We start from the raw sequence: 48169 nt of genomic DNA, 5'->3' as shown, positions 1-48169 counted from the left end.
CCCTGCTCCCCCTGCCCCTCTGCTCCCCCTGCCCCTCCTGCCTTCTTGCACTAGTGACTATCATACCAAGGTATAAAAATGCATATTCACGCCGTTCAGAGCGGACTTGTATCCATCAAAACCTGTCAGTGCCATAGCAAAGGTCATGGTGCTATGCGTCTGGTAAACACTATTCTTGACCGCAACTGGGCTGAGCCTTTACCCATTTATAGCTGGGCAATTGAGCATCCAGAAGGAATTATCTTAATCGATACGGGTGAAACTGCACGCACATTGGAACCGGGTTACTTCCCTTGGTGGAACCCCTATTTTCAGTTGAGTATCAAACCATGTTTGCAACCTGAAGACGAGGTGAATTTTCGGTTACGAGCTTTGGGCATAGAACCAGATGATGTACGCTGGGTAATTCTCACTCATCTGCACACTGACCATATAGGCGGTTTGCACCATTTTCCTAACGCAGAAATTGTTGTCTCGCGCAGAGAGTATGAGCTGACTGGTGGTTGGCGCGGACAGCTAAGAGGTTATTTAACTCAGCGTTGGCCGGAGTGGTTAGCCCCTCACTTAATAGAGTATGAGCCTCAGCCAATCGGGCCTTTTTTAGAGAGTTACCCGCTGACAAAAGCTGGAGATGTCAGCTTAATTCCTACAGAAGGTCATACTGGGGGGCATTTGTCAGTTTTGGTACAAAACGAGGGACTCTCCCTCTTTTTTGCTGGTGATGCCTCCTATACTCAGCAACTTATGTTAGATCAGATCGTTGACGGTGTTGCTCAAGATGAAGAGAAATCTCGCCAAACACTAAAGCTGATTTTGCAGTACATACAAGAATTTCCTACAGTTTATCTTCCAAGTCATGACCCTGATGCTGCTCACAGGTTAGCAGAGCGAACCATTGTTTCAGTCTAATTACTTTGATTATCTCTAAAGGAGTTATTTCTATGTCAAACGCAGAGACAAAGCCATCTACCGACAAAGCTCACTTCTCGCCTTTACCAGAATCATTCATGTTTGGTGTTGCCACAGCTGACCACCAATGCGAAGCTTACGACTCACGCTATGAAGACATTCGAGATGTGTGGGAGCGTCGTCGCGCCCTGACAATTAGGGGTCAAGCAACTGACTTTTGGCATCGCTACGCCGAAGATATAGCGCTGGCGAAGTCTCTTGGTTGCAAGATGTTCCGCTTTTCGATCGCCTGGTCGCGAGTGGAACCGAAACCTGGTGAGTTTAATGAGGAAGCTTTTGAACACTATCGCCAAGTGATTGAAACTATCCGATCGCATGGTATGGAACCCATGGCCACTCTGCACCACTTCACCCATCCGATCCATGTTGAAGAACGAGGCGGTTTAATTTCCCCAGATTTCCCATCTATTTTCGCTACCTATGCCAAAGAAGTTGCTCAGCGTTTGGGCCCCTTAGTCCGCTACTGGATTAGTTTTAATGAACCCAGTCAACTGATTTACGGCTATGTCAAACCTTGGTGGGAGAGAGCTTACTTTATGCCACCCGGTTTAGATCGAGGCGCAACGATCGCAGATCAAATGACCGCAGTCCGCAAGCTGATGCGAAATTTGTTCATTGCACATACTAACGCTAGAACTATTCTCAAGCAATTCAACCCAGATGCTCAAGTAGGAGCCAACCCAATGTTGTTGGGTCTACCCTTATGGTTGCAAAAACTGGTGGATCGCAACGTCACAAATCTCCGCCGTCCCGAAGACTTCGTTGCTCAAGGAAAACGTTTCAGTGAGCGTGCTCTGTTAGAAAAAGGGCAAGTAGATGTAGTGATTGCTACCTTGACTGTTACCCAAGAGCGACAACAGCAAGTAGCTTTCTCCGAGGCATACTATCAAGCAGGTCAATTTTTATTGGTGAAGTCAGCAAGTCCAATTCAGCAACTCGAAGATGTCGATGGCAAACCTGTGGCAGTGGTTAAAAGCACTACTGCCGAATCTACCGTATATCAACTATTCCCCGCAGCGAATGTCCAAGTGGTAGAAAATCATGCTGATGCTCTCAGAGCGTTGGACTATGAGCAAATCAGTGCTATCCTTGCTGATGACACCATCTTGTTAGGAATCGCACAGCAGTTTCCGGGGCAATATCGGCTGATTGGTAAAAATGGTGGAGGACTAACTGAAGAAAATTATGCTGCTGCTGTAGTTAAAGGCGATCGCGAATTACTTAATGTTGTAGACAGAGTAGTGCGGAACTTCAAAGAATCTGGTGCTTGGGCTGCCAGTTACGCCCGCTACTTCCCCGGTCAACCAGTGCCAGAACCGCCCCGCCTAGGCAGACGTTCAACTTTAGCTGACATCACACATCAAGGAGAGGCACAACCTCCAGTACCTAACAAACCTCTGCCCAAACCTTTGCTGCGTGGCATTCAAGACCGAGGTTACTTGATTGTTGCTGTTAAAGATAACGTTCCTGGATTTGGTTATCGTGATCCAGAAACGGGTGAATTCAGCGGCTTAGAAATCGATTTAGCTCGTGCCTTAGCAAAGCAAATTTTTGGTGATCCTAGCAAAGTAAAGTTTAAAATCGTTGCTACTCAAGAACGGCTGCCTGTGCTGCGCTCTGTTGTGCGAATCTTTGACCCATTAATGAAGATTTTTAGCGCCCTTTCAACATCGTTGACAAGTAACTGGTGGCATCTTGGCATGGCTGGAAAACTGCCAACATTCCTTTGTCCCCAAGAATGCGTCGGACAGCAAGATTTTGTCGGGTTTGACTACTATTGGGGGATCAGCAATTTACGACTTAACCGCATCCAGCAGTTGATGGATGCAGCTTTTGGGCGTTTCGGTAATGCGCCAGTTTGGTCTGGGGTACTGTACGATATGCTCAAGTTACACGCCCAACTGTTCCCTGATAAGGAGATTTTAATTGTTGAGAACGGCTGTGTTGATGTAGCTGATAAAGTCGTCAAACGCGAGGATTACATTCGCCAACACATCCAGCAGGTACAGCGTGCTCGTCAGGACGGTGTAAATGTTGTGGGTTATGTCTCTTGGTGCATCACCTCTAACCGCGAGTGGGGTCTGAAGTTTGGCCCAGATAGCGATTTTGGCCTTTACCACGTTGGTCTAGATAATGACCCAGAATTAAAGCGCCAGCCAACCACTGCGGCGGCTGAATATCGAGAGATTATTAAAAAAGGTGGGGTTTGATAAAAAAAAGTAAAGGGGAAGGGGAAAAGCGAGTAAAATTTTGAGCGACCATTAAGCTAATGCGCGTCTAAATTGCATAACTACTCTTTGTAGTTGTTGACTGTTGACTGTTGACTGTTGACTGTTAACAGTTAACCTTAATGTCGAGGTAATGTGCAATTTAAATGCATAACAGCTTATTATTCCTTTGCCCTTTATCCGCTTATGTGAGGTGTAAAAGCCTTGTATTTATCCACCTAATGTGTTATTTGAAATGAAAGGAGCAGATATTTTAACTGTTGACCGGGGGCTGTGTGGCAATAATTACACCAAAACTTCTGTTTGCCGATGACTGCTTAGAAGACCGGGAAACTTACCGACGCTATCTGTTGGGAGATAAGCAACGCACTTACAATATTTTAGAGGCAGAAACCGGAGAAGAGGCGCTATTATTTTGTAGCCAAGAAATTCCTGACGTGATTTTGCTTGATTATCTGCTACCAGATATGGATGGGCTAGAAATTTTAAGTGAGCTGAAGACTCAGTTTGGTCAAACAAATCTTCCAGTCATAATGCTAACAGGTCAGGGAAATGAACAGATAGCAGTACAAGCGATGAAAAGTGGTGCTGCCGACTATTTAGTTAAAAGAGATACTACGTCACAAAGCCTTCGTCTGGCTATTCAAAATATACTGGAAAGTGTGAGCAAGCGGCTAAAAAATGAGGTAGGCCCACATCCACGGGAATTCTTTGGCGTGGTGGAGAACACCCCTAAATCTATTTTCACTATTAATAGTGACCTGACTAAAAAACAACTCTCAGCCCAGCTTTATCGAGCACAACGGCTAGAGAGCCTTGGTACTATAGCAAGTGGTATTGCACATGATTTGAATAATATACTGACGCCTATTTTGATAATTGCTCAACTGCTGCCACTTAAACTGCCCAATCATGATGAGCAGAATCAACAACTACTGAAAATACTAGAGGATAACTCTAAACGTGGTGTCGAACTGGTCAAACAAATTCTGTCTTATGCACGAGGAGCCGAAGGGAAGCGAGTTCCTTTACAAATAAGACATCTGCTCAAAGAAATTGAGCAGATTACTAAAAATACATTCCCAAAATCAATTGAAATTTGCACTAATATACCAACACAAGATCTTTGGATGGTTTCAGCAGACTCCACCCAATTACATCAGGTATTGATGAATCTGTGTGTAAATGCTCGTGATGCCATGCCACAGGGGGGCACACTAACTATTTCTGGTGAAAATCTATTTTGTGATCAAAGCTGTGCTGGGCTGAATGTAGAGGCAGAAGTAGGTGATTACGTGGTCATAACCATTTCAGATACAGGATGCGGTATCTCACAAGAGTTATTAGAGCAAATTTTTCAACCGTTTTTTACAACTAAAGACACGAGCCAAGGCACTGGATTGGGGCTTTCCATTGTTTTTAGTATCATCAAAAGCCACGGTGGTTTTGTCAAGGTGTATAGCAAAGTAGGCAAAGGTAGCCAGTTTCAGGTGTACTTGCCAGCTAATAACGTAGAGGTAATGCTGTAAACTTCTGACTCTTTTATCAACGAAGGGTTGAAGTTTAATAACATTTAAATTCTCTCACAAACGCTTTTGAGCATGTGCCGTAACCAACGATTTGCCTGATCTTGATCTGCAAGTTTGCTCCACAGCATGGAAATCATCCACGGTTCGGTTTGCACAGGAAGTTCAAAAATTTTTAATGAGCCTTGACATGCAAACGGCTTTGCCAGTCGTGATGGAATGGCAGTAACTAGATCACTGGATGAAATTATCGCTGGCAATATTAATAGATGGGGGGTTGTCAGAACGATTCGACGCTGTAAGTTGTCTTGAGCGAGTACCTTGTCGAGTTCACCAACGTCATCTCGTCGCAGAGTGAAGAGAACATGAGGCAAAGCAGCGAAAGTTTCAGATGTGAAAGCTTCCTGGGTAATTAGAGGATGTTCATGACGACTAATGCCTATAAAGTGTTCTGAAAATAATGGAACCTGCATCGTTTGTCTGGGCGGTTCTTGGAAGACGCCGAGGGCAACATCAATTTCTCGTTGTTCTAAAAGCTCTCCAATTTGATCTTTATCAAAGCCAATTAATCGAAAGTTAATACCGGGTGCAGTCTGCCGACAAATTTCTAACAGTTTGGGCATTACAACATAACTGGTATAATCTGAACTGCCGATCGCAAAAGTATGTTGTGAAGTTGCGGGATCAAAAGTTTGACTCGATTCTAGTATCTGTCGGATTTGCTGTAGAGCGGTTGAGATACCAGAAGCAATTTCAGTAGCTTTGGCAGTAGGTTGCATTTCCCTACCGATACGAATAAATAACTCATCTTGAAATAATGCTCGCAACCGTCCCAGCGCTGCACTAATGGCAGGTTGCCCTAAATAAAGTCGATTAGCTGCTTTGGTAACGCTCCGTTCTTCAAAGAGGGCTTCAAAGGTAACGAGGAGATTTAGGTCAATTGAGGTCAAGTCAATCGATTTCATCAATAGTCATTATTTTTATAATCGATTTGATTAATTTATTTGACTTTGGTACGTTGCAAGTAAAAGCAAGATTTAAGTTTTGCAAAATTGGAACAAAGAATTATGACCTCTTTGCTAATTATCGTGGGAATGGGTGAGGGAAATGGACTGGCGATCGCCCGTCGTTTTGCTAAAGAAGGTTTTGCGATCGTAATGATTGCTCGCAACCAAAGTAAGTTACAGGAGTATCGAGAGCAATTGCAAGGGTCAGGCTATGAAGTATATGACTTTGTGGCTGATGCGGGTGATGAATCTTCCTTAAAATCTGCATTTGTCTCTATTCAAGAGCAGTTGGGAAATCCAGATGTGCTTGTTTACAATGCGGCGGTTCCAAGAATGGAGAATGTTCTTAGTACATCTTTTGAGACACTAGTCAATGATTTTAAAGTGAATGTTGCTGGCGCATTAGTAGCAGCCCAAGCCGTTATTCCAAGTATGCAAGCACAGGGCAAGGGAACAATTCTGTTGACTGGCGGTGGATTTGCCTTGTATCCCAGCCCTGATTTTGCCTCGCTCTCGATTGGTAAAGCTGGTATTCGCAGTTTGGCTAATACACTGGCAACTGCTTTAAAAAGTCAAAATATTCGAGTGGGAACAATCACAATTTGCGGTACAGTGGACGCGGCAGACCCCAAATACAGTCCTGATCGCATTGCAGAGAAATACTGGGAATTTCATACTATTCAAGATTCTGAAACAGAAGTGGTGTATTAATAGGAGTTGCAGCTAATGGAAACTACAGCCGGCTTACCACCAATTTATGCAGATACGCCAATTGAATTGGCATCCGCCCAAGTCATTGCTTCGTTCCCAGTCAATACCTTCTTAGAAAATCTAGCGATTGCCCTAAATGGCACAATCTTTGTCACGAATCACGAGATTGGTAAAATTGTTTGCATTGCCCCAGATGGTAAACAGCATATTCACGCAAGTGTTGAAGGCAAAGTCAGTGGTCTTGCCTTTACTGTCAACGGTGGTTTGGTAGCAACTGGATGGAACGCTGATTCTGTACCTGTAATTTCTCTAGTTACCTCAGATGGCACAGTGGAGACTTTATTAAAGCTGCCAGATGCCGTATTTCTCAATGGCATCACGCCTCTATCAGGTACTCAGTATTTGACAGCTGATTCCTATCGAGGTGCAATCTGGGAGATTGATATTGCTCAACGTCGTGCGTCAATTTGGTTAGAACATCCCTTACTGGCTCGCAGAAGTTCTGAGAGTAATATCCCTGCCGCAAATGGCTTGAAGCGTTTCAATGACAATCTCTACGTCTCAAACACTGATAAAATGCTCCTATTGCGGATTCCCATTACCGCTACGGATAAAGCCGGCGAACCAGAAATCTTTATTGAGAAAACCAATATTGATGATTTCGCCTTCGATGTAGAAGGGAATCTCTATGGAGCAACTCACATTTATAACAGTGTCGTGCGAATTGCCCCAAATGGAAGTACAACCATCATTGCTCAAGCCGAGCAAAATGTAATTGGTAGCACAGCGGTTGCTTTTGGTCAACAGGAATCAGACCGTACAGCCATCTATGTCGTAACAAATGGTGGGATGTTCTTACCGCCTCCCACAGGAGTTGTGCCAGCAACGGTTGTCAGACTTGAGGTTGGAAAAGCTGGATATTTCCAAAACAGTGCTGAGTAATGAGTAAAAATTACTTAGTTATAGCTCAATACGCTTGGTGTTAGAGCCAAAAACCTTAAAATTAGTAGTAGCCCATCTGGGATAAAAGGCTGGGTTAAGTAATCATAGAAAAGTTAATTTTTTTATTTTCTAAATTTTTTGAACCCAATATTTTTAGTTGCGGCGCTACTACTGGTCTGTCTTATTAATTTTGATGGTCATACGTGTTTGTGGTAAAGACTTTAGTCGTTGATTTTTTAAGCACTAAAGTGCTGACTACGAACCTCTCAAAACTTTTGCAACAGACCACTACTAGCTACAATTATCCTTAACTAACGATGCCCTTGAGTATTCAATCTTTGAATGAAGCACATGCGCGGGAAATGTCTGGCTGGCATTATGATGCACCCTATGATTTCTACAATTTGAGTCTCAACGAAATTGAACAAAACATACACTACTTTCTCAATCCTCAGAACAACTTCTACGGTATTTTTGAAAAGCAGGAATTTGTTGGCTATTGTAGTTTTGGAGAGGATGGGCAAGTGCCTGGAGGTGATTACAGTACACCAGGGCTAGATATTGGGATGGGTATTCGCCCAGATTTAACAGGACAAAGCCGAGGAAGTTGCTATGTGGAAGCGGTTCTTGATTTTGCTCGACAGACGTTTGCGCCTCCTTTTGTTCGGGTGACGATTGCGGCGTTCAATCAGCGTGCGCTTCGAGTATGGTACAAGGTAGGGTTTCGCGCTGTTAAGACTTTTGAACATCAAACCCAAGGCGTGCCTTTTGTAATCTTGATACGAGATGCTGGTCGTACATCAAAAGACTGTGAGAAAAGCTTGCTAGTGAAATAACTGCTAAACATGGAACAAGACGAGCAATACGTAACGGTAGTCATTTCGCAACTTGTCAAACCCGGCTGTGAAAGTGCTTACGAAGCTTGGATAAAAAATATTGTTAGTGTGGCGAGAACTTATATCGGTCACTTGGGTACAAATGTGATTCGCCCTCAACCTGGCGTGCGACCCGAATATGTGATTATTTTTAGGTTTGACAACTATGAAAATTTAAAACGATGGATGGAGTCAGGCGATCGCAAATACTGGTTAAATCAAGGTAAATCTTTGGTTCAATCTGACCCTTACGTTCAGCAACTTAACGGTTTAGAAGCTTGGTTTTCTATTCCTGGTCAACCGTTGAAGACTCCACCACGCTACAAAACAGCATTGCTTACCTGGGCAGTTGTGTACGTGTTAATTAATCTTCTAAATACTTTCCTTATACCTTTGTTCCGCGGCTTATCTCCTTTAATCATCTCACTAATCGTTTCTGGCATTATGGTTGTACTTTTAACCTACGTTGTCATGCCAAGGGTCAGCCGTTTGTTTAACAGATGGTTATATGCTAAATAAATATGACAGTGTTGATTGCTCATTACTCAGCACGGGCTAAATCATAGCTATCCGCGCTTCAGCAATTTGCTAGACCAGCCTTGATTGGAAGTTACCACATTTTCATGCATGGCGGTAACTCATCCGTTAGACAGAACAGTAAATTGAGAATGTCGCCCCATTAGTCAGAGGACACAAAATTTTTAGCTTTCTAAGATCAGCTTAGAACATCAAACCATTAATTGAGAATGGGTGGTTTATTTCTGCCCTACGTACTAACAACCATAACAAGTCGTGCATTGAGATAGATTTGGAGGGACAATGCAACACGATGAGTTTATTGGACAGGTGCAAAAACGTGCTCATCTTAGTTCACGCGGTAATGCCGAACTTGCAACCCGTGCTACTCTAGAAACTCTGGCTGAACGCTTAGCTGGACGTGAGCCTTTCAACGCCGCCGCCCAACTTCCAAAAGGGATTGCACAATATCTGCAACATGAACATGCAGGCAGTGGAGAACGCTTTTCCCTAGATGAGTTTTTTGAACGAATCAGCCAACGCGAAGGTGTAGAGCTTCCAGAAGCCGTTCATCATGCTCGGATGGTGGTTGAGGTATTGAGTGAGGCAATTAGCCCAGGCGAAATTAATGATATTCGCTCTCAACTTCCACCGGAATTTGATCCATTATTTGAGGCGGGAAGCCAAGGGCAAATGCGTGTAAATACTTGAATTGTCTGAGACAAATGTTAGGAGTATCACACAATGTTATTCAAAGACCGGAGGTTAGCGGGTCAAGTTTTAGCTGGAGAGTTAACGGCTTATATTAATCGCTCAGATGTATTGGTATTAGGGCTACCGAGAGGTGGCGTACCCGTTGCTTTTGAGGTTGCCAAAGCGTTAAATGCTCCCTTAGATGTTTTGGTAGTACGTAAATTAGGTGTGCCTAATCATGAAGAGTTGGCAATGGGAGCGATCGCTTCTGGTGGTGTGCGGATACTAAATGAACATATTGTCAACGAAGTCAAGATATCCGATGAAGTAATTGCTAGGATTGCGGCGCAAGAACAACGCGAACTAGAGCGACGAGAACGGCTGTATCGGGGCGATAAACCTGACGCAGATTTATCAGGACGCACTGTGATTTTAGTAGATGATGGCTTGGCAACAGGTGCAACTATGTGGGCTGCTATTATGGCTGTGCGGAAACAGCAACCAGCTAAGATTATAGTTGCTGTGCCAGTTGCCGCACTTGAAACCTGTGAAGCGTTGGAAGCTGAGGTAGACGAAGTAGTATACGTTGCGACACCCAGCCCCTTCTATAGCGTTAGTCTCTGGTACGACAACTTTCCCCAAACCACAGATGAAGAAGTTCGTGACTTACTTACAACTGGGAACAATTATCAATTATTATCCCTAGGTACTTGAATTAAAATCGAAAATTGGTACAAGCGTGTGAATTTACAAGTTAATGAGTTGAAACAAACTGCATCTCAGCTTTTGGCTGCTATGCTATCTAATCCCCACATTTACCCGCAAGTCAGTGATGAGGGAGGCTATGGACAGACAGAACAGCAACTAATTCTTGTGGCTGTTGAAATGGCTGAAAGCTTAATCGAGCATATCGAAAATGCTCATCCCCACAGTGAGCGAGAAGTGAGTCAAAAAAACTAGAAGCGCTAATTACTCAGCACTACTAAATAACTACTGTTACGACTTCTCCTAAAGTATTATTGTCGGGGCGTAGCCCCAGAGCGAATTGTTTAAACACTAACACCTGTATAGTTGTTGAGTTGTTTGACCCGTAATGCGAGGCATCCATTTACCTCCAAAATTATTAAATGCATTTACCCAGGAAAATGCAGCATTGGTAGAAGTGCTATTGTTAGTGGATGGCGTATATACGTTGAAGTTACATGTAGTTGATGGGGCTTGATAGCCGGGAGAAGCAGCAGATTGTGCTTCAATATTATTTACAGTTCTTTGGTAATTGTCGATAATCGGTTCAGAGGATTGGTTAAAGTTCCCCACTGCATTGTTAGTTGGTTGTATGGGAGAGCCAGCAGGACGATAAGAACCATCAACAGGAAGTGTACCGTCTATCGCTCCCTGAAATGCGTCAGTGAGATTGTTAATCTGTTGTTGAGTGTTCGCATCATTAACTTGCTGTGCAAATGCTGACAATGGGGCGGAAGTAAGGGCAACTGTAATAAGTAATGTGAAATACTTGTTGAACATAGTAAGTTCTCCTACTAAGCCAAGAAAATTAATGCAATCATACATCAAAGTTAAACACACTACAATACACTTTTCTACGCCTTAGTGGTTTCGATTTTACATAGGCGATCGCAATTATTTTATCGCGCGATCGCCTTCAATTGTGAGTTAATTAAGCTCCTCTAATATCAATGTAGACTCAGCAGTACGCCCAAATTCTTCTGGTGCATATTGCAGATGAACTTCAGCACCAGGCCAGAGGTATGTACCAGCAGTAACAGAACGTACTAAGTAATGCAGGCTGTAAACACCTGGTTCGAGGTGGTCAGCGTAGGCGATAATGCGATCGCGATGGATAGTTTTAAAGCCAAGTTCCCAGCTATCTGCTTTTGCTTGTAATGCAGTTGTCGCAGTTTGAAAACTTGCATCCACCGCCTCAAATCCTGCTGGTAAAGGATCTTTAATTACTATATGTTCTACAGGATGATCCGCAATAATTTCTAATCCGATATCAAATACTTGGCCACTTTCTAAAGTTAATGGTTTATCAAATGCATAAAGACCTAATTTTTGCAATATTTTTTCCTGGCTGACACTGCGAATCTCTCGTGATATTCGTAGACCATTAAATCTCCCTGGTTGATTTCCCTGCAAGCGATAATTATAGGCAACTAAATAGTGCAAAGTGCCTTTACCTGCTTTTGTTAATAGCAAATCATGACGTCCACGGGGTAAAATATTCATTGGCAAATTCATCTGTAAGCTAGGATTTTGATAGCCATCAAAGCGATTTTCTCTTAACTTTTTACCAGCTAATTGTACTGTAGTGACAAAATTAGGTAGTGTCGGTTGTAGTTGGCTATATTCAACCAAAGCTGTTAAAGCTTGAGCATTATTATAGTTAGTCTGCCATGTACCATCTCGACGTAAAGCCAGAAGACTTTGGAATAACTTATCTATAACTTCTGGTTTACTTTGCTTGGCTATAAACATGCGTAAAGCTTGCGCTTGTGTTGTGGTAGAAGAACTCATCCATCCCCAATTACGGGGTAAACTTATAACTGCTGTACGACCAGTTTCATATATATTCTGTTGTAACTTTGACAACATTTGTTGTGACTCATCTTGCCATTCTGAGAACTGAGATAAGTATCGCGCTAGTTTAATTTGAGTTACTAAATCAAAGTTATGGCGTTGTTGATAAATATCTGCTAGAAAACTATTGCGTTTGTCTCCTAATTGTGCTAAAGCTATTAATGCATTAAGTTGCAGTTGATTTTTGCATAGTTGCTGTTTGCAAAACTCAAATTGTCCGGGGTTAGCTAGAACTTTTTGCAAATAACCTTTCAGGCGCGAAAGCATTCCAGAATCTACCAAACCAGGGAAGCCCTGATTTGCTTTAACCAAAGACTCTGCTGCATAAGAAGAAACCCAAGGGTCGGATTTTTCTTGTCCTGGGAAAGCGGCAAAACCACCATCTGATATTTGAAGTTTTTGGAGTTTTTCTAGTGCTAGATTTGCCTGGTTGCTAGGATTAAATTCTGCAAATGTTTGACCATATTTTTGGCCAAGAGTTTGCAGATTAACCGCAATTATCAGTTGACTGGCTGCTGGTTCTGCAAATGGTAAATCATCATCTGTCAAAACTTGTTTTGCTGGTGCTTTTATCTCTGGTATTAAGGTACTCGCTAATTGAATATCTAAACCTCCGGCTTCAGGAAAGATATTTTTATCGACATTCAGGGGAATCTTTACTTGTTTTTCAGTGACGCCAGTTTCAACGACTTGTTCGGTAATTTCCAGTGGCTTAATTTCCAAAGGCACTTCAAAAGCATCTGCTGTACCATTTAGCTGGGTGGTAAAGCGAATTTTTCCAACTCCTACAGTACTCGCCACCATTGGAAAGCGATAAGCATGAGTTGCTGATTCAGCTTTGGTTTGCAGGGAGGTGACTGTAGGATTATTCTCAGCAAACTTCACCGTACCGCTAAGTTCGCCATTTATTGTGAGATTTCCTGTATTTCCAGTGTTGTTAGTTACTGATAAACCACCAAAAAGGCGATCGCCTGGACGGGCAAACTGTGGCAAAATGGCATTAGTTAGCAGTGGCTTAGTAGTCATAAACGTTGCATCGCCATTACCGAAACGCAGATTTCCATCGGTAGCGACAGCCATCACTCGCCATGTAGTTAAGTCATCCGGCAATTTAAAGGTAATCTGTGCTTTACCATTAGCATCAGTAATCACAGAACCGTTGTAGTGAGCTAAGGCTTGAAAATCTGTGCGGACACGCGTATTTGCTGCACCAGTTGATGACCCACCACCGTAACCCCAACCTTTTGGTTTCGCTACATCTTGAGGTTGTAAGATGACATCTGGTCGATTATCGCTAAAGCGAGTAGATATCGGCTGTTCCGCATAAACCGTATCTACTAAATCTGGCGGACGATAACCAGAAAGTTGTAGCACTGCTTCATTCACCACCATGACTGTAAACTGTCCTTGGGTGGGTTTGCCTTGATTATCCTGAAGTTCTAGTTGTATCGTTTCCTCTGCACCAGGTTCTAACGATGTTTGCACTGGCTTAACTTGCAGTTTTAAATACTTATCTTCTAAGTTGACTTTAAAAGGTACAAAACCAATGCGTACCAAGTTATCTAAACTTCCAGACTCTACCTGGCTAATTGGTGTACCTTGTCTTACCAATACAGCTTCAACAGCTGCATTTGGCAACATTTCTGGTGTCACTTCAAACTGAATTTGTGGCGCTCCTCCCTTAACTTTGGTAATCTGCTGATAAAGAGGTTTGTCTTTAACAATAGCAAAGTACAATTCGGCATCTGGATAGGGAGATTGAATTAGGGCGGTAGCAGTTTCACCTGGTTTAAACTCTGTTTTATCAAGTTTAACCTCCAGGATATTTCGCTCTCTCGAACCCCAAAATACGGGATTTTCTCCAGTTGCCCAAATTTGTAAATCTGTAGAGACGTTACATGTAACATCTCTACATGTAACGTCTCTACTACCATCACTAAAATTAGCTCTGATGCGGTACGAACCTGATTCAGTTGGTGTTAGTGTTGCTGATTGTGGATTGCTGGCAGATATAACTTCTGTTTGTCCTACCGTCTTATATTCAACTTGATTTTTTGGTGTGCGACTACCTTCAACTAACTGCGTGACACTGCTATATTTCATCTGTTGTAATTCCAAGCGTACCCGTTGACCTGTTATTGGTTTTCCTGTAGGGTCAGTAACAATAACTTCAATGGGAAAAGCTTTACCAGCATCGGCAACTAAATTACTTTTTAACCCAATCAGACGATTACTTGGTAAAGCCGTAAAAGTTTGAGAATCTGCTACAGATAGATTAGAAACATCTTCAACTTGTACATCTACCCGATAAGTCATCGGATAAGGCAAATCTTTAGCCACAGTTACCGTTTGACTAATATTACCTTTAGCATCCAACTGAGCATCAGTTTGCAAAACATCGCTAGTTATAGAAGGACTTTCCTCTGGCCATAACCATTGCCTACCAAAAGCAAATTCCTGCCATCCTTTGGGAATAAAATTAGTCTGCTGGCGAGTAATAAAATATTTAGCTTTACCTCCTTCTACAGGTGCACCAAATAAATAATTACTTGTAGCTTTAGCCTCTACTTTCTCGTCAATTAAGGCAAATTCTTTATCTAAGTTGAGTTCGACTTTAAAATTTGGTGGCTTAAACTCAGCTACGCGAAACTCTCCAGCAACTTCTTGCCCGTTTTTACCTTTAGCCTGAATTGTATAGTAGCCTAAAGGCTGAGTTTTATTGATTGGCAATTCTAACGAAAACGTACCAAATTCATTTGTAGTTTGCGTACCCAAATCAGTTTTTTTGCCATCAGGATTTACCAAAGTTAATTGGTAAACAACTTTTTTATCTTGTTGGATTTTGCCATTTTGCAAGTAGTCAGCAAAACCAGTTAACCAAGCTTTTTCTCCTGGTTGATATAACTGCCTATCTGAGAAGATTACCCCACGCGATTCTGGCTTTTCATCTTGCCAACCTGCATCAATACCATAGCCATAGACACCGCTATATTCCTCAGTTCTTGTAAATGCCCAATCTTCATTCTCACGGGCAATCACTAATAATTGTGGTAATTTAACAGAACTTTGATTTCCTGGATAACATTGCTGTAAATCTTGACGATTAATTCTCAAAGTTCCATTTTCATCAGTTTTACCTGTTGCACAAGGTACTGGCTGAGGGCGAGATTTTTCCTGTAATTTTGATTGATAAATATCGATAGCAGCAGCTTGAACTGGTGAACCATCACTAAGATGATTCACGCGAATTAATCCTGACTCAGGAAACCATTGGCTAAATACGCCTAAATTTGTCAATTCAACCAAACCATAAGTCACAGGTTCGCGCCAAAGTTCTTTACCATTATCTTGATATTTATTAGTGCGTGCTTGTACTCCATAAGCTAACATTCCTGTAGCAGCACCTATTTTTTCGCGTAAAGGAACATTAACGTCAACTGACTGATTTTTCTTGGCTGCTAACTTGAAGCTTTGCCATTCAGCAGGTTTTGGCAATAAATCATTACCGTAATTAAAATAAACTAAATCTGTTGGTTGAACGACTCGATAAGCAGCTTTGTAATTGGATTCTGGTAAACTTACTGTACTAATATTTAGCTGCAAATCTTTACCTGTGGGGAAAATATTTAAATCTGATGGTGTCCAGATATCCCCAGCTAAATCTCCAGTATCATACTTCACTGTCAGAGGCTTACCCAAAGTCTGACCAAATTTATCTTTAAGATTTGCACCGATAGTAATTGTATAAGTAGTAGCTGGTGCTAAAGCATAAGGATTGATGCTGACAATTCTATCTTCATCATTTACTTGTACAATTCGCGCAATGGCTTTTGGCGTCGGCTCAATTTTAATATTTTCTCTAGCTGCATCTGCTATTAAAACGTTATTAAATTCTAGCTGAGGACTACCTTTAACAAATCTTCCATAGGTTCCCGCAGCATCAGGCTGTCCATAAAATTTAATTCCTTGAAATGTCAAAGGAAAATAAGTGGTTAACTTACTGGCAAATTGTTTATCTGTGGGTATATTGCCATAAGCTGGAAGTATCCCCAAAGTAAATTCCAAGCGATAACGATTTGCCTTTTCAAGATTTTGCTGGGGAATAAGATTATAAATCCAATTACGTGCCGAGGGGTCAAATTTTTCTAAAGGGTCTTCATTTTCTAATGTTTCTTCTTTAGCTAATTTAACTTGGAAACGCACACCTTTATTGTTACCTTCTGGAATTAGCCGTAAATGTTCTTGTACGGAGGTTAAATCTAGTTCTACATTTGAGTTAAATTGCAACTTCTGCTGTAAATCAATTGGTTCAGCATCAGCCTTCTCAATCGGATTAACACCAGGTAAATTAGTTAGTTTTATAGGTTCGGTATTAAAAGTCCAAGCTAAATCTTTGTCTAATCGATGATTTGTTAAATCTGCCAAACCTGCTTTAAGAGTAACTTGAAATCGTGTGGCTTTTGGTAGTGCTTTATCAGCTTGAAATCCCACCATGCGCGGTGTCAAAAATCGAAATTTACCGGGTAAAGGCGGCCAAAGCTCAAACTTTTGCAACAGCTTTTCTTGTTCTGGACTGTCAAGGCTTTCAACTGGTATTAAAGCCTCTTTAAACCGGACACGAATTTGATTAAAAGTTTTAGTATCGCCGATAGGACTAATTTGTTCAATCCAGTCTGGTAAATTTGGTGGTGCGAGTGGGGAAACCGCTGGTAATTTTTCTCTACCTGGGGAAATACTAAACGAATTACATCCTGCTATCCCTAGTAAAAATGTGATGATAATTAAGAACTGAATTAAAATTCTGATAATCATAATCTAAGTAATTTAAATTAAAAATTGATAGCAAGCGAAAATTAGCATTGACCCATTACATGAACAATGCTTAGCTTGTTGAAAAACGCAAGACAAGTAGTTATTTATGTCTAAGGTTTGAATATCTACATAGATAACCAATCCTTTATAATAGTTCCTAAAAATTACTATAATTCTTAACAATTAAAGTAAGTGAAATTATGTAAATTTTAATTTCACTTACTGTTTTGGTGATTAATCAAATTTATATTTGAACCACAAAGGCACTAAAACACAAAGTTTTTACAGATAGATTGTTAAATATTGAATATATTTGCTGATATATCTTTAATCACAACGTCAAAATTAAGGTAAGTTTTCCTGGGCAAGGGATTCCCTGATGAAAATTAAGCATAAACTTTGGCGTCTGCTGCATCGTAAAACAAGTAAAGTTATCTTGGCTGTAGTGTTAATTTGCTTATTGGTACGCCTACTGCCTTATTTTGCACCCATTCGTGCCGCAGATATTGTACAAAATCAGTTAGCAATGCAGTTTAGCGATCGCAATGGGCTACCATTAGGAACATTGCTCACTCGTGACCAAGAGCATACAGCAGTAATACCCCTCAATCAGGTTTCTCCCCAGTTTATCAATGCCATTTTAGCTGCCGAAGATGGTAGCTTTTATGAGCACGGGGCCTTAGATATGAAAGCAATTGTCCGCGCCATCAAAGAAGCCATTCACGCCAAGAGAATAGTTTCCGGTGCTTCCACGATTACTATGCAGTTGGCGCGGATGTTAGATCCCGTCCCCCGCACTCTCTCAGGTAAAATTAGTGAGATTTGGTTATCTTGGCGGTTAACAGCTGGGATGAACAAAGATGAAATTCTTGCTGCATACATCAATCGGCTGCCAATGGGAGGGAATATATATGGTGTAGAAGCAGCAGCTCGTATTTATTTTTCCATCCCAGCCAGTGACTTGAATCTTGCTCAATCTACTCTTCTGGCTGCTATCCCTAATAATCCCACTTACTTCAACCCTTACGAGCATTGGGAACGGTTGAAGCAACGGCAAAAATATATCCTCAATCGTATGGTACAGGATGGATATATCACTCGCCTAATGGCACGAACATCTACTGAAAAAGTTGTGTTTCAGTCTCGTCAGCGAGGAATTATTGCTGCACCACATTTTTTGTTTTGGTTAGCCAGTCAGTTGTCTGAGACGCAAACTCAAGAAATTTCCTCTCCCATCCGCACTACTATAAATCGTCCCTTGCAGCAGTTTGTAGAAGCACAAGTGCAGCAAGTAATTTCTTCTCTGGCGGCTAACAACGTCCATGATGCGGCTGCTTTAGTAATTAACAACCACACTGGCGAAGTTTTAGCTTATGTCGGTTCGCCTGATTACTTCAATGAAACAAAACTGGGACGCAATGATGGAGTGCAAGCTTTGCGTCAACCAGGTTCTACCCTCAAGCCTTTTGTATATGAATTAGCTTTAGAAAAACGTATAATTCGCCCACATACTATTTTGGCAGATGTCCCTGCTCACTACGCCATTCCCGGCGCAAAACTATATAGTCCCACAGATTACACCGAAAGTTTTCTTGGCCCTGTTCGGGTGCGAGTCGCTTTAGCAAATTCTTTAAATGTGCCAGCAGTGAGAGTTTTAGAAAAAGTGGGTGTGCAGACTTTCCTAGAACGTCTGCATCAACTAGGATTTGAACATCTCAATCAAACCGCAGAACATTATGGTTTGGGGTTAACTCTGGGTAGTGGCGAAGTCAGTTTATGGGAGTTAGCTAGGGCTTACGTGACTATGGCCAAACTTGGAGAAGCCACCCCATTGTTAACAACGCTCTCTGATTCTCCCTTACCCCTTACCTATTCCCCATTTAACCGTACAACATGGCAATTAATTATTGATATGTTAAGCGATCGCCATGCTCGTGCAACAGCTTTTGGTGTAGACTCTGTATTAAACTTACCTTTTCCTGCTGCTGTTAAAACTGGTACTTCCTCCAACTTCCGCGATACTTGGACAGTTGGCTTTACTACCGATTACACCGTTGCTACTTGGGTAGGCAATTTCAACGGCGAACCAATGCGACAAGTTTCAGGCGTTACAGGTGCAGCACCTCTGTGGAATCGGATTATGTTACACCTGCACGAACATCAAGAACCAGGAGGTTTTCAGCCTCCAAAAAACTTAGTAAAACTACCTCTGTGTGCAACTTCGGGGTTACGACCAACACCAGAATGCACCTCAGTAGTACAGGAATATTTCTACCCAGAAGACAAACAAGCCTACGAAACTCCAAACAACTTCAATTTGTCGTCAGAGTATGATGAATGGTTAGCAAAACAGCAGCAATCTAGTTTTACTTCTAGTAATCTAAGGATTTTATCTCCGCATAATGGCGATTTATTCTTACTGTATCCAGGTAATGAAGCGAAGCAAAAGCTAGAGTTTAAGTTAGCAGGAACAACATCTAAACCTGTAGAGTGGTGGCTGAATGGTGAAAAGTTAACTACATCAGCTAATTCTTTATTTTGGTATTTGCGCCCTGGTAACTGGACTTTGGAAGCAAAAAGCGATGAAATGAGTGATAAGGTGAGTTTTCAAGTGGAGTTAGCTAGTATCAAACCTACACGACGCGGCTTTTCTATTGTTAATTCTCAAGTAAAGAAGTAGACGTACAGGCGCTTTTGACATACTCACCTGCCTAAAGGCGAGGTGATTCTTGACAGTTCACAGCAACTTGCTACCGAAGTAGTCTCACAGTCGCTCCCTGTCCATTTAAGGTCGTGCCGATGCCCCATGCCGACCCTTCGGGTTCGCTACTTCGACGGGACAGAAACTGACACCGCCGAGTAGACTCACCATTTCTATATTCTTAGATGCGTTTTCATCCCTATCATGTTCATTACCACAATTTAGACAAAGCACTGAGCGCACAGACAAATCAATCTTGCCCCATCGATACCCACAACAAGAACAGGTTTGACTGGTAGGTTCCCATCTGTTAATTGTCCTAAAATCCCGATTAAGTTTTTCAGATTTAGCCTCACACAATACGCGAAATTCCCGCCAACCTTGCAAGCTAATTACTCGTGCTAGCTTGCGATTTTTGACCATCCCTGACACATTCAAATTTTCCAAAATAATCACTTGGTTATCGCTAACTACTTTGGTCGATAGTTTGTGTAGGAAACATGAGCGAGTATCTGCAATTTGGTTGTGCTGCTTGGCAATTTTTAAACGGGTAATTTCACGACGTTTAGAACCATTTTGCTGTCTTGCTAGCTTACGTTGTAGCTTGCGAATTTTGCGGTCTTTCTTTGAGTAATTTGGACTTGCCGCTTTTTCGCCATTACTCATTACGGCAAAAGTTTTCACACCCAAATCAATACCGATACTTTGGTTTTTAGCAACAGTAAGTAGTGGTTCAACTTCTACAACAAAACTCAAAAAATAGCGATTGGCATAGTCTTTGATTACCGTGACTGATGTAGGCGCAGATGGTAATTCTCTAGACCAAATTGGCTTAACATTGCCAATTTTTGCCAGATATACCTCATTACCTTTGATAGAGAATCCACCAATTCTAAAACGTGCAGATTGTTGGCTTATCTTTTTTTTGAACTTAGGACTACCGACCTTTTTACCCTTTCGCTTACCCTTGAGTGAATCAAAAAAGTTTTTGTAGGCAACACCCAAATCAGCTACAGACTGTTGCAAAGGGATATTAGAAACATCAGATAACCATGAACGCTCGTTAGTCTTTTTGGCTTGGGTAATTACCAACTTTTGCAAGTCGTTGTTACTTGGCACTTTCTCAGATTTTTTACAAATAGCCAAAGCATCATTCCAAACTACCCGCACACAACCAAACAACTGAGCTAGAAGCTGTTGCTGTTGGTCTGTTGGGTAGAAACGGAATTGATATCTAGCTTTTATTGACAATGCTATGATTGGTCTGTAAGAATATTATATATCGGTCTGCAAAAAGTGACAAGCCAGTTTCGTAGAGAGAGGCATAGTGTTACAGACTTAAAAATACATTTGGTCTGTGTAACGAAATACCGTCAGTCTATATTTACATCAGAAAGTCTTAACCTAATTGAAAAGTCGTTTAAAGAAGTTGCCAAAAAAATGGATTTTCAAGTAATCGAGTTCAATGGTGAAGGAAATCACGTCCACTCGCTTATTGAATATCCACCTAAGTTATCTGTTTCTCAAATTGTTAATGCTTTAAAAGGCGTTTCTAGCCGTCGTTACGGGCAAGCCGGATACAAAAAACCTCATAAAGAAGCTCTATGGAGTCCTAGTTATTTTGCTATTTCTGTAGGAGGTGCGCCGTTAGAAATTCTAAAAGAGTATATTAAGAAGAATCAAGAAAAGCCATCCTAGAAGGACGGGGCTTGTATCCCATTAATTTCGGTCATCAATTGGGAATTTTGGCTTGCTCTGTTGTTAAACGAGAGAATAGTAGCTTTATTTCAGGCATACTGTACTAAGGCTTAGCTTAAAGCTCTTTTAGAATCGTGCTTCTAGCCAAGCCTGTAAATCAGCTACACTACTAAAGTCTAACAATGCCTCGCTCAAATCTTCCACTCCACAGGAGATGACTACGCGAATAAAGCTCAAGTTCAACGAGTAGAGCAAAACCTATTACTATTTTTTATTCAGATATTTTCCCTCAAACCAAACGCGGTAATGAGAGTTTAGAAGATTCCCTACTTGAAGGGCTACAAATTACACCTCAACAAATCTTCCAACAAGCAAGAATTTCCTAACTTGGATACTGATATCCAAAACCAAGGAAGGAAATAGCCGAAAGGCTTATCGTTAGACCTTGCTAAATAAGATACGTTGCAGTAGATACCTTGTAATGTCACGTTTTTAGGTTGATAACATTCTTTTTAATAGTCCTAGGCTGAACAGTATTGCTACAGGTATTACCAATATATTAAGCGTTCCCACGGTATAGCGATCGCCTAAAAAACAACTAATATCCATCTTCCGAAATTTGCCCTTTAGAAATTGATGTTATAAATTATTGATGCTCAAATCTTAATTTCAAATTTATCACCAATGACAAGCACACAAATCAGAACAAATACAAAAGAAAACAAATCAGCCAACAAGAAACAGTCTTTTGCAGATGTGGATGTTGGCTCTCCTAAAGTACCACTCCGCAAACGCAACAAAACAAAGCAAGAACACGAGTTACTGAGTGACTGGGAACATGCAAGTTAATTTGCTACTTTGCCTTCCAATCACATAGCTGAGATGGAGATGTCATGCGAGGGCGATTATATTGATAAAATCCTTCAACATTAAGTGAAGCATTACGGTACAAAATCCACTTAATATCATCCCGATTATCATCAAGGGTAGTAATCAAATATCCCTGGCTGAGTGTCAAGCGCCCCTCTGAATCCCACTTCAATAAAGATTCTGGTCTGTTTTCCCACTGATTACCAGCCCATGATATCGCCAAAGCTTCACCTATGATGCAATTGCCATTTACTGCCCCTCGAATACAGATAAAATGATCTGAATGAGGATAGCCGTAATATCCTTCAACGCGATTTCCCGTCTTATTAAAATTGAAACAAACTCCAGCCCCGTCTCGCCAATCTTTGGGGTCAGGTTGACTACAAAACTGATAATTGCTATTTGCTAAACTTGCAATATTAACTGGCCGGTCTAGAACCCAATTTTGGTTTACAGAAGATAGAATTTGTTTACTTTTAACTTGGCTGTAAGAAATTAGCGAACCTGCTAGTAAGGTTGCAAAAACTACACCCAACGATAAGAGATTGCTTCTATGCATAATCTCACATCCAACTCTTTGGAAGGCTGGCGTTTTTGAGAGATTTGAGGTTGAAATCGGCTAATCTTTAAATAGCTGGAGCCGCAGATACCGCTAACAGTATTAGTAGTACTAAAATTAACAAGCTGATTTTGGTAATCAGATAAGTAGCAAAATCATCTAAGGGAAAATTGTTAATCATTCTACACCTCCATTAATAGATCGTGTAAAGTTATCTGAGGCGTTGAGCAACTGTGAAAGCATAGGCTGTTTTTTATCTAGCCCTCGTTGCCTGCATTTCTATTTTCTCTCAATCAGAACTACATGAGATGTCAGGCAAAGTTTAGGTAACATATTGTAGCTTTCTGACATCTTTTTGGGGCTACTGCCTTCACTATAACGTTGGGCGGCAGACCTTTTTACAGCTATTTTTAGGTAAATGTACCACGTTTTTTTGATTTCACGCAGAGGCGCAGCGAAAAGTTCTGTAGGCGGAGAGAAGTCTGAGCGCCGGCGTCCGGCGCTCAGAACTTCGGGGTTTCCCGCCGTAGGAAACTTTTAAAGACAGAGCCACACAGAGAAATCAAGAGTGTGGTCTAAAAACATGAAAATTGCTGTAATTCATGCCCATGCTCAGCATGAGAATAAGAAATACCTGATTGCTTCCTCAAAATGCCTAAACGCTTACTCATTTCGGTAGATTCAGCAAGCAAGAAGGCATATTGCTTGCTCATTTCAGTATATCGCGCACTTATTTTGCTCAATTTTGCAAGCCAAGCTGATGATATTCAAGCCGAAGTTGTTTAATATGAGTTTTATCTGACTCAAAAAATAAAACACGGCTAACCTCATCTAATCCCAACTCCTCAAACTGTCCAAGTTCGGAGTTAGACAAAGCCCAAGGAGGGCCATCGGGTTGTGCTTCAGTGTCCCGAAACCGAGTAATTATCAATAAGGTTCCCCCGACTGCAACCATAGAGGCAACTGACCCAATGACTGTTGAGCGTATACTCAAGGGTAAAGCTTGGATATTCCGAGATTCTACAACTAAGTCAAAAGCCTGATACCATTGCGTAGGAACTGCCAATAAATCTGCAACTACGTAGGTGACACGAGAATCAGGAAATCGTTGCTGACACCAAGCAACAGCAGTAGGAGAAATATCAAAGGCCGTTACCTGAAATCCCTTCTGTACCAAAGCTTCTGCATCATCCCCCAAACCACAACCAATTACCAGCGCTGAACGCCCCTCGCCTTGAGAAGCATGAGTTAACCAATCTTGAAGATAGGGGTGCGGCGCTAACTTTGCCCAAGGAATTTGAGTTACATCGCCATTAGATTCGGCATATAAAACATCAAACCACGCTGATGGATTTGATTGTTGTACTGCTTGAGTGGCTAACTGTTTAACTCTCTGCTGTAAGGTTTCTGGTGGTTTTTCACTCATACGTTAATTAGTATTTAAGTTGTGTGTTAAGGAGGTAGGAGATGGGAGATGGGAGACAGGAGTTATAAAAATTCCCCCAGCTTCCCTTACTCCACTTACCTATTATTTCTCTTGCAAATCAATCCAGATACTACCTTCTGCTACACGAACAGGAAACACTGGCAATGTTTTTTCTTGTGAAACCAACGAGAGTACCTTACCTACACCAGGCGGCCAGGGACACCAGTTTTGTACTTCACCAGTACGCAAGTCATAAGCACTACGATGAAAAGGACAAACGATCGCACCTGCTTCATTAATTTTCCCCTTTTTCAAAGGCAAATTTAAGTGAGGACAAGAGCTATTAACTGCATAAAACTGATTTTCGTGGTTCAAAAGCAGTATACTCTGGTTGCCAACTTTCACCACTTGTCGCGCACCTGGGGAAAGCGCTTCAACTGCAAGAACTTTAGTCCAGCTCATTAGGTTCTCCTTTCCTAATATATCTGCTTTCAGTTTCCCGCAATTGTTACCACTGCGATCGGGTAGTTAGGAGATAGGAGATAGGAGTTATTTGTTCTTCCCCTGCTTCCCCTGCTTCCCCTGCTTCCCCTGCTTCCCCTGCTTCCCCTGCTTCCCCTGCTTCTCTACTCTTCTTTAACCAACCCCACGTTCCATAATAGATCTGAGAGTCTCGTCTTTAGGACTGCTTCCCGATGTATCAAACCGACCCGCCACGTTCTCCAAAAGAAGTATTGCCGACCATGTATGATCTTCCCAGTGAAGATCCAGAGGAGCCTGGTTTACCTGATCAGTTTCATTTATTGCAACCTCGTCTTTTGGACGCAAGCTTTTGTCCGCCAAATTATCCTAGCGACGAGATTTTTGTTGCTAGTGATTTAAATTTGTATTACGATTCGCGCAATCCGTTATGGCATAAGCGACCAGATTGGTTTGCTGTCTTGGGTGTTTCCCGTCTCTATGAACAAAGAGATTTACGCTTAAGTTATGTGGTTTGGCAAGAGGGAGTTTATCCTTTTATTGTGATTGAGTTACTGTCTCCCGGTACTGAAAAAGAAGACTTGGGGCAAACATTGCGGGATATCGAGCAACCGCCAGGAAAGTGGGAAGTGTATGAGCAAATTTTGCGGATTCCCTATTATGCTGTGTTTGACCGCTACAAATATCAGTTAAGGGTGTTTAAGTTAGATGGCGGACGTTATGCTGAGGTAGCGTTGTCACAACCACGCTTCTGGATACCAGAACTAGAATTAGGTTTGGGTGTATGGCAGGGACGCTATCAAGATATTGAGCAGCCTTGGTTACGTTGGTATGATGGGACAGGCAACTGGGTATTAACTTTTACAGAACAGGAAGGACGACGCGCAGAACAAGAAAGACAACGTGCAGAACAGGAAAGACAACGCGCAGAACAAGAAAGACAACGGACAGAAAGGTTAATAGCACAATTGCGATCGCTCGGCGTTGAACCCGATTTAGATTAGCTGTCTCAAGAGATTAAATGTAGTTCCAATATGTTAAGTAACTTGGGCATATCTTTCTGAGAAACCTTACGTGTATCCGTCTCTACTGCATCAACCCAAGAAATACTTTTACCCATTGTTGACGCAAAAAATGCTCTAGACCAGCCTTTGGTTTTTCTAGCTTCTCTAATAACATTGCCAGTTGGAGGCTGAACATAGCTGTTGTGCTGAATATTGTCTTTGCTTGGCTGACTTGAGTTCATCAAGCATTCCTGTACTTCTGCTGGTACATGAAAATGCCATTTAGTATTTAGTAATTCATTCCAGTAGCCTATTGGTCTTTTAGTGCAATTGCTACTTATTAACCAAGCTGCTTCTGTTTCCAAATCTACTTGCCATCCTGCTTCTTTGACAACTTTCAAGTCAGTTTCAAAATCATCAGCTATTTGTCGTCTCAGCTGATTGTCTTGCTCCACTGTTAACAATTTGTCTGCGCCATAAGCAATTTCCATCAGAGTTTTGCCCATTACGCAATTCTGATATCCTGGTTGAATTTGGAAGGTTAGCCAGACTAGCATTCTAGCTGCACCAGCATTTTGTTTGCCAATGCTAAATAGTTTTTGTACAGTTTTCTTTGTGATAATTCCAGTATTAGAGTAATAGTTAGACTTATTGAGAAAGTATTTTGTCCATGCTCCAGGCTGACCTATGACTTTTAAGCCCACCAGTTTGCTATTACCAGCTTTATCTGTTTTAAAATCTCTGATTATACTAACGTCCCAAATCTTTAAATCAGCAACAGTAAAGTCTCCTACTTTCCCTCGTTTAGGCCATGCAATACAGGCTAATATTTGAGCAGGTTGCCGTAATAATTGGTACAAAATACTTAGCTTTTCATGTTTGCATAAATCTCTACGTTTGACAAGTCCTGTATATTCAAGTAACTGCTTGTCATCAATGGCAAAATTACCTTCCCAAGGTTTTTCTAAGTTGGCTACTAAAGCACAGTAAATCAGGTGAATAGCACATGCTCTTGGGTCAAATTGGTCTATAACAACTAAGGCAGTTTCTTCAGCCAGAGTTTCTGGTTGTGGGTTTTCGGGATTATCCGTTACATAGTAAAAGATTTTTTCTTTTGTGCCTTCAACTTCTTTTTCATAGCTGAAAGTCCTACTTATTCCAGTTTTCCAGGACAGATTCATTTTTTGAGATAAGACATCAGCAACTCCATGTAGAATTAGAGATAAAGCGGCAATATTAGTCTTACCATCAGGGAACAATGAAGCTTTTTTGAACTGCTGGGGTTTTCGTAGAGGCTGGCGATAACCTAATATTGACTTTGGAACATCTTTCTTAAATGTGACTTTAAAAGGAATTTGCTTTTTTGGTTGAGCAGTTGAATGGTCTAGAAAATCTTCATCTTCAGTAATCTTAGTTTGACTGGGATTTGAATTATGGGGAATATTTTCTAAAATCCGCTGAAATCGATGCAAAAATTTACTGTATAAGATTTTTGCTAATTGTTTCATTTTTCTATGAATACGCTGTTCAATGTATATCAAAATAGTTGGTAAAAGCTATGAATACTATTAAAATTTGATTGCTTTTTGTATAAACTAATTTATGCGATAAACATCAACAAAACCGTCATTTCTATTCTCAATTTTGATATTTACAAGTATTTTTTGCAATATAATTTTAGACATTTAATTACTATTTTGATATAATTTTAGATATTTTTGCACTGCGAATTTATCTATCTTCAGAAGTAATGAGATATATTCATAAGAAATATTTACTGTTATTAACCTTAGCCTTTGAAAATAATGTCGTACAGTGACAGCAGAATCTCTACCACAATCAGAATCACCACATACCACTCTACTCGCTGGCTACTGCTATGCTGCATGAACTCTAGCACCGTTTGTGCAGTTTGAGAAATTAGCTCTAATTTGCGTTCCAGCGCATTGTGACGCTCACGAATTTCGTATTCATCCTCCAAGCGCAGATATAAGTTTTCTAGCTGTGGGGATTCCCAGAGCAACTCCGGCTTATCGATGATCTCTACTCGACCCACAATTTTATGTTGAACTAACAGGGTAGTCCCAAGTTGACGCAGTAATTCCCGGCTCTGCCGTCTACTCCTGTTTTCCCGCTGGAGACTAGCTGCAAACGGTTCAATTTGATCAAATACAGTGGCTAGGCTAGTTTCATAATGAGACAGCACAACACTCTTAGCGAGAATATCAGCGACTATCTGCAAGCGTTCAATACTAAATTCATGCAGTAAAATTTTTCCTTCCTTGACTCGCTCACTTTCCGTCACGTTGAGATGAACTTCCACCTCTTCCGTCTCCGGGTTGGCAAAAGATTCGCTAACTTGAGAGGATAGTTCAGTTAAGAAGGCTACCTTTTCCACAGGTTCAAGGTTAAACAGAACAACTGCACCATAGCCCAGCAGCACAGCACAGCCGTGTTTACCTACTGTAACCATTAGTGGCATTGTCCCCAAGCAGACGTAATTCTGCAATGTTTGTAGGTTAATCTCCTGACCAAGGAATAGGGCTTGCGCTCTAAATCTATCTCTGTCATTAAAAAGGAGTTTTTGCATTGACGCCCTATGCTATGTTCTGCCTGTTGATCTGTGGGGGTAGCGATCGCAATTAATGCCTGTTATCGCAGATCACTACAATCTCAGCTTACCAATAACATAGTTGCTTTCAAACAGTTATATGAACTGAGAGGTTTGTTGCGAGATTGCGGGATAGGATGTGCAGCATTCATGCGATCAACGATCGCGTTAGCAATACCCCGATTATAAATAGAACCGTAGCGCTCATCCGCAGAAATGGCAAACCGCCAAAGATTGCGAATTTTAATTAGAATATCTGCATTGGAAAACCAACCGTCTGCATTCTTGGCAGCACACTACAAAGGAGCCAATAATCTTTTCCCTCCCAGACTCTCGTTAGCAACTGAATAGGGAAATACATCCGAGTCATAATAATATACGCTCAATAAATTTAAACATTTCAGCCTCCTAATGCTATTTTCAATTAACAAATAAAATTCCAACTATAGTGTGTTTCATATAATTAAATTTTCATCCATCGTGAGCAGTAAGTAAGTTCGCACTAGTAACAAAGAATTAAACTGGGGAATTTTGAGGACGCTTAAGAACGTCCTTACACAAAGGGTTAGATATCAGAACTTGTAAAGCCACGTTTATTTATTTAATAGGTTAACCTTTGATTCAGATTGCGATCGGTTTTGTCCAAGTTTTGGAGCAAGAATTAGTGAAATTCGCAAACTGAAAAGATTAAAAAGCTAGCTTTAGTCATCTACTATCAATCAATGAGTTCAAATTTTTGGCAATGTACTCACCAACAACGGCTTCTGAGCATTTGCTTTTCCACCAATTCAAAGATTTTTGGTGTATTTCTTGCATTAGTTGCTTGTTTGACAGCAGCTTTTCTAATGTACTTTCTAAATCGCGCCAATCTGTAATTTTAATCGCAGGCGAACTATCATAGAACCACCTGGAAGGTAAAGCTTCTGTTATCACAATACAACCATACTTAATTGCCTCATAATAACGATATGTCTCAAATGAAGTTCCTCTAGGAGCGAGACATATTTTCGTATTCATCATTCTTTCACTATAGCTGTTTGCAGCTTTGCTATCACCAGTAGCGCCGAAAGCCTGAGTTATGGAAGATTCAACTTTAAACTCAGGATGTTTTTCTTGAAAACGATTAGCATTCAATATCATTTGTTCACGAGAAATAGTCTTTGGAGTTCTCAACCAATACTGCAAAGACCATATAGGATAAGGTTCATGTGTTGCACTACCAGCAAAAAAAACATCATAAAGACGGTCTTCTATATTCTTTATTGGCAAATCCTCTGAGTTATAGTATCCCAAGGGAATGTCGTATATTGGAGCAATTTTACTTGTATTTGATAACCAGCTTTTGAGTTTTTTAAACTGGTAATTTATCATCCAAGGCAGGCGAATAGCTAAGTTTCTCACATATTGAATTACTGTTACCAAGTTGAGATAAGAAGGCTCGAATAATGGATTACATCCAACTATTTGATTAGTCCCATAGCATTTATATATTGCCCCTACCTTATCAACATATTTGGGTATGCGACATAATTCATCTCCTAGCATAACCACAATTACATTTTTACCATAGGATGGCAGTTCATTCATTTCAGTCATTGTTATGTAAAACGTTAAACCTTTGTGCTTCAAGTTTTTTTCTACGAATTGAAACACTTTACCAAAATAAGCGACAAAGCCACATTGGGCTGGGTTAGGGTTGTATATATTCCAAAGAATTAGCCCTTCCTCTGGCGTTATGTAAATATAGTATTGATTGGACACTAATTGACTGTTTAACATAATAGTGTATTCTTATTTAATTCATAATATTGTACTTAATGAAGCAAAGTTAAACAAAATTTTCTGGGAGGAAAATCTTTAAATAAATCAATCTGTAAAAATTGACAAATCATACAATTTATGGTTAGGTCTAAATTAGATTTCACCATAGTGCATCAACTAGCTTAAATGTGAAGTGAATAATAAATGTAAGTATAAAAAGCTGCACATTGTGAATTAAAAATATTGAAAGTAACAAATTAAGCTGTCCAGTATGATTAAATTTCAAAGTATCACTATAGCAATAAACCACTGATAATCTACGTAATAGAAGGTTAAAAATGCATAAAATTGGAGTTGTTCTGATTGGCAGAAATGAAGGAAATCGTCTCAAAGCGTGTCTGTTATCAGTTATGAGTGAAGCGATCGCGATCGCAGTAGTATACGTGGATTCTGGTTCTACAGATGGTAGTGTAGCGTTAGCTCGTTCTTTAGGAGTGCATGTAGTAGATCTTGATTTATCCATTCCCTTTACTGCGGCTCGCGCCAGAAACACTGGATTTGAATATCTATTGCAAGTAGAACCAGATATCGAATTTGTCCAGTTTTTAGATGGAGACTGCCAAGTAGTACAGGGATGGTTAGAACTTGCAATGCAAGAATTAATTTCCCGACCTGATGTAGTCGTGGTGTGTGGTCGGCGACGCGAAGAATTCCCTAGCAACTCGATTTATAATCGCCTGTGCGATATTGAGTGGGATACCCCCATTGGTGAAGCTAAAGCTTGTGGCGGTGATGCGATGATGCGTGTCTTGGCGCTCAAACAGGTGGGAGGTTATAATCCTACCCTGATTGCCGGTGAAGAACCAGAGCTATGTGTGCGATTGCGTCAAGCAGGAGGTAAAATTTTACGTATAAATGCAGATATGACATTGCACGATGCTCAAATCACTCACTTTGGTCAGTGGTGGAAGCGATCGCAGCGAGCAGGTCATGCTTATGCTGAGGGGTCTTGGCTGCACGGTCGTCCCCCAGAACGTCATTGGGTCAAAGAAAGCCGAAGTATTTGGTTTTGGGGTTTGCTTTTGCCGCTACTGGCTGTTGCAGCTGCATGGTTAACTTCAGGTTTAAGCATACTATTACTATTAATGCTCTATGCAATCTTGGCATATAAAGTATATAAAAGTACATTTAACCAAGGTTTGAAATCAGAAGATGCAATTCTCTACTCACTATTTTGCCTATTAAGTAAATTCCCACAGGTGCAGGGTCAGGTACAGTTTCAACTCTCCCGCTTGCTTAAACAGCAGCGTACCTTAATTGAATACAAGAAAGCAGCCTCATAACTTGCCTACCGCCTCTCTATTCAGCACTTTGCTATACTCCTCATGCTATGTTCACCATAAATTCAAGAAATTACCAATATATCTAAAGATTAACTTCATACAAACATATTGGTTTTAATCTGAAAAAATACTATGTTAGTTTTGCCACACTTATAGTGAAAATACTTGCTTATACCAATTCTGTATGAGGTTGCGCCGTACAACACTTGCCTCTTGCCAAGAGGGGACGGCGATAGACGGAGATAGATAAGTTGCATCTTCATAGAGAAATGATATTAATTATTCAGTCAAGCATAAAAATTTAAATTACTTGAGGGGACGAAATACTTTATTAAAACCGTGCGTCACTTTTATTGATGATTTATTTCGCTGCGATCGCGGATTGTCGATGGTGAAATGAGTCACGGTATTAGATGAACTATGCAAAGCGTCTTCCTAATTTTTTGATAATCTGGCAGCACATTTAAAGTCAATATGAAAATTGCATATCTAGTTAATCAGTATCCTAAAGTCAGCCACAGCTTTATCCGGCGCGAAATTGCAGCAATTGAGGCTTGCGGTCTTTCAGTAGCACGCTTTTCAATTCGCTCATGCGAATCTGAACTGATTGACCCAGAAGACAAACTGGAATTTCAGAAAACTCAAATAGTTTTGGGTGTAGGCTTATTAGGTTTACTATTTAACCTATTAAGCGTTGCTATCACCAGATTAATTCCTTGGCTAAAAGGTTTACTGTTAGCTATCAAACTTGGTAGATCTTCAGAGCAAGGCGTTCTTTACCATATCATTTACTTAGCTGAAGCTTGCATTCTGCTGAATTGGTTTCGTCAATCAGGTGTAACTCACCTACATGCTCACTTTGGAACCAATCCTGCTACTGTGGCGATGTTGTGTCGAGCAATAGGTGGCCCTCCCTATAGTTTTACAGTTCATGGCCCATACGAATTTGATCGACCTGAAAGTTTAGCTCTGGCGGAAAAAATCAATCGAGCTGCATTTGTTGTTACTGTTAGCGACTTCAGCAGAGGTCAGCTTTATCGCTGGTGTAGCTACCAACAGTGGGACAAGATTCATGTAATTCGTTGTGGTCTAGACGATAACTTTTTCAATCAACCAACAACAGCAATCACATCCGAACCAAACTTAGTCTGTGTTGGTCGCCTTTGTGAAGAAAAAGGTCAATTACTATTACTAAGAGCAGTTAAGCAACTAAGCTCAGAAAACTTGCAGTGTAACTTGACTCTAGTAGGTGACGGGCCTTTAAGACAGACAATAGAAACCTTAATTAAAGACTACGGTTTGGAACAGCAAGTAAAGATTACTGGTTGGGCTAGTGGTGCTGAGGTTCAAAAACATATTATGAATTCTCGCGCTTTAATTCTAGCTAGCTTTGCAGAGGGGCTACCTGTAGTGATCATGGAAGCATTAGCATTAGAGCGTCCAGTAGTTAGTACATATATTGCCGGAATTCCAGAATTGGTAAAACCGGGAGTCAACGGCTGGCTTGTACCATCCGGTTCCATTGAATCTTTAGCAGCAGCAATACGTGAAGTACTGCAACTCCCAACAGAGAAACTTGAGCAAATGGGTAAAGCAGGATTCGCTGCTGTTAAAAAACAACACAATATTGCACAAGAAGCAAGCCAATTAGCAAACCTATTTCAACATAGCTAAGTTAAATTTTTCATAAATTATGACATCTGTAAAAAAGCTTGCTGTCCGTGGTGCAATCTGGACAATTGCGGGTTATGGAACTGCTCAAATCTTAAGATTTGGGAGTAATCTGATTCTGACTCGCCTGCTAGTACCAGAGTATTTTGGTCTGATGGCTGTGGTTAATACCTTGAGAGCAGGTATTGATCTATTCTCAGACATCGGTATTCCTCAAAGCATCATTCATAATAAACGGGGTGATGAACCAACTTTTCTGAATACCGCTTGGACACTGCAAGTAATACGTGGCTGGGTACTCTGGTTGATCTTTCTATTGATTACCTTGCCCATTGCAAACTTATACAATGACCAACGTCTGCTTTGGCTGATTCCCTTTGTTGGACTGTCATCAGTTTTTGATGGATTCGGTTCTAATGCTATACATACTCTCTACCGACGCCTAGACTTGGGTAAGTTAACCAAATTTGATCTGTGCATACAGGTATTGAGTCTGGCTACTTTAATTTTTTGTGCTTGGTTAAGTCCAAGTATGTTGGCTCTAGCTATTGGAGTAGTAGCAGGATCAATATACAGAATGGTGGGTAGCCATTGGTTAATACCAGGATATTCCAATCGATTTGCTTGGGATCGAGATGCTGTTAAAGAGATAGTATCCTTTGGGAGATGGATGTTTGTCGCCACAGGTGTGACATTTTTGAATGAGCAAGCCGATCGCTTAATTCTTGCTAAGCTGCTAGCCTTTCGACTTTTAGGTGTATACACCATAGCTTATAGTTTGGCAGCGATACCTAGAGAAATTGTAAAAAATCTCAGCTATAAAGTTATTTTTCCGACGATTTCCCAGCAAATTGACCTACCACGAGCAAGTTTACTAAGCAAAATCCTCCGCCAACGTCAGATGATATTGCTTGGGTTTGCGATGTTGCTAGCTGCTTTAGTGGCTGTTGGTGATTTAGTAATTGGAGTACTTTATGACCAAAGGTATGTCGAAGCAACGTGGATGATGCCGATTCTATGCTGCGGCGTTTGGTTTTCAGTATTATATTACACAATAAGTCCGGCTTTATTAGCGATTGGCAAGCCTTTGTATTCAGCCCAAAGTAATCTAGCTGGGTTCGTAATGATTGGCTTGGGATTACCCATAGCATTTTTCTATTTTGGTACTGTTGGAGCAATTGTTGTAATTGCAGTCAGCGATTTGCCTTTGTATCTAGTCAATCTTTATGCGCTTTGGCGAGAACAACTCTTTTGTCTAACTCAGGATATTCAAAGTACTGTCTTTTTTATTGTCATGTTAACTATACTTCTTAGCATTAGAAATTATCTAGGTTTTGGACTACCAATTCAAGCACTCTTTTAGTTAAATACTTCTAATTGATGATTTTCTTGATAGCGATCGCATCCAAAGATTTATCAGTTTTAAATATTCACTGATTGGTTGATTATTGTAATGATAAATGTTATTATGTGATTGATTATCAAATCGTAAAAACATCCAAAAAGCTTAATAGTTACAACAAAATATATGCAGACTCTAAAGCGATCAGTAAAGCAACTGTTAGGTCAGTCTTTAGTTAACAATTTTAGGCTCTGGAAACAAAAACAAACCCATAAAGAGCTAGTTGGTAAGTCTTCAAAAGAAATATTCACTTCATTCTATGAAAAGGATCATTGGGGTAATAGAGAATCAAAATCCGGGCCTGGTTCATCAGAGTTTGAGACTAGACAAATTCGCAAAATTTTACCTGAACTAATACGAGAGCTTAACGTTAATGTCCTTCTGGATGTACCTTGTGGGGATTTCAACTGGATGAAATCCATTGATTTGGGATGTAATTATATTGGTGGAGACATTGTTAAAGAACTAATCGAAAACAATCAAAATAAATTTGCAAGTTCTCAACGAGTTTTCTTTGAATGTGATATTACAAAGGATGAGCTTCCTAATGCTGAATTGATTCTTTGTAGAGACTGTTTTTTTCACCTATCATTCGAGGATATCTTCGCAGCAATAGAAAACTTTAAAACAAGTAAAGCGAAGTATTTACTTACTACTACTCATCCTGATACTGTAGAAAACTTCCCTATACTAACAGGTGGTTATCGTGGTCTTAATATGTGCCTTGAACCCTTTAATTTTCCTACACCATTAAAGCTCATTTATGAGAGACGTGATGCAGGTTTTGCCGATATAGATAAATGCTTAGGTCTTTGGAAGCTAAGTGATTTGTGACTTGTACTATAACAATAGTAGAGATGTAGCATTGCTACGTCTCTACTATTTACGACTAAATTACTTTACAGGCTCTCGTATAAGCCAACTCTTGCCGTGACCTTGTGAAATCGATAACTTTTTTGACAGCACGAAACACAGGGGGAGCTTCATTTTTCATAGAACCAATAGAAGTCAGCCAATCAGCCACAGGTGGATGAGTTTGAGAGAGACATTCTACAAATGTTTCCCAGAATGCAGGCCACATAGCATCATGGTAGTGAACTATTTTAGCTGCTTTGAGTTTTTCTTCACTGTACCAATCCTTGTGTGTCTTACTACCCATTGCATAATTGTGAGAGTAAGGCAATCCCCGCCAAGGAATCCTCATCTTGACCATAGTTAAACCGAGAGCAACTTGGTCGTTGAAAAAAAACCCGCTTTCGTGAGAAGCTAGACAAGCATCAAATAATTGCAGACATGCTTGCAAATAATGCTGGGCAAAATTTGTTGAACGCCGATAAACAAAAATCCCACTGTTCCAATATAAACGGATTAGTATTCCTTCCTGCTCTGTTTTAATCCAGGGGAGAGTTTCAATATCAATACCTACACATTTGCAAATCTCTTGCCAATAAGCTTCACAGGGGTCTTGTAAACCTGTAGTGCCAATATTTTTATCGGAAGCACAAGCCAGAAAACTTTCCTCTTGGTTGAGAGTGAGTTGGTCTGGTTCATCTACAATCAGTAAATCGCTATCTAGCCAGCCTATACATTCAGTTTGAGCAAGTTCTTCTACAGCAACTAGAGCGAAAGGTTTATTCAAAAATTTGTTCCAAGCATATTTGTCATTTTTTTGAAAATAGAGATACTTCACTTGGAATTTATCAAAAATTTGATGTGTCTGCTTCGCAAGAGGAGGCCCAAAGCGAGGGGTTACGGCATATATAGGTGCATCAGCAAACTTTCCTCCCCACCGACGCAGGCTTTCTATCATACGCGTTGTTTGCGTCTCCAGTGAGCCGGACTCAACACAACACACAAAAGTAGTTGGAAAATTTTTAGTCATCATTGTTGTTCTCAATTTTGGTACAGTAAAATATAATGTCACCTAGATTTTGGCTATTATTTATTAATGGCGATCGCCTCATTCAATCTATAATTAACTAAGGTTATTTCATGAGCTTTTTCGGACTTGTTTCTTTTTTTGTGAATTCCATTTACTTATCAAATTACTAGTTGACCTTGTTTGCTGCACAGAAAGAACAACTGCAATAAATAATGTCCAATATATATTACTTAAACGCAGCAAATAACTCTCTGTCATATTATTCATCGCTAAAAAAATCAGAAATCCCAGAGGCCACAAATCCTCTGGATTATTTGTAGCATAAGCTCGTTTTACTGACCTGATAAAAGCTGTAAAATAAATGATTATAAAAATGAATAAACCTATGTAACCAATATCAAGTATTATATCTATAAAACCATTATGAGCATGAGGCAAAATTAGACCATAACCAAGTGTTTCACCTGCTTCTGCCGCGTACTTACTTTCATGTGACCAAAATGCACTACGTCCATAACCTAACCAAGGCCTATCCTCAAGTTTCATAAAAATAAAATTCCAAATCAATGTCCGTCCTGTTAAAGTCGGGTCTCTTCCCAAGCTAGTTATGAGAGTTGCCCAATTACTAATAACTAATGTACCCACACATCCCATAATTAGAATGCCTATATCTAAAAAAAGTACAGTTATCTTTCCCCGCCAACGAAAGTTTCTATAGAAAGATAGAATTAATGCCAGAATTAAACAGACAACTAGAGATGTTCTAGAGGTACAAAGTAGAATCATTAATAATGATATAGCAATACCAATTTTCTGATAAATACGATGTCTTGGGTTGTCAATAGGCAAGAGAAAAAGCGCTAATGAGTTGATAATCATCATCGCACCCAAGGTATTTTTATAATCGTATATTCCTCGCCAAGCTCCATTATGATCTTTTGCATGTATGGCGATAGTAGGTATTACTAAAGCAGAAAAAAGACTTAATAAAGCTCCGATACTAAAGGTCAATGCTACTAGTTTTACTTGCTCTTTTAAACTAAATCGTGTAGCAAAATATAAGCCAAATGAGGTCATTTGTAAAACCTCGCGGTTATTTCTCAACGTTTCTGAGTAAATATCTGACCAAAGAAATGATAAAAAGATAATTGTTGTCAATATCCAGAGTAACTTTTCTCTATTGGCTATACGTAAAGCGTTTTTCCAATCGATGCAAATTATTGAAAGCGAAGTTACCCAAACAAAATATCGAACTGCTGTTCTAATGAGGCCTGGAAATAACGGCCCTGTGGGTAATGTTAAGCCTATATCAAAGGCTCCTGTAAAAAAGGTTAATCCTAAAATTGCAAAGCTTTTCTCAGCCAGTTCTAAATATATTTTCCTCATAAATTTAATTTTATAGTACTGACAAAATAATTATTAATTAATAAATTTTAGAACGGTTGAGCAGTAATATCTTTATGGCGATAGCTCCGCCAAAGCCTGCCGTAGGATGCCCAAAGGGCTATAGAACGAAGGGATTTTTGTTTGTATAGACGTGGTTTTTAACCGCCTATTTTACTTGTTATAGCTAACTTTTTAACTTTTTCTTGTTCTTGAATTGCCAGCAGAATAGATTTCAGCGCAGCTCCCCAACTCTTTCTAGTGTCATAAAATTGTTCTTGCGCTATGAGACAAGCTTGTCTCTTATGTTCATAAAGTTGACGATCGCTATATAACTCTAGCAAAGCATTACCATAAGCTTGGACATCATTAGGAGGCACTTCGACGACAGCATCCTGAACATAAAATAAAGCAGGACAGACAGCGGAGGTAACAACGGGACGACCTGATAAAATACTTTCGCACACGACCCGATTAAAACCTTCAATAAATTCTGTCCTAGTTGGTACGACGACAACATGCGATCGCTCAAACATTCCTCGCATTTGCAGTTTGCTACAATACCCATGACAGATAAAAGAGCCATCAACGCCAGCTTGCTTCGCCTCCAAGCGCAAAGTTTCTAGTGCTGAACCCTCACCACAGATATCAAAAATGATCTCTTGTCTACCCTCGGTTGCGAAACGCTTAGCAATTTCCAACAAATCAAATACACCTTTATTTCGCTCAACCCGTCCCGCAAAAAGAATGCGGAAAGATGACTGCTTAATATCAGGTACAGCTAAATTTGCAAAGTCTGCACAGTGATAGGTCGAAAAGAACTCTAAAATTGGTTGATGTTTTCCCCCAGTCAGGTGAGAAATCTGAGCAGCTATATCATGGGACGCCACAAGTACTGCTTTACAATCATAAGCAAACAAATTATGGCTAAGTAGTAAATTTAATTTATCAACTAAACGTGGAGGTAGATACTTGCACCATAGTAAACAATGCAATGATGGGATAACTTTCACTCCTAGCCAGGAAAATAAAGATAAAACAAACCAATATGTTGTACCACTATCTACGACTGCAACATTAGCTCGAAAGCGAATTGCAGAAGCCAGCAAGTGCAAGCCACACCAAATTTGTCTTAAATGATATAATATGCCTGATGCATCAGGTAATGGTACTGGACGATGCTCAATGATGAATCGTTCATCTTGGATACATCTTTTTTGATTAGACTGTGCGATCGCATAACCTTTTGCATCTAAAGTTTTACAAACTTCATAGAACTGACTTGAAAAAGTAACTGATACTTGTGAAGGCGCATCTTCACCCTTGCTCCAATAATTGTAAGCTTCAATAATATCTTCAGGGCCAACGGCATAAAGAATCCGCAGGGATTTAGGCATTTTATAATATCTCTCTTTTCAAAACAGTCAATCATAGGAAAAACCCATAATTAAACATGAAAATCTCTTTAATACTCATCACCCATAACTAAGAGGTGGGAAACGCAGATTCTTCTTTAAGAATGCGACGTTTTTGATTAAAACCTGTGATTTTTAAGGCTAAAGCTTCAAGTTGCTGGTAAAAAGATTGCGGCAAAACCAACAGAGAATAAGCAGCAGCCAAAGTAATAAGTGTACGACGTGGTTCTTCTAGCAGAATGCGCCAATAAGTTGATAAGGCTTGGTGGATAAGTTGCACAGCTGTTGAACCTGCCTTTAAAGTTACTGCCCTTCGAGCTAAATGGCGTAGTTGATAAGCCATAGCGATATCTCTCAAACTAGCCATTTCCATAGGAGCATACTCAGAGGCTATTTCTAACATCTTTACCCAGGAATTTAACTTTTTAACTAGTTGGGCTGAGTGTCCCTGTGAATTTACCCGATAGAGCGTCAGAGGTTCAGGAATACCCTCAATTTTCCATTTTGTTTTAACAGCAATCCGTAGCCAACATTCCACATCTTCTGATGGATGCAGCAGCCTATCGTCATCAAAATAAAAGTTTTCTACAACACCATAAAGATTGTCTGAAAATTTAATATCATCAAAAACTTCCCGCCGAATCACTGCCACCGAGCCATTACCAATTGGGGTGCGACAAAGTAAATCAACTAGATTAATTCCTTCAAGCTTAGTAATCTGATATATACCCAAAGGATTATCCGCCTCATCAATGAAGGCAGAGCGACAAAAACTAACTCCTACAGATGGTGAACTATCTAGATGCTCAATATGTTTTGCGAGCTTTTCTGGCAACCACAAATCGTCTGCATCCAAAAAAGCTAAATATTCTCCTGTAGCTTGGCGGATACCAGTGTTTCTGGCCGCAGCAACTCCCAAATTTTTCTGACGAATAATCTCAATTCTGCGGTCTGTAAATTGCTGACAGATTTCAACACTTCTATCAGGAGAGCCGTCATCAATTAGTAAAAGTTGAAAATTTGTATAGGTCTGAGCGAGAACAGATTGCACCGTAGCTGCTATATATTTCTCAACTTTGTAAACAGGAATAATAACAGATACTTTTTTCATTGTAAAAACCTCTAATTATAATTATTAAAAATATTCTTATATTTAATTAAGTTCACCTCTCTCAACATTGATTATTTTTGCAGGTATGCCAACTGCTGTTCCTCTTGCTGGAACATCGCAGAGAACGACAGCATTAGCACCAATATTTGCACCGTCCCCAATAGTAACGTTGCCAAATATTTTCGCACCAGCACCAATATTGACACGCTTACCTAAATTTGGTGCATCAAAAGGACGATTGAGATAACGGTTTCCTAAAGTAACACCTTGGCGAATAATACTGTCATCACCAATCAAACAATTTCCATGAATTACAATCCCTCCTTGGTGTTCAATAATCACGCGGCGACCAAGTTGGACGCTGTAAGGTAATTCAATACCATAGGTGTTGCGAACTTTACGAAATAACATTCTATAGAGGATGCTGAAGGGTGCGCGAAGAAGTTTAGGTTGAATCTTCATCCTCCACACTCCAAAACGCTGAATTGCTACCGCTCTAAATCCTGGCTTAGTCCAATCTCGTCCATGAGCAATCCAGTCTTCTTTGATTTGTTGCCAAAGACTTAAAGCCGAAACTTCCTCTGCACTTGCATTTATTTTTAACTCTATTTGTGTATCCATCACGAGGTTCCTATTTCAGCTTCTTTTAATTAGCTATTCCAATTGAGAGTATTTAGCAAATGTACAAATTTTTTAAATTGACATTAGCTAACAATTAGCTTTATTTAATATTAAATAATTAGATAAAGTTTAGGACAATGGTGCAGTATCTACCTTTTCAACACTGTTTTCTGCTCGTGGACTATTGTAATAAAAGTAATTATCGGGTTCCTGCTTGACATTGACGGCATTGGCAACGATGCCCAAAATATTAGCCTCAGAAAGTGACAGCAGAGACTTAGCAGCTGCAACACTAGTTGAATCTACAACACCAGGCCTAATTACAACTAAAACTCCATCCGCCATCTTACCTAAAACTGCTGCTTCAGCAGTTCCCATTAAATGAGGAGTATCGAAAATAATGTAATCATATTGTTGAGACAATTGATCAATCAGAGTAGTCATACGCTCCGAGTCAATCAATGCCAAAGGATTAGGTGGTATAACTCCAGCTGTAAGGACAGATAGATTAGGTGTAATTTGTTGCACAATCTGAGAAAATTCATCCTGACCAACCATAACATTGCTCAAACCCACGGAGTTGATTAAACCCCAAAAGTGATGTTGAGATGGCTGACGCATATCTGCATCAACTAATAATACTCGTCGTCCTGCTTGAGCCATTGCCATAGCTAAGTTAGCCGAAATTTCTGATTTCCCCTCTCCAGCGACAGAACTAGTAACAACAATTGTGCGAACTTTTTTATCTAAACTAATAAACTTTAGATTGGCCTGAAGCATTTGGTATGCTTCGTGAACTATTGAGCGAGGATATGTTGCAACAATAACTCGGCGAGAAACCCTTTCCCAGGTTGTATCTTCAACTTCCGATGTGTTGTTATTGCTTTCAAAAGTGGGAATTAGTCCCAATAAAGTATAACCAAAAAGTTCCTCTGCTTCCTTCGATGTCTTCACACTCCTATCAATTAGGTCAATAAACAAGGCAGCTGCTACACCTAGTAATAAACCCACAAATCCCCCGCCTATTAAAATCAGCATCTTACGTTTTGTAGCTGCTGGATTGCTCCCAACCTCAGCATATTGCAACACACGTGCATTACCAATAGTTTGATTCTCTGCTACTTTAATTTCTTGCAATCTTGTCAAAAGATTTTCATAGCTTTTTTGGGATACTAAAAGATTGCGGCTAAGTTCTCCTTCCATCTTTTCTAAGTTAGGCATAACATCCGCTCTCTGAGCATACGATTGCCTAATACTAGAAATAGATGCTATTTTTTTCTCTAACCCCAAGCGTTGTGACTGTAATTTTACAAAATCTGAAGCCAAATCTTGCTTGAGTTTTCCCATTTGCAATTTATTCGGAGAAAGCTGTATTTTATATCCTAAAGACTCGGCAGTTCGCTGCTGTAATAAAGATTTTAGGGCTATTTCTTGGCTTTTTAAGTTAATTATAGATGGATTTCTTTCTGTGTAACGCGCTCTTTGATTTGCTAACTGAGTTTGAACTTTTTGCAGTTCAGCTAATACTTCTTGTACACCAGATGCTTGACTTAAAGAGGTAATATCTACAGCTTGTCCTTCTTTAAGATTTAGTTGACGACGTATTTGTTTCTCTTGGGTACTCAAATCTGCTAGCTGAGAGCGAGCATTATTTAATTCCTCATCAAGAGCAAGAATAGCTTTAACTGTGCCACTCGTCTCTTCTTGCAAATCAATAACCTGATTTTGAGTCTTAAACCGCCGTAAAGCTTCAGCAGCCATATCTAATTCTATTTTTGCCCGTGGTAACTGTTTTTGAATAAACGTACCCGCAGCGATCGCCTCCGAACGGTTAGTGATAATATTATTAGCAATGTAAGAGTTCATCACTTCATTAACTATATCTGTAGCCATTTTAGGGTCTTCAGATATATGAGAAATATTAAATCCATCAGTACCGATAATTCTTTCAACCTCAATGGCAAGTGACTCAGGCTTGAGAGGCTTGCCTGTTTGATCTTCAAGCTTGAGAGTCTTTATCACGTCTTGTTTAATGGTTTCAGACTGCACTAGCAAAGCTTGTGTGTCTAGAGGATTAGATGCATTGTTAGACCCAATTGATTCCAAATGCCCTATTTTTTCTCCAACTCCTGTAAGAGATGATGTACGATTTAATTGAAACATTAATTTTCCACTTGCTTCGTACGTAGTTGGTTGCATGAAGAAATTAGCCCCACCTAATGCAGCAAAAGCTACAAATACTCCTGAAACTATCAACCAGCGACGCTTAAAAACCAGCAGATATTTTTGAATATTTATTTCATCAGGATAGTTCTTATTATCCATACCAGTTACTTATTTTTAGATGAATGGGTAGTTGGAGCTATTTATAATATTTTGATATAAATGGCTTAATATATATGAAGTTTATATAAAAGTTAAGAAAATTTTTAGGAATAAAGGGAAAATATAGAAACAACGATAAAGCCAGAGGATAAGGAACAATATTTGAATGAATTTATTCCTCCGTTTAATGCCCAAATTATCTGGCGACTAATAGAAAGTAAGAGTTTAAATCCCTACTTTTTTCAAGTGCTTCTGGTTCAACAGCGAATCTCCTTCTGAATAGCTACCTCTACCTTTTACTTCTTACATAAATACCTTCTTCAATTATTTTCACCTTTACTCATATCATGAAAAGGATTTTTATAAAGCTGCAATTTTTGTTGGATTATTAAAAATAAAAATGGAATAGCATCAAAGAGATATCTTTTCCAAAGTCGCCTAGGTTCACTTAAAAGCCGATAAAGCCACTCAAGTCCAACTTCACTCATCCATTTTGGCGATCGCTTGCAATTCCCTGCTTCAAAGTTAATTGTTGCACCAATTGCCAAGAATATTCTGATTTTCTTTAATTGCTTTCTATATTTGGCAATCCACATTTCTTGTTTGGGAGCACCTACACCAATTGCCAAAACCGTGGCTTCAGAGGAGTTAATAAGATTGACAATTTCCTGACACTCTCTCTCATTATTCTCAAAACCAAATGAAGGTGAGTGAGTAGCAACAACTATATCGCGACCTACCTTTGCATTTATTTTTTGCTGAGCAGCCTTAACTACTTTTGCTTCAGACCCTAGCAAAAATATTTTTATACTTTCATCATGTTTGTAACGATTATAAAAAGCTGGAAACAAATCCGAACCTGAAATTTTTTCCTTAACTCGTATATTTAAAAACCGAGCTACATACATCAATATTTTGCTATCACAGACTACATAGTCTGCTTCTTTATAAACATGGTAAAAATCTTGATTTTTTTGCAATTGCATAATGTGATTCACATTAGGTGTAAATACAACACCACTCTCTTGCAAATTTTCCAACAACTCAGCCATTGTGATATTATTAATGGCCACATTCAACACTTTTACTTGTCTCATAATAACTGGTACAACAACCAAATCCTCATCAAGACACTTATTTATTAACGTCTAGCCAAAGTTGGTGATTATTTTGAAGGTACTACACAAAAAAGCGTAATTAAAAACGTAATAATTCAGGTCATACCAAAATCTCTACAATCATTATCCTGATAAAGGTTTCTGGGGATTAGTCACAAATTTATATTCTCAATAAGAATTTCTTGACGATGATATTTTTGTCCCTTATTGCAACTCAAGGTATGTTAATGAGCAAAACTCAATTTTGAAACTGTTTTTGTGACTCGGTTTCAAACGCCTGAATCTTACTTAAAAACAGTAATCCTATGTCTATTTCACTAAACAATTAATAAACATAGAAAGGATAAAGTTTAGTCAGTTATTTAATTACATAGGTGTTGTATTGGCAAGCTATTTATGTATCCTATAGCTTTTCATTAAAATCACAAATAGGTAATGTAAAGTTAATATGTGGAATTTTAACTTTTTGCTAAAGAAAATGTAAAGTTTACTATTATAATTGAGTAATCAAGCTACGCGACCTTACGGATAATCTGAATTTTGCTATTAAGACATGAGGTATTTTGGCTTCTGCTTACTTTTCATAAAATCTCAGTAATTTCTCTGTATCCACCTATGCCATCTGTGTTTATCCTTTCTTTGTGTCGTTCAGCCAAAGTTCCCTTGTCTTGTCTTGTGAATATGACTACCAAAAAAAGCCGTAACTCCTGTAAGCCTTCTTCGGTTCTCTTTTTCATTGTTAGCCTTCTATTTACTCTCTTTTTAAACCTTGGTTGGGTAAACTCTAAAGTTGATACATCCGTTAGTGTCAATGCGGTAGAGGCCTCAGATAAACTAGCCCTTAATTCAGGAGCTAGCTACTATGTTTCACCAAAAGGTAGTGATAATAATCCAGGTACGAAAGAGAAACCCTGGAAAACCATTAGCTATGCGGTCAGTGAAAAATCTCCCGTCAAGCCAGGTTATACTATTCAAGTTCAACCAGGTACTTACACTGAGCTAATCACCCTCGATAAATCTGGTGATAGTGAGTCGGGAAATATCACACTCAAAGCGAATGGTGAGGTTATATTGCGCGACCCTGACTCCATCAATGGTGGCTTTGGGGAAGGAGTTATTCAGTCGAACGGCAAGGGGTATTGGGTCATTGATGGCTTCCGCATTGAGAAGACATCCTGGGCTGGAATCTCTCTGCGTAATGCCAATAACATAACTGTTAAAAACAACCATACCTATGAGACTGGTGCTTCGGGAATCATTATTCTGCCTGCAAACTACTACAATGGTGGAGAACTAGAAGTTACCAGTAAAGATATCAAAGTGCTAAATAACACTGTTGAACGAGCCAATTGGAGATGGCGGAGCAACAGTTATACAGTTGGTACGCAGGAAGCACTGAGTATTTGGGGAGTCAATCGCTTTGAAGTAGCAAATAATATTGTTAAAGAAGGCAATCGCGAAGGGATTGATATCAAAGTCGGTTCCCGTAATGGCTCCGTCCATAACAATAAAGTGACTGGCGCAGCAAAAGTTTCTGGGACACCTCAAGGCTATAACGGTGGTGCTGCCATCTACATTGATGGCAACCGTGCTGAGATGTTTAACATTGATATTTACAACAATACTGTCTTCAGGAATACTGCTGATGCAATTGTCATTGCAGATGAAGTTTCTAATCAAGGTGATGTATCTGGTATCCGAGTCTACAACAATGTGATCTATGAGAATGGACGGCTGGGAGTGAATGGTGGTAGCGGAATTCTCGTTGGTCGAAATGTTCGTAACGTTGAGATTGTCAATAATACTATTGCCAAGAATGTCCAAGCAATTTCTATCGATGGTGCGTATTATACCGGCGGTTATAAACCTCATGATATTTTAGTTCGCAACAATATTTTTGCCGATAGTACCTACCGGAATGGGTATATTCAAGATGTTAAAAACCTGACCTGGGATTACAACTTATTCACGGATAAATTTGCAAATTTTTATGAAGGTGGTAGTAGAATTGAGAACTCGAAACTTTTGAATAATACTAAAGTTCGGTCGATTGGATTTGTCAACTTAAATAGAAATGATTTCCGTCTCGCAGCTGGTTCATTAGCAATTGATGTTGGCTCCTCACAACTTGGTACATATGCAAAGTTTGATAAGAATGGTGTGCAACGAAATCAAGGTGCTGGCATTGATATAGGTGCTTATGAGTATTGAAGTTGTTTTCAAGAACAGGGTATTGCGCTAATAGACGCCCCGACAATATCCATGAACCGTTTCATCCGATATTTCATGGAACAGGGAACTGGCGTTCGCCCTACAGCCCTTTGGGCATCCTACGGCAGGCGTGCCGGAGGCATCACCCGAAGGGCGTCGCGCAGATATGCACAGAGGATAAAGGGCGTTGCTGAATTTGAATATGAAGTTTAAAAATCAACTCTTACTCTCTGTGGCTCTGTCTTGGAAAGTTCTGATGCCTGTCTTGAAAAGTTTCCTGCGGAGGGAAACCCTCCCGCAGAACTTTTCGCTACGGCGGGCTGCGCCAACGGATAGCGCAGCGTTGGAGCGTCGGAAACCTCCGCACCCTGCGGGAAGCAAGCTACAGACTTTCCGCTGCGGCTCTGTCTTGGAAAGTTCTGTTCGCCGGAAGCCGGCGCACCCTGCGGGAAGCAAGCTACAGACTTTCCGCTGCGTGATACAAATTCATATTTTTACTCAGCAACGCCGGATAAAGAGTTTGAGATTTCAATACATCAAATTTAATCCCATGATTTAGCAACGTCAGTAAATTAATCATCTGATAGCCAGAATCAGCTATGTATGTATATATACATATCTGCAATACCTTTTTTGATAGTTGACTTTAATCTTAAAAGTAGTAACAAATACTCATTACTTGCTAATTAAGCGATCGCCATTAGACCTGACTTAAAAATAAAAATTTGGCTAATAAACGTCGTTAAATGCCCGAAAATTCGGCAAATTGGTGATTTTATGACTTTTGTTAGACGCTCACCTGGGCTTGTACATATCCTGTTTGAGCTTTGCTCTGAAACCACAAGTTAATTGTGTTAAGACTGATGTTGAACAGTTGACTCGCTTCACTTTTATTGAGACTATCCACCTTGATCGCTTGGATCACTTTTTGTCAGAGATCGTAAAACTTCAGACTTTAGACAGTTACAAGAAAAGACAGACGATGCTATTATCGAAGCGCATTCGTTAGGGTGTAAACTCATAAACTCACAATAAACTTGTCCCTAGTTCTGGCTCAAATGCTGGCTCAGCTTCATCTTTCCTATAAGTGAGACAGTAAGTTTTCCAGACGCTCATCAGCTAAGTTGCTATGGACAAGAAATTACATTCCTCGGCTTCATCGACAACTGACTCATAGAAACATTATGTTCTACTCACTTACTATTTATCTGGGGATAGTAGCCTACTCAGTGATAGCTTACTTTATCTTCACTGAATGGCTGTTTTTTTTTATGAGCGATAAAGAAATGAATCCAGGACAGCGCTTTTGGTCTCGAATAATTTTGTTTATAGCTACTCTCGTCTGGCCTATAATAGTCCCCTTTGCTTATTTAGAATTATTAAGATTTCATAAAAAATATAAAAAAGATATTGATTTACTGATATCTCGAACAGACGAACAGATATAACAATCTTATTAGAGCACTTCACAGTATTGGAATGGTAGTTTGCTTGACACTGTTGTGAGCATGACAGGGCATTGTATTTCTTGAAATGCTCTTAAAGTCAAGAGTTATTCTTTTTTCTCTCTCTTTGATGAGGGTAAAATCACGCAGAAGATAGAGGTATTAGCCGACTGAATTTTATTATGTTCAATGAATAATTATGAAGAAAGATTAACTAGAGGAGCTGACTATTACTACTCAATTATCAAAGGATGT

General features: G+C 39.9%; 37 protein-coding genes and 3 pseudogenes. 22 read left to right on the top strand and 18 right to left on the bottom strand.

All coding sequences use genetic code 11. From position 1 onward, the window contains the following. Positions 1-78: 78 nt before the first annotated feature. The 4 genes and pseudogenes from FNW02_RS30360 to FNW02_RS40235 all read left to right on the top strand — a co-directional run. Positions 79-909 carry an N-acyl homoserine lactonase family protein gene (locus tag FNW02_RS30360; RefSeq protein ID WP_191761169.1) on the top strand — a complete coding sequence of 277 codons (831 nt, stop codon included), beginning with the start codon at positions 79-81 and terminating at the stop codon, positions 907-909. A 32-nt stretch (positions 910-941) separates the two neighbouring features. Further along, complete coding sequence (locus tag FNW02_RS30355; RefSeq protein ID WP_191761168.1) at positions 942-3179, top strand: family 1 glycosylhydrolase; 2238 nt, start codon at positions 942-944, stop codon at positions 3177-3179. Positions 3180-3472: 293 nt separating this feature from the next. After that, positions 3473-3799 (top strand): annotated as a pseudogene (locus tag FNW02_RS40240) (response regulator); the annotation flags it as partial. Between the two features lie 129 nt (positions 3800-3928). Further along, positions 3929-4702, top strand: a pseudogene (locus FNW02_RS40235) (two-component system sensor histidine kinase NtrB); the annotation flags it as partial. 68 nt (positions 4703-4770) lie between these two features. Here the strand turns inward: FNW02_RS40235 and FNW02_RS30345 are convergent. Beyond that, on the bottom strand, positions 4771-5688 hold the full coding sequence (locus FNW02_RS30345) for a LysR family transcriptional regulator (protein WP_191761166.1): 918 nt from the start codon (positions 5686-5688) through the stop codon (positions 4771-4773). 102 nt (positions 5689-5790) lie between these two features. Between FNW02_RS30345 and FNW02_RS30340 the strand changes: the two genes are divergently transcribed. From FNW02_RS30340 to FNW02_RS30310, 7 genes are all read left to right on the top strand, one after another. Continuing rightward, positions 5791-6441 carry an SDR family NAD(P)-dependent oxidoreductase gene (locus FNW02_RS30340; protein WP_191761165.1) on the top strand — a complete coding sequence of 217 codons (651 nt, stop codon included), beginning with the start codon at positions 5791-5793 and terminating at the stop codon, positions 6439-6441. 15 nt (positions 6442-6456) lie between these two features. Continuing rightward, a complete protein-coding gene (locus FNW02_RS30335) occupies positions 6457-7383 on the top strand; it encodes an SMP-30/gluconolactonase/LRE family protein (protein WP_191761164.1) in 927 nt (308 codons plus the stop codon). A gap of 338 nt (positions 7384-7721) precedes the next feature. After that, the gene (locus FNW02_RS30330) at positions 7722-8219 is read left to right on the top strand and encodes a GNAT family N-acetyltransferase (protein WP_225226012.1); all 498 of its coding nucleotides are present in this window, start codon (positions 7722-7724) and stop codon (positions 8217-8219) included. Positions 8220-8228: 9 nt separating this feature from the next. After that, positions 8229-8777, top strand: coding sequence for an antibiotic biosynthesis monooxygenase (locus FNW02_RS30325; protein ID WP_191761162.1), 549 nt, complete (start codon positions 8229-8231; stop codon positions 8775-8777). A 300-nt stretch (positions 8778-9077) separates the two neighbouring features. Next, on the top strand, positions 9078-9485 hold the full coding sequence (locus FNW02_RS30320) for a DUF2267 domain-containing protein (protein ID WP_191761161.1): 408 nt from the start codon (positions 9078-9080) through the stop codon (positions 9483-9485). 33 nt (positions 9486-9518) lie between these two features. Further along, complete coding sequence (locus tag FNW02_RS30315; protein ID WP_191761160.1) at positions 9519-10181, top strand: phosphoribosyltransferase; 663 nt, start codon at positions 9519-9521, stop codon at positions 10179-10181. Positions 10182-10208: 27 nt separating this feature from the next. After that, positions 10209-10427, top strand: coding sequence for a hypothetical protein (locus tag FNW02_RS30310; protein ID WP_191761159.1), 219 nt, complete (start codon positions 10209-10211; stop codon positions 10425-10427). A 96-nt stretch (positions 10428-10523) separates the two neighbouring features. Here FNW02_RS30310 and FNW02_RS30305 read toward each other — a convergent pair whose 3' ends face one another. Together FNW02_RS30305 and FNW02_RS30300 are read right to left on the bottom strand one after the other, a co-directional pair. Then, positions 10524-10991 carry a hypothetical protein gene (locus FNW02_RS30305; protein WP_191761158.1) on the bottom strand — a complete coding sequence of 156 codons (468 nt, stop codon included), beginning with the start codon at positions 10989-10991 and terminating at the stop codon, positions 10524-10526. Positions 10992-11138: 147 nt separating this feature from the next. After that, entirely contained in the window at positions 11139-16877 is a 5739-nt protein-coding gene (locus FNW02_RS30300) for an alpha-2-macroglobulin family protein (protein ID WP_191761157.1), read from the bottom strand. Between the two features lie 379 nt (positions 16878-17256). Between FNW02_RS30300 and pbpC the strand changes: the two genes are divergently transcribed. Further along, on the top strand, positions 17257-19557 hold the full coding sequence (gene pbpC / locus FNW02_RS30295; RefSeq protein WP_191761156.1) for a penicillin-binding protein 1C: 2301 nt from the start codon (positions 17257-17259) through the stop codon (positions 19555-19557). 105 nt (positions 19558-19662) lie between these two features. Here the strand turns inward: pbpC and FNW02_RS30290 are convergent, their stop codons facing one another. Continuing rightward, positions 19663-20829 (bottom strand): RNA-guided endonuclease InsQ/TnpB family protein, encoded by a 1167-nt coding sequence (locus tag FNW02_RS30290; RefSeq protein WP_225226011.1) that lies wholly within the window; start codon positions 20827-20829, stop codon positions 19663-19665. A gap of 45 nt (positions 20830-20874) precedes the next feature. On the opposite strand from FNW02_RS30290, the gene tnpA reads away from it, so the two are divergent. Next, positions 20875-21276 (top strand): IS200/IS605 family transposase, encoded by a 402-nt coding sequence (tnpA, locus tag FNW02_RS30285; RefSeq protein WP_191761155.1) that lies wholly within the window; start codon positions 20875-20877, stop codon positions 21274-21276. A 126-nt stretch (positions 21277-21402) separates the two neighbouring features. Here tnpA and FNW02_RS39685 read toward each other — a convergent pair whose 3' ends face one another. Further along, the gene (locus FNW02_RS39685) at positions 21403-21480 is read right to left on the bottom strand and encodes a DUF4351 domain-containing protein (protein ID WP_348535469.1); all 78 of its coding nucleotides are present in this window, start codon (positions 21478-21480) and stop codon (positions 21403-21405) included. A gap of 41 nt (positions 21481-21521) precedes the next feature. Here FNW02_RS39685 and FNW02_RS39055 point away from each other — a divergent pair. Together FNW02_RS39055 and FNW02_RS30275 are read left to right on the top strand one after the other, a co-directional pair. Then, positions 21522-21662: pseudogene (locus FNW02_RS39055) on the top strand (Uma2 family endonuclease); the annotation flags it as partial. A 298-nt stretch (positions 21663-21960) separates the two neighbouring features. Next, positions 21961-22125 carry a hypothetical protein gene (locus FNW02_RS30275; protein WP_191761154.1) on the top strand — a complete coding sequence of 55 codons (165 nt, stop codon included), beginning with the start codon at positions 21961-21963 and terminating at the stop codon, positions 22123-22125. Between the two features lie 4 nt (positions 22126-22129). Here the strand turns inward: FNW02_RS30275 and FNW02_RS30270 are convergent, their stop codons facing one another. From FNW02_RS30270 to FNW02_RS30260, 3 genes are all read right to left on the bottom strand, one after another. Then, positions 22130-22705, bottom strand: a complete 576-nt coding sequence (locus FNW02_RS30270) for a hypothetical protein (protein WP_225226010.1) — start codon at positions 22703-22705, stop codon at positions 22130-22132. Between the two features lie 739 nt (positions 22706-23444). Beyond that, positions 23445-24131 (bottom strand): class I SAM-dependent methyltransferase, encoded by a 687-nt coding sequence (locus FNW02_RS30265; protein ID WP_191761153.1) that lies wholly within the window; start codon positions 24129-24131, stop codon positions 23445-23447. 102 nt (positions 24132-24233) lie between these two features. After that, positions 24234-24593 (bottom strand): Rieske (2Fe-2S) protein, encoded by a 360-nt coding sequence (locus tag FNW02_RS30260; protein WP_191761152.1) that lies wholly within the window; start codon positions 24591-24593, stop codon positions 24234-24236. A gap of 233 nt (positions 24594-24826) precedes the next feature. Here FNW02_RS30260 and FNW02_RS30255 point away from each other — a divergent pair, with 233 nt between their 5' ends. Further along, positions 24827-25615: a Uma2 family endonuclease gene (locus tag FNW02_RS30255; protein ID WP_191761151.1), complete on the top strand. Its 789-nt coding sequence runs from the start codon at positions 24827-24829 to the stop codon at positions 25613-25615. A gap of 5 nt (positions 25616-25620) precedes the next feature. Here the strand turns inward: FNW02_RS30255 and FNW02_RS30250 are convergent, their stop codons facing one another. The 3 genes from FNW02_RS30250 to FNW02_RS30240 all read right to left on the bottom strand — a co-directional run bounded on the left by FNW02_RS30250 (position 25621) and on the right by FNW02_RS30240 (position 30005). After that, positions 25621-27123, bottom strand: a complete 1503-nt coding sequence (locus tag FNW02_RS30250; protein WP_191761150.1) for a helix-turn-helix domain-containing protein — start codon at positions 27121-27123, stop codon at positions 25621-25623. Between the two features lie 281 nt (positions 27124-27404). Then, complete coding sequence (locus FNW02_RS30245; RefSeq protein WP_191761149.1) at positions 27405-28205, bottom strand: RMD1 family protein; 801 nt, start codon at positions 28203-28205, stop codon at positions 27405-27407. Between the two features lie 726 nt (positions 28206-28931). Continuing rightward, entirely contained in the window at positions 28932-30005 is a 1074-nt protein-coding gene (locus FNW02_RS30240; RefSeq protein ID WP_191761148.1) for a glycosyltransferase family 47 protein, read from the bottom strand. A 320-nt stretch (positions 30006-30325) separates the two neighbouring features. On the opposite strand from FNW02_RS30240, the gene FNW02_RS30235 reads away from it, so the two are divergent. The 4 genes from FNW02_RS30235 to FNW02_RS30220 all read left to right on the top strand — a co-directional run bounded on the left by FNW02_RS30235 (position 30326) and on the right by FNW02_RS30220 (position 35237). After that, the gene (locus tag FNW02_RS30235) at positions 30326-31330 is read left to right on the top strand and encodes a glycosyltransferase family 2 protein (protein ID WP_191761147.1); all 1005 of its coding nucleotides are present in this window, start codon (positions 30326-30328) and stop codon (positions 31328-31330) included. A 474-nt stretch (positions 31331-31804) separates the two neighbouring features. Continuing rightward, positions 31805-33004, top strand: coding sequence for a glycosyltransferase (locus tag FNW02_RS30230; protein ID WP_191761146.1), 1200 nt, complete (start codon positions 31805-31807; stop codon positions 33002-33004). Positions 33005-33023: 19 nt separating this feature from the next. Beyond that, positions 33024-34364, top strand: a complete 1341-nt coding sequence (locus FNW02_RS30225) for an oligosaccharide flippase family protein (RefSeq protein WP_191761145.1) — start codon at positions 33024-33026, stop codon at positions 34362-34364. A 165-nt stretch (positions 34365-34529) separates the two neighbouring features. After that, entirely contained in the window at positions 34530-35237 is a 708-nt protein-coding gene (locus tag FNW02_RS30220) for a class I SAM-dependent methyltransferase (protein ID WP_191761144.1), read from the top strand. A 55-nt stretch (positions 35238-35292) separates the two neighbouring features. Here the strand turns inward: FNW02_RS30220 and FNW02_RS30215 are convergent, their stop codons facing one another. The 7 genes from FNW02_RS30215 to FNW02_RS30185 all read right to left on the bottom strand — a co-directional run bounded on the left by FNW02_RS30215 (position 35293) and on the right by FNW02_RS30185 (position 44237). Then, positions 35293-36213, bottom strand: coding sequence for a hypothetical protein (locus tag FNW02_RS30215; RefSeq protein WP_191761171.1), 921 nt, complete (start codon positions 36211-36213; stop codon positions 35293-35295). A 180-nt stretch (positions 36214-36393) separates the two neighbouring features. Continuing rightward, positions 36394-37671 (bottom strand): O-antigen ligase family protein, encoded by a 1278-nt coding sequence (locus tag FNW02_RS30210; protein WP_191761143.1) that lies wholly within the window; start codon positions 37669-37671, stop codon positions 36394-36396. Between the two features lie 158 nt (positions 37672-37829). Continuing rightward, positions 37830-39065, bottom strand: coding sequence for a glycosyltransferase family 4 protein (locus FNW02_RS30205; protein WP_191761142.1), 1236 nt, complete (start codon positions 39063-39065; stop codon positions 37830-37832). An 88-nt stretch (positions 39066-39153) separates the two neighbouring features. Then, the gene (locus FNW02_RS30200; protein WP_191761141.1) at positions 39154-40194 is read right to left on the bottom strand and encodes a glycosyltransferase family 2 protein; all 1041 of its coding nucleotides are present in this window, start codon (positions 40192-40194) and stop codon (positions 39154-39156) included. 42 nt (positions 40195-40236) lie between these two features. Continuing rightward, positions 40237-40815, bottom strand: a complete 579-nt coding sequence (locus FNW02_RS30195) for a serine O-acetyltransferase (protein ID WP_191761140.1) — start codon at positions 40813-40815, stop codon at positions 40237-40239. A 129-nt stretch (positions 40816-40944) separates the two neighbouring features. Continuing rightward, positions 40945-43140: a GumC family protein gene (locus tag FNW02_RS30190; protein ID WP_191761139.1), complete on the bottom strand. Its 2196-nt coding sequence runs from the start codon at positions 43138-43140 to the stop codon at positions 40945-40947. A 320-nt stretch (positions 43141-43460) separates the two neighbouring features. Beyond that, positions 43461-44237: a WecB/TagA/CpsF family glycosyltransferase gene (locus tag FNW02_RS30185; RefSeq protein WP_191761170.1), complete on the bottom strand. Its 777-nt coding sequence runs from the start codon at positions 44235-44237 to the stop codon at positions 43461-43463. 702 nt (positions 44238-44939) lie between these two features. Between FNW02_RS30185 and FNW02_RS30180 the strand changes: the two genes are divergently transcribed. Both FNW02_RS30180 and FNW02_RS30175 read left to right on the top strand, forming a co-directional pair. Further along, positions 44940-46469, top strand: a complete 1530-nt coding sequence (locus FNW02_RS30180; protein ID WP_225226009.1) for a right-handed parallel beta-helix repeat-containing protein — start codon at positions 44940-44942, stop codon at positions 46467-46469. Between the two features lie 202 nt (positions 46470-46671). After that, complete coding sequence (locus FNW02_RS30175) at positions 46672-47028, top strand: hypothetical protein (RefSeq protein ID WP_191761137.1); 357 nt, start codon at positions 46672-46674, stop codon at positions 47026-47028. The last annotated feature ends 1141 nt before the right edge of the window (positions 47029-48169 follow it).

The sequence above is a fragment of the Komarekiella delphini-convector SJRDD-AB1 genome, assembly GCF_014831675.1.
Lineage (GTDB): Bacteria > Cyanobacteriota > Cyanobacteriia > Cyanobacteriales > Nostocaceae > Komarekiella.
Note: the sequence above shows the minus strand (reverse complement) of the source record. Positions and strands in the feature narration are given on the sequence as shown.

What these genes read in the sequence shown, in the direction of transcription:
- FNW02_RS30180 (WP_225226009.1), top strand. Translation starts at nt 44,940, where the DNA reads ATGACTACCAAAAAAAGCCGTAACTCCTGTAAGCCTTCTTCGGTTCTC.
- FNW02_RS30220 (WP_191761144.1), top strand. Translation starts at nt 34,530, where the DNA reads ATGCAGACTCTAAAGCGATCAGTAAAGCAACTGTTAGGTCAGTCTTTA.
- FNW02_RS30215 (WP_191761171.1), bottom strand. Translation starts at nt 36,213, where the DNA reads ATGATAGAAAGCCTGCGTCGGTGGGGAGGAAAGTTTGCTGATGCACCT.
- FNW02_RS30255 (WP_191761151.1), top strand. Translation starts at nt 24,827, where the DNA reads ATGTATCAAACCGACCCGCCACGTTCTCCAAAAGAAGTATTGCCGACC.
- FNW02_RS30340 (WP_191761165.1), top strand. Translation starts at nt 5,791, where the DNA reads ATGACCTCTTTGCTAATTATCGTGGGAATGGGTGAGGGAAATGGACTG.
- FNW02_RS30320 (WP_191761161.1), top strand. Translation starts at nt 9,078, where the DNA reads ATGCAACACGATGAGTTTATTGGACAGGTGCAAAAACGTGCTCATCTT.
- FNW02_RS30360 (WP_191761169.1), top strand. Translation starts at nt 79, where the DNA reads ATGCATATTCACGCCGTTCAGAGCGGACTTGTATCCATCAAAACCTGT.
- FNW02_RS30335 (WP_191761164.1), top strand. Translation starts at nt 6,457, where the DNA reads ATGGAAACTACAGCCGGCTTACCACCAATTTATGCAGATACGCCAATT.
- FNW02_RS30235 (WP_191761147.1), top strand. Translation starts at nt 30,326, where the DNA reads ATGCATAAAATTGGAGTTGTTCTGATTGGCAGAAATGAAGGAAATCGT.
- FNW02_RS30260 (WP_191761152.1), bottom strand. Translation starts at nt 24,593, where the DNA reads ATGAGCTGGACTAAAGTTCTTGCAGTTGAAGCGCTTTCCCCAGGTGCG.
- FNW02_RS30270 (WP_225226010.1), bottom strand. Translation starts at nt 22,705, where the DNA reads ATGCATAGAAGCAATCTCTTATCGTTGGGTGTAGTTTTTGCAACCTTA.
- FNW02_RS30210 (WP_191761143.1), bottom strand. Translation starts at nt 37,671, where the DNA reads ATGAGGAAAATATATTTAGAACTGGCTGAGAAAAGCTTTGCAATTTTA.
- FNW02_RS30200 (WP_191761141.1), bottom strand. Translation starts at nt 40,194, where the DNA reads ATGAAAAAAGTATCTGTTATTATTCCTGTTTACAAAGTTGAGAAATAT.
- FNW02_RS30325 (WP_191761162.1), top strand. Translation starts at nt 8,229, where the DNA reads ATGGAACAAGACGAGCAATACGTAACGGTAGTCATTTCGCAACTTGTC.
- FNW02_RS30175 (WP_191761137.1), top strand. Translation starts at nt 46,672, where the DNA reads ATGAAGTTTAAAAATCAACTCTTACTCTCTGTGGCTCTGTCTTGGAAA.
- FNW02_RS30345 (WP_191761166.1), bottom strand. Translation starts at nt 5,688, where the DNA reads ATGAAATCGATTGACTTGACCTCAATTGACCTAAATCTCCTCGTTACC.
- FNW02_RS30265 (WP_191761153.1), bottom strand. Translation starts at nt 24,131, where the DNA reads ATGAGTGAAAAACCACCAGAAACCTTACAGCAGAGAGTTAAACAGTTA.
- FNW02_RS30190 (WP_191761139.1), bottom strand. Translation starts at nt 43,140, where the DNA reads ATGGATAATAAGAACTATCCTGATGAAATAAATATTCAAAAATATCTG.
- FNW02_RS30245 (WP_191761149.1), bottom strand. Translation starts at nt 28,205, where the DNA reads ATGCAAAAACTCCTTTTTAATGACAGAGATAGATTTAGAGCGCAAGCC.
- FNW02_RS30185 (WP_191761170.1), bottom strand. Translation starts at nt 44,237, where the DNA reads ATGAGACAAGTAAAAGTGTTGAATGTGGCCATTAATAATATCACAATG.
- FNW02_RS30230 (WP_191761146.1), top strand. Translation starts at nt 31,805, where the DNA reads ATGAAAATTGCATATCTAGTTAATCAGTATCCTAAAGTCAGCCACAGC.
- FNW02_RS30300 (WP_191761157.1), bottom strand. Translation starts at nt 16,877, where the DNA reads ATGATTATCAGAATTTTAATTCAGTTCTTAATTATCATCACATTTTTA.
- FNW02_RS30355 (WP_191761168.1), top strand. Translation starts at nt 942, where the DNA reads ATGTCAAACGCAGAGACAAAGCCATCTACCGACAAAGCTCACTTCTCG.
- FNW02_RS30250 (WP_191761150.1), bottom strand. Translation starts at nt 27,123, where the DNA reads ATGAAACAATTAGCAAAAATCTTATACAGTAAATTTTTGCATCGATTT.
- FNW02_RS30205 (WP_191761142.1), bottom strand. Translation starts at nt 39,065, where the DNA reads ATGCCTAAATCCCTGCGGATTCTTTATGCCGTTGGCCCTGAAGATATT.
- FNW02_RS30275 (WP_191761154.1), top strand. Translation starts at nt 21,961, where the DNA reads ATGACAAGCACACAAATCAGAACAAATACAAAAGAAAACAAATCAGCC.
- FNW02_RS30195 (WP_191761140.1), bottom strand. Translation starts at nt 40,815, where the DNA reads ATGGATACACAAATAGAGTTAAAAATAAATGCAAGTGCAGAGGAAGTT.
- FNW02_RS30240 (WP_191761148.1), bottom strand. Translation starts at nt 30,005, where the DNA reads ATGTTAAACAGTCAATTAGTGTCCAATCAATACTATATTTACATAACG.
- pbpC (WP_191761156.1), top strand. Translation starts at nt 17,257, where the DNA reads ATGAAAATTAAGCATAAACTTTGGCGTCTGCTGCATCGTAAAACAAGT.
- FNW02_RS30305 (WP_191761158.1), bottom strand. Translation starts at nt 10,991, where the DNA reads ATGTTCAACAAGTATTTCACATTACTTATTACAGTTGCCCTTACTTCC.
- FNW02_RS30315 (WP_191761160.1), top strand. Translation starts at nt 9,519, where the DNA reads ATGTTATTCAAAGACCGGAGGTTAGCGGGTCAAGTTTTAGCTGGAGAG.
- FNW02_RS30225 (WP_191761145.1), top strand. Translation starts at nt 33,024, where the DNA reads ATGACATCTGTAAAAAAGCTTGCTGTCCGTGGTGCAATCTGGACAATT.